At 71.5% G+C, this 57,671-nt stretch carries 40 protein-coding genes, 9 tRNA genes, 8 pseudogenes and 1 riboswitch (2 of these 58 cut by a window edge); of the genes and pseudogenes, 27 read left to right on the plus strand and 30 right to left on the minus strand.

Features of this window, described 5'->3' with window-relative positions; translation table 11 throughout:
- The 4 genes and pseudogenes from purD to WJ438_RS21275 form a co-directional block, all read left to right on the plus strand.
- On the plus strand, positions 1 to 395 hold the final stretch of the coding sequence (gene purD, locus WJ438_RS21260; RefSeq protein WP_406726652.1) for a phosphoribosylamine--glycine ligase. Its footprint begins 907 nt before the window's first position; 395 of the gene's 1,302 nt are visible here — the last part of the coding sequence; its start codon lies beyond the left edge, outside the window; it ends in the stop codon at positions 393 to 395.
- Positions 396 to 681: 286 nt separating this feature from the next.
- The gene (locus WJ438_RS21265; protein ID WP_406726653.1) at positions 682 to 2,562 is read left to right on the plus strand and encodes a hypothetical protein; all 1,881 of its coding nucleotides are present in this window, start codon (positions 682 to 684) and stop codon (positions 2,560 to 2,562) included.
- A 210-nt stretch (positions 2,563 to 2,772) separates the two neighbouring features.
- Positions 2,773 to 4,038 (plus strand): N,N-dimethylformamidase beta subunit family domain-containing protein, encoded by a 1,266-nt coding sequence (locus WJ438_RS21270; RefSeq protein WP_406726654.1) that lies wholly within the window; start codon positions 2,773 to 2,775, stop codon positions 4,036 to 4,038.
- Between the two features lie 174 nt (positions 4,039 to 4,212).
- A pseudogene (locus tag WJ438_RS21275) lies at positions 4,213 to 5,109 on the plus strand (phosphoribosylaminoimidazolesuccinocarboxamide synthase).
- 78 nt (positions 5,110 to 5,187) lie between these two features.
- On the opposite strand, the gene WJ438_RS21280 reads toward WJ438_RS21275, so the two are convergent.
- From WJ438_RS21280 to WJ438_RS21305, 6 genes and pseudogenes are all read right to left on the minus strand, one after another.
- Positions 5,188 to 5,260 (minus strand) — tRNA-Gly (locus tag WJ438_RS21280).
- A 23-nt stretch (positions 5,261 to 5,283) separates the two neighbouring features.
- A pseudogene (locus WJ438_RS21285) lies at positions 5,284 to 5,912 on the minus strand (response regulator).
- Positions 5,909 to 7,179 (minus strand): annotated as a pseudogene (locus WJ438_RS21290) (ATP-binding cassette domain-containing protein). The pseudogenes WJ438_RS21285 and WJ438_RS21290 overlap by 4 nt, the downstream one beginning before the upstream one ends.
- Positions 7,180 to 7,353: 174 nt before the next feature.
- Positions 7,354 to 7,426, minus strand: a tRNA-Gly gene (locus WJ438_RS21295).
- Positions 7,427 to 7,506: 80 nt separating this feature from the next.
- Positions 7,507 to 7,578 (minus strand) — tRNA-Gly (locus WJ438_RS21300).
- 180 nt (positions 7,579 to 7,758) lie between these two features.
- On the minus strand, positions 7,759 to 8,076 hold the full coding sequence (locus tag WJ438_RS21305) for an Lsr2 family protein (RefSeq protein ID WP_406726655.1): 318 nt from the start codon (positions 8,074 to 8,076) through the stop codon (positions 7,759 to 7,761).
- 352 nt (positions 8,077 to 8,428) lie between these two features.
- Between WJ438_RS21305 and purS the strand changes: the two genes are divergently transcribed.
- The 7 genes from purS (at position 8,429) to purM (ending at position 16,270) form a co-directional block, all read left to right on the plus strand.
- On the plus strand, positions 8,429 to 8,692 hold the full coding sequence (purS, locus tag WJ438_RS21310) for a phosphoribosylformylglycinamidine synthase subunit PurS (RefSeq protein WP_289939855.1): 264 nt from the start codon (positions 8,429 to 8,431) through the stop codon (positions 8,690 to 8,692).
- Entirely contained in the window at positions 8,689 to 9,420 is a 732-nt protein-coding gene (gene purQ / locus WJ438_RS21315; RefSeq protein ID WP_406726656.1) for a phosphoribosylformylglycinamidine synthase subunit PurQ, read from the plus strand. Before purS ends, purQ begins: the two co-directional genes overlap by 4 nt.
- Positions 9,417 to 11,729: a phosphoribosylformylglycinamidine synthase subunit PurL gene (purL, locus tag WJ438_RS21320; RefSeq protein WP_406726657.1), complete on the plus strand. Its 2,313-nt coding sequence runs from the start codon at positions 9,417 to 9,419 to the stop codon at positions 11,727 to 11,729. Before purQ ends, purL begins: the two co-directional genes overlap by 4 nt.
- Positions 11,730 to 11,879: 150 nt before the next feature.
- Positions 11,880 to 12,677 (plus strand): sterol carrier family protein, encoded by a 798-nt coding sequence (locus WJ438_RS21325; protein WP_406726658.1) that lies wholly within the window; start codon positions 11,880 to 11,882, stop codon positions 12,675 to 12,677.
- Positions 12,678 to 12,733: 56 nt separating this feature from the next.
- Entirely contained in the window at positions 12,734 to 13,558 is an 825-nt protein-coding gene (locus WJ438_RS21330) for an META domain-containing protein (protein ID WP_406726659.1), read from the plus strand.
- A gap of 62 nt (positions 13,559 to 13,620) precedes the next feature.
- The gene (purF, locus tag WJ438_RS21335; RefSeq protein WP_406726660.1) at positions 13,621 to 15,147 is read left to right on the plus strand and encodes an amidophosphoribosyltransferase; all 1,527 of its coding nucleotides are present in this window, start codon (positions 13,621 to 13,623) and stop codon (positions 15,145 to 15,147) included.
- Between the two features lie 40 nt (positions 15,148 to 15,187).
- A complete protein-coding gene (gene purM, locus WJ438_RS21340; RefSeq protein WP_406726661.1) occupies positions 15,188 to 16,270 on the plus strand; it encodes a phosphoribosylformylglycinamidine cyclo-ligase in 1,083 nt (360 codons plus the stop codon).
- 176 nt (positions 16,271 to 16,446) lie between these two features.
- On the opposite strand, the gene WJ438_RS21345 is transcribed toward purM, so the two are convergent.
- Both WJ438_RS21345 and WJ438_RS21350 read right to left on the minus strand, forming a co-directional pair.
- Positions 16,447 to 16,701 carry a DUF3073 domain-containing protein gene (locus WJ438_RS21345; RefSeq protein ID WP_406726662.1) on the minus strand — a complete coding sequence of 85 codons (255 nt, stop codon included), beginning with the start codon at positions 16,699 to 16,701 and terminating at the stop codon, positions 16,447 to 16,449.
- A gap of 382 nt (positions 16,702 to 17,083) precedes the next feature.
- Positions 17,084 to 18,172, minus strand: coding sequence for a Leu/Phe/Val dehydrogenase (locus tag WJ438_RS21350; protein ID WP_406726663.1), 1,089 nt, complete (start codon positions 18,170 to 18,172; stop codon positions 17,084 to 17,086).
- Between the two features lie 275 nt (positions 18,173 to 18,447).
- Between WJ438_RS21350 and WJ438_RS21355 the strand changes: the two genes are divergently transcribed.
- Together WJ438_RS21355 and bldC are read left to right on the plus strand one after the other, a co-directional pair.
- On the plus strand, positions 18,448 to 19,290 hold the full coding sequence (locus WJ438_RS21355; protein ID WP_406726664.1) for a hypothetical protein: 843 nt from the start codon (positions 18,448 to 18,450) through the stop codon (positions 19,288 to 19,290).
- Between the two features lie 560 nt (positions 19,291 to 19,850).
- Positions 19,851 to 20,057: a developmental transcriptional regulator BldC gene (gene bldC / locus WJ438_RS21360; RefSeq protein ID WP_003949541.1), complete on the plus strand. Its 207-nt coding sequence runs from the start codon at positions 19,851 to 19,853 to the stop codon at positions 20,055 to 20,057.
- Between the two features lie 578 nt (positions 20,058 to 20,635).
- On the opposite strand, the gene WJ438_RS21365 is transcribed toward bldC, so the two are convergent.
- The 7 genes from WJ438_RS21365 to WJ438_RS21395 form a co-directional block, all read right to left on the minus strand.
- Positions 20,636 to 20,857 (minus strand): DUF6274 family protein, encoded by a 222-nt coding sequence (locus WJ438_RS21365; protein WP_406726665.1) that lies wholly within the window; start codon positions 20,855 to 20,857, stop codon positions 20,636 to 20,638.
- Positions 20,858 to 21,210: 353 nt separating this feature from the next.
- Positions 21,211 to 21,285 (minus strand) — tRNA-Asp (locus tag WJ438_RS21370).
- Between the two features lie 94 nt (positions 21,286 to 21,379).
- Positions 21,380 to 25,471, minus strand: coding sequence for an ATP-dependent RNA helicase HrpA (hrpA, locus tag WJ438_RS21375; RefSeq protein ID WP_406726666.1), 4,092 nt, complete (start codon positions 25,469 to 25,471; stop codon positions 21,380 to 21,382).
- A gap of 101 nt (positions 25,472 to 25,572) precedes the next feature.
- A tRNA-Phe gene (locus WJ438_RS21380) sits at positions 25,573 to 25,646 on the minus strand.
- Positions 25,647 to 25,670: 24 nt separating this feature from the next.
- Positions 25,671 to 25,745 (minus strand) — tRNA-Asp (locus WJ438_RS21385).
- A 35-nt stretch (positions 25,746 to 25,780) separates the two neighbouring features.
- Positions 25,781 to 25,853 (minus strand) — tRNA-Glu (locus tag WJ438_RS21390).
- 104 nt (positions 25,854 to 25,957) lie between these two features.
- Positions 25,958 to 27,598 (minus strand): metallophosphoesterase, encoded by a 1,641-nt coding sequence (locus WJ438_RS21395; protein ID WP_406726667.1) that lies wholly within the window; start codon positions 27,596 to 27,598, stop codon positions 25,958 to 25,960.
- 85 nt (positions 27,599 to 27,683) lie between these two features.
- Here WJ438_RS21395 and WJ438_RS21400 point away from each other — a divergent pair, with 85 nt between their 5' ends.
- The 6 genes and pseudogenes from WJ438_RS21400 (at position 27,684) to WJ438_RS21425 (ending at position 32,362) form a co-directional block, all read left to right on the plus strand.
- Positions 27,684 to 28,034, plus strand: coding sequence for a metallopeptidase family protein (locus WJ438_RS21400; protein ID WP_406729763.1), 351 nt, complete (start codon positions 27,684 to 27,686; stop codon positions 28,032 to 28,034).
- A gap of 95 nt (positions 28,035 to 28,129) precedes the next feature.
- A complete protein-coding gene (locus WJ438_RS21405; protein ID WP_406726668.1) occupies positions 28,130 to 28,681 on the plus strand; it encodes a hypothetical protein in 552 nt (183 codons plus the stop codon).
- Between the two features lie 314 nt (positions 28,682 to 28,995).
- Positions 28,996 to 31,164: a DEAD/DEAH box helicase gene (locus tag WJ438_RS21410; protein WP_406726669.1), complete on the plus strand. Its 2,169-nt coding sequence runs from the start codon at positions 28,996 to 28,998 to the stop codon at positions 31,162 to 31,164.
- A gap of 154 nt (positions 31,165 to 31,318) precedes the next feature.
- A tRNA-Lys gene (locus WJ438_RS21415) sits at positions 31,319 to 31,391 on the plus strand.
- A gap of 254 nt (positions 31,392 to 31,645) precedes the next feature.
- Positions 31,646 to 32,029, plus strand: a pseudogene (locus WJ438_RS21420) (NADH-ubiquinone oxidoreductase-F iron-sulfur binding region domain-containing protein); the annotation flags it as partial.
- Positions 32,030 to 32,176: 147 nt separating this feature from the next.
- Positions 32,177 to 32,362 carry a ferredoxin gene (locus tag WJ438_RS21425; protein WP_406729979.1) on the plus strand — a complete coding sequence of 62 codons (186 nt, stop codon included), beginning with the start codon at positions 32,177 to 32,179 and terminating at the stop codon, positions 32,360 to 32,362.
- A gap of 372 nt (positions 32,363 to 32,734) precedes the next feature.
- Here WJ438_RS21425 and WJ438_RS21430 read toward each other — a convergent pair.
- The 7 genes and pseudogenes from WJ438_RS21430 to WJ438_RS21460 all read right to left on the minus strand — a co-directional run.
- A pseudogene (locus WJ438_RS21430) lies at positions 32,735 to 33,223 on the minus strand (FAD-dependent oxidoreductase); the annotation flags it as partial.
- A 94-nt stretch (positions 33,224 to 33,317) separates the two neighbouring features.
- Positions 33,318 to 33,683 carry a hypothetical protein gene (locus WJ438_RS21435; protein WP_406726670.1) on the minus strand — a complete coding sequence of 122 codons (366 nt, stop codon included), beginning with the start codon at positions 33,681 to 33,683 and terminating at the stop codon, positions 33,318 to 33,320.
- A gap of 1 nt (position 33,684) precedes the next feature.
- Positions 33,685 to 34,170, minus strand: coding sequence for a TetR/AcrR family transcriptional regulator (locus tag WJ438_RS21440; protein WP_406726671.1), 486 nt, complete (start codon positions 34,168 to 34,170; stop codon positions 33,685 to 33,687).
- Positions 34,171 to 34,247: 77 nt separating this feature from the next.
- The gene (locus WJ438_RS21445) at positions 34,248 to 34,673 is read right to left on the minus strand and encodes a hypothetical protein (RefSeq protein WP_406726672.1); all 426 of its coding nucleotides are present in this window, start codon (positions 34,671 to 34,673) and stop codon (positions 34,248 to 34,250) included.
- Positions 34,674 to 34,812: 139 nt separating this feature from the next.
- Positions 34,813 to 36,030: a cation:proton antiporter gene (locus tag WJ438_RS21450; protein ID WP_406726673.1), complete on the minus strand. Its 1,218-nt coding sequence runs from the start codon at positions 36,028 to 36,030 to the stop codon at positions 34,813 to 34,815.
- Positions 36,031 to 36,305: 275 nt separating this feature from the next.
- Entirely contained in the window at positions 36,306 to 36,431 is a 126-nt protein-coding gene (locus tag WJ438_RS21455) for a hypothetical protein (RefSeq protein ID WP_406726674.1), read from the minus strand.
- A 218-nt stretch (positions 36,432 to 36,649) separates the two neighbouring features.
- Positions 36,650 to 36,940, minus strand: coding sequence for a DUF3040 domain-containing protein (locus WJ438_RS21460; protein WP_406726675.1), 291 nt, complete (start codon positions 36,938 to 36,940; stop codon positions 36,650 to 36,652).
- A 504-nt stretch (positions 36,941 to 37,444) separates the two neighbouring features.
- Between WJ438_RS21460 and WJ438_RS21465 the strand changes: the two genes are divergently transcribed.
- Both WJ438_RS21465 and WJ438_RS21470 read left to right on the plus strand, forming a co-directional pair.
- Complete coding sequence (locus WJ438_RS21465) at positions 37,445 to 38,443, plus strand: histidine kinase (protein WP_406726676.1); 999 nt, start codon at positions 37,445 to 37,447, stop codon at positions 38,441 to 38,443.
- A 2-nt stretch (positions 38,444 to 38,445) separates the two neighbouring features.
- On the plus strand, positions 38,446 to 39,147 hold the full coding sequence (locus WJ438_RS21470; protein WP_406726677.1) for a response regulator: 702 nt from the start codon (positions 38,446 to 38,448) through the stop codon (positions 39,145 to 39,147).
- Positions 39,148 to 39,222: 75 nt separating this feature from the next.
- Here WJ438_RS21470 and WJ438_RS21475 read toward each other — a convergent pair whose 3' ends face one another.
- On the minus strand, positions 39,223 to 40,497 hold the full coding sequence (locus tag WJ438_RS21475; RefSeq protein ID WP_406726678.1) for a cation:proton antiporter: 1,275 nt from the start codon (positions 40,495 to 40,497) through the stop codon (positions 39,223 to 39,225).
- A 331-nt stretch (positions 40,498 to 40,828) separates the two neighbouring features.
- Between WJ438_RS21475 and WJ438_RS21480 the strand changes: the two genes are divergently transcribed.
- The 3 genes from WJ438_RS21480 to WJ438_RS21490 all read left to right on the plus strand — a co-directional run bounded on the left by WJ438_RS21480 (position 40,829) and on the right by WJ438_RS21490 (position 43,618).
- Positions 40,829 to 41,962, plus strand: coding sequence for a dihydrofolate reductase family protein (locus WJ438_RS21480; protein WP_406726679.1), 1,134 nt, complete (start codon positions 40,829 to 40,831; stop codon positions 41,960 to 41,962).
- A gap of 65 nt (positions 41,963 to 42,027) precedes the next feature.
- Positions 42,028 to 42,101, plus strand: a tRNA-Met gene (locus WJ438_RS21485).
- Positions 42,102 to 42,415: 314 nt separating this feature from the next.
- Positions 42,416 to 42,572: riboswitch (cyclic di-AMP (ydaO/yuaA leader) on the plus strand.
- A gap of 11 nt (positions 42,573 to 42,583) precedes the next feature.
- Positions 42,584 to 43,618: a M23 family metallopeptidase gene (locus WJ438_RS21490; RefSeq protein ID WP_406726680.1), complete on the plus strand. Its 1,035-nt coding sequence runs from the start codon at positions 42,584 to 42,586 to the stop codon at positions 43,616 to 43,618.
- A 64-nt stretch (positions 43,619 to 43,682) separates the two neighbouring features.
- On the opposite strand, the gene WJ438_RS21495 is transcribed toward WJ438_RS21490, so the two are convergent.
- The 4 genes and pseudogenes from WJ438_RS21495 to WJ438_RS21510 form a co-directional block, all read right to left on the minus strand.
- Positions 43,683 to 45,044, minus strand: coding sequence for a PrsW family intramembrane metalloprotease (locus WJ438_RS21495; RefSeq protein WP_406726681.1), 1,362 nt, complete (start codon positions 45,042 to 45,044; stop codon positions 43,683 to 43,685).
- 52 nt (positions 45,045 to 45,096) lie between these two features.
- Positions 45,097 to 45,958 (minus strand): annotated as a pseudogene (trmB, locus tag WJ438_RS21500) (tRNA (guanosine(46)-N7)-methyltransferase TrmB).
- Positions 45,959 to 46,034: 76 nt separating this feature from the next.
- Positions 46,035 to 47,279 (minus strand): L-2-hydroxyglutarate oxidase, encoded by a 1,245-nt coding sequence (gene lhgO / locus WJ438_RS21505; protein ID WP_406726682.1) that lies wholly within the window; start codon positions 47,277 to 47,279, stop codon positions 46,035 to 46,037.
- Positions 47,280 to 47,358: 79 nt separating this feature from the next.
- Positions 47,359 to 48,782 (minus strand): annotated as a pseudogene (locus tag WJ438_RS21510) (MFS transporter).
- Positions 48,783 to 49,498: 716 nt separating this feature from the next.
- Here WJ438_RS21510 and WJ438_RS21515 point away from each other — a divergent pair.
- On the plus strand, positions 49,499 to 51,634 hold the full coding sequence (locus tag WJ438_RS21515) for an asparagine synthase-related protein (protein WP_406726683.1): 2,136 nt from the start codon (positions 49,499 to 49,501) through the stop codon (positions 51,632 to 51,634).
- Between the two features lie 39 nt (positions 51,635 to 51,673).
- Here WJ438_RS21515 and WJ438_RS21520 read toward each other — a convergent pair whose 3' ends face one another.
- Together WJ438_RS21520 and WJ438_RS21525 are read right to left on the minus strand one after the other, a co-directional pair.
- Complete coding sequence (locus tag WJ438_RS21520; protein ID WP_406726684.1) at positions 51,674 to 52,012, minus strand: hypothetical protein; 339 nt, start codon at positions 52,010 to 52,012, stop codon at positions 51,674 to 51,676.
- A gap of 111 nt (positions 52,013 to 52,123) precedes the next feature.
- Positions 52,124 to 52,882, minus strand: coding sequence for a TetR/AcrR family transcriptional regulator (locus tag WJ438_RS21525; RefSeq protein WP_406726685.1), 759 nt, complete (start codon positions 52,880 to 52,882; stop codon positions 52,124 to 52,126).
- Between the two features lie 375 nt (positions 52,883 to 53,257).
- Between WJ438_RS21525 and WJ438_RS21530 the strand changes: the two are divergent.
- Together WJ438_RS21530 and WJ438_RS21535 are read left to right on the plus strand one after the other, a co-directional pair.
- Positions 53,258 to 54,639 (plus strand): annotated as a pseudogene (locus WJ438_RS21530) (NAD(P)/FAD-dependent oxidoreductase).
- Between the two features lie 173 nt (positions 54,640 to 54,812).
- A complete protein-coding gene (locus tag WJ438_RS21535) occupies positions 54,813 to 56,504 on the plus strand; it encodes a SpoIIE family protein phosphatase (RefSeq protein WP_406726686.1) in 1,692 nt (563 codons plus the stop codon).
- A 28-nt stretch (positions 56,505 to 56,532) separates the two neighbouring features.
- Here the strand turns inward: WJ438_RS21535 and WJ438_RS21540 are convergent, their stop codons facing one another.
- A protein-coding gene (locus tag WJ438_RS21540; protein WP_406729764.1) for an MFS transporter crosses the window boundary here: on the minus strand, positions 56,533 to 57,671 show its 3' portion. 136 nt of this gene lie beyond the right edge of the window; 1,139 of the gene's 1,275 nt are visible here — the last part of the coding sequence; its start codon lies off the right edge, out of view — the gene reads right to left on this strand; it ends in the stop codon at positions 56,533 to 56,535.

Below are 57,671 nucleotides of genomic sequence, written 5' to 3' on the forward strand. Positions count from 1 at the left end.
CCGGCGATCTCGCCGACCTGGAGCCGCTGCGCTGGAGCGACGAGGCCGCCGTCACGGTCGTCGTCGCCTCGCACAACTACCCCGGCACCCCGCGCACCGGAGACCCGATCACCGGCCTGGACGAGGTCGCCGCCCAGGACGCCCCGCACGCGTACGTGCTGCACGCGGGGACGAAGCAGGTGGGCGACGAGACCGTCAGCGCGGGCGGCCGGGTGCTGTCCGTCACGGCGACCGGCGCGGATCTCACCGAGGCCCGCGACCGTGCCTACCGCGCGGTGGCCCGCATCCACCTCGCCGGCTCCCAGCACCGCACGGACATCGCGGCGGAGGCGGCGAAGGCCGCCGGGGCCGCGGAGACGGCGCCGACCGTGCCACAACCGGCCGAGGACGCGTGAGCCCTCGCAGGCACCGATGAACCCCACGGGCCCCGATCCGCCTCAGGATCCGGGGCCCGACCCTTGCCGTCCGTCACCCACCTTTCCCCTGAGCCATTCCATCGAGTGACCAATGCGCTATCCGGCTGACGAGGGCGGGGGCCCCAACTAGGGTGCCGCGCAAGCGTTCCGGCATGCTCCGGCACTTGGCTCACCGGCATTGCGATGTCAGTGACGGGTGTCACAGTGGGGGAGTGGGCAACGCCAGGACAGCTTCAGGACCACCGGAGGGGGATGAAGCAGGGCCATGAGCGGAGGTGGCATGGGCAGGGACGCGGGTGCGCGGTCGGCGCGTTCACAGGCGCTCGCGGTACTCCGCCTGCGCAGCAGGGCACTGGCCGTCGCCCTGCTGCCCGCGGCCGTCGCCGTGATCCTGCTCGTCGGCGGCCCCACCGGCCATTTCGCCGGCACCGGCTGGGACGTCGTCCGCTGGACGCTCACGCCGCTCGCGGTACTGGTCCTGCTCGCCGCCGCCGGAGTCGCCCTGGTCGTCGCCCGCGCCCGGCCCGCCATGAGTCCGACGGTCCCGATCGCCGAGGGGGCGGCCCCGGACCTGTACCGGATGGTGCGCGACCTCGCCGACCGGCTCGGCGTCCCCGTTCCGTCCGCGATAGCGCTCACCCCGGACTGCGACAGCTGGCTGGAGGACCGCACCCACCCGGCGCACGGCCCCCCGCCCGCCGAGGAACACGGCGACATAGCGGGCGCGGGCGGCCGGTATCCGCACCGCCGGACGTCCGTCGCCGCGCCCGTGCTGGTGATCGGCTCCCCGTTCCTGTGGTGGATGCGTGTCGGCGAGCTGCGCGCGGTCCTCGCCCCGGTCGTCGCCGGTACGGGGCCCTCGGCGCACCCGGACATAGCCGCCGCCCGGCGTTTCGTCCGGGGCCTCGACGCCGCGGTGGCCGTGACCTCGCAGCCTCGGCGCGGGCCGGTGTTCCGGGCGGTGTTCGCGAGCGTCGGCTGGGTCGCGCGGTCGTTGTTGCGCGGCTGCCGGGTGCACACCGCCGAGATGGAGCGCGGGGTCGCCGCGGCGGCGGCCGATCGTGCCCAGGCCGTGGATTACGGACTGCGGATCGTCGCCCAGGAACAGGTGGGGCTGGCGTACGCGGGCTGGGACCGGCTGCTCACCCGGGTCGCGCTGCCCGCCTGGCGGATGGGCCGCTGGCCCTCACGGCTCAACGCCGGGGTGGTGGCCGCGCTCACCGAGCTGTCCCGCCGGGACCGGCTGGCCGAGGGGCTCGCCTCCCGCCTCGGCGAGCGTCCCGCCTGCGACCTGCTCGAAGAGCCCGGCGCGGTGGACGAGGCCACCTCCCTCCTCGCCGCCCGCCTCTTCCACGGCGGTCCCGCCGGGAGTGGGCCCGAGTGGTCGCCGGTCCACTGGGGCGACTACCCGGAGGAGGTCGTCGACCGCAAATGGCGTACGGACGCGGCCCGCCTCCACCGCGTCCTGGACGCCCTCGGCGTACGACCCGCCGCCGGTGGGGAGAGCCTGGGCCCCGACGGCCCGACCCTCTCCCGCGTCCTCGACCACCTGACGGACCCAGTGCCGGTTTCGCGCGCGGGACCGCCCGTACACGGGGGACCGGACGACGTGGACCCCGACGACGTGGACCCCGACGACGTGGACCCCGACGACGTGGACCCCGACGACGAGGACCTCGCCGGGACCACCCCGCGCAGTGCCGCCCTGGCCGCCCGTATCAGCGCCGAAGTGGCCCGCGAGGACGCCGCGGCCACCGAGCGGGCCGCCTCCGCACTCACCTCGGCCGAGAGCGCCCCGGCCCCGCCGGCCGCCCCCACCGTGTCGTCCTCCCCCGGTGCTCCCGGCCCCGCTTCCCTCTGGGACGACAGGGCGTTGCCCCTGCTCCCCCTCCAGCCCCCGCGCACCGGCCGCGAACTGCTCGCCGACCACATCACGGCGATGGTCTGCTGCGCGGCCATGGACACCGCGGGCGCGGCCCCCGTGCTCGACTGGCTCGACGGCCCGGCCCTCCTCATCGGCGGCGTACGTGTCACGGACCTCCCCACCCAGGTCATGATGCTGATCGAGAACGGCGATCCCGTGGCCCTGCGCCTGTGGCTGACCCGGCAGGGCATACGCCCGGAGAAACCCGTACGGCTCGTCTGAACCGGACTCCCACCACTCACTCGCCCTTATCCGGAGTTCCGGCTATCCGGAGTTCCGGCTTCCACTTGCGGCCGGTTCACGACGAAGGGTGAGGGGACGCGTGCTCAATGTGATGTGCTTGGTCTGTTCGCGCTCCTTGGCCAGGGCTTGCGACATGCGACGAGCACATTGCTGACCGCCGGCGACGGAGCCGGGGGAGGGGAGGCGACCATGGCGTCGGAGCAGGGCCGCCGCCGGATCGAGGGGTTCAGTTCCACCGGCGGGGGCGCACCCGGAGGGACGATCGACTTCCACGTCTCCGTCGACCCGCCCCAGGAGTTCGGCGTCGACGTCCATCGCGTCGGCCACTACGACGGGCAGGGCGCCGCCCGGATCACGTCCAGTCCCCGCCTGGCCGGCATCGCCCAGCCACCGCCGCTCACCGCCGACCGCACGGCCTCCTGCCACCACTGGTGGCTGTCCTGGCGGCTGCGGGTCCCGTCGGACTGGAGCGTCGGCGCCTATGTGGCCGTCCTGACCACAGCCGACGGCCGCCACCGGTCCCACATCCCCTTCACGGTTCGCGACGACCGCCCGGCGGACCTGCTCCTGGTGCTGCCCGACCTCACCTGGCATGCCCACAACCACTACCCGTGGGACGAGGACGGGCGGCTGCTCGACGAGGCCGACGCCGCGGCGACCACCGTCTCCTTCGACCGCCCGTACGCGGGTACCGGCCTGCCGTCGTACGGCGGTCACACCTACGGCGTCATCCGCTGGGCCGAACGCTACGGCTACGACCTCGCCTACGCCGACGCCGGCGACCTGCACGCCGGGCGGATCGATCCCACCCGCTACCGAGGGCTGATCTTCCCCGGCCCCGACGTGTACTGGTCCCAGGCCATGCGCGACACCGTGGAAGGCGCCCGCGAGTACGGCACCTCCCTCGTCTTCCTCTCCGCCCGGACCATGTACGGGCAGGTGGAGCTGGCCCCCTCCCCGTCCGGAGTCCCCGACCGCCTGCTGACCCGCCGCAGACGCCGGACTCCGGGGCGCAGGACTCCGGGCAGGCCGGCGCTGTGGCGGGAGACGGACCGTGCGGAGCAGCAGCTGCTCGGCATCCAGTACGCCGGTCAGGTTCCCGAGCCGCATCCGCTGATCGTGCGCAACGCCGACCATTGGCTGTGGGAGGCGACGGGGGCGTCCGAGGGCGACGGGATCGAGGGACTGGTCGCGGTCGGGGCCGACCGTTACTTCCCGCGCACCCCGCTGCCCGAGCACGAGGAGCGGGTCCTGCTCGCGCACTCCCCGTACACCGACCGGGCGGACGGCAGACGGCACCAGGAGACCTCCCTCTACCGGGCGCCCTCCGGCGCGTGGGTCTTCGCGTCGGGGACGCTCGCCTGGTCCCCGGCCCTGGACGGCCCCGGCCGCAGCGACCCCCGGATCCAGCGCGCCACAGCCAACCTCCTCGACCGCATCTGCAAACACGACTGACCCGACCGGTCCGGGACCTGTGTCCGGTCGGCCCCCGCGACTGCCCCCGAGCGGCGGGTGCGGCTGTTCGTACGGGACAATTGGCGTCACCGTCCCGCCGTCTCCCACCGCCACCCCGTGCGAGCGGAGCGAGCCCCGCGGGTGCCCTGCTGTCCCGAACCACGCGGAGGAACCGTGTCCGGATTCGTCGAGAAGCCCGAGCCGATCCAGGTTCCGGGCCTGGTGCATCTGCACACCGGAAAGGTGCGCGAGCTGTACCGGAACGAGGCCGGCGACCTCGTCATGGTCGCCAGTGACCGCATCTCCGCCTACGACTGGGTGCTGCCGACCGAGATCCCGGACAAGGGCAGGGTCCTCACCCAGCTCTCCCTCTGGTGGTTCGACCAGCTCGCCGACCTGGTCCCGCACCACGTCCTGAGCACCGGACTCCCCGCCGGCGCCCGCCGACTGGGCGGGCCGCACGCTCGTCTGCAAGTCCCTGCGGATGGCCCCCGTGGAGTGCGTGGCCCGCGGCTACCTCACCGGTTCGGGCCTCGCCGAGTACCAGGAGTCCCGTACGGTCTGCGGCCTCGCCCTGCCCGAGGGCCTGGTGGACGGATCGGAACTGCCGGCCCCGATCTTCACCCCGGCGACCAAGGCCGCCGTCGGCGAGCACGACGAGAACGTCTCCTACGAGGAGGTCGCCCGCCAGGTTGGCGCCGACACCGCGGCGCAGCTGCGGCAGGCCACCCTCGCCGCGTACACGCGTGCCCGGGACATCGCCCGCGACCGGGGGATCATCCTCGCGGACACCAAGTTCGAGTTCGGCTTCGACGGCGACACCCTGGTCGTCGCGGACGAGGTGCTCACCCCGGACTCCTCCCGCTTCTGGCCGGCCGAGCAGTGGGAGCCGGGCCACGCGCAGCCGTCGTACGACAAGCAGTACGTGCGGGACTGGCTGACCTCCGCCGAGTCGGGCTGGGACCGTGCGAGCGAGCAGCCCCGCCGGCGCTGCCGCAGCGCGTCGTCGACGCGACCCGGGCGAAGTACATGGAGGCGTACGAGCGGCTGACCGGAATGAGCTGGAGCTGAGGGACCGGGAGAGCCTGAGACCCGAGGCGCACACGAGAATGCCCCGGTCCGATGGACCGGGGCATTCTCCGATGACCGAGCGGACGACGAGGTTCGAACTCGCGACCTCAACCTTGGCAAGGTTGCGCTCTACCAGCTGAGCTACGTCCGCAGTGCGCCGTGGCACGAAGCCCATTATACCCAACCTCGCTCGCGGGCGAGTCGTACCGCGGCATGACGGTTCTCCGCACCGAGTTTCGAGGCGGCGGACGACAGGTAGTTCCGCACGGTCCCCTGGGACAGCGCGGCACGCTCCGCGATCTCCGTCACGGGTGCCCCGTCGGCCGCGAGTTCCAGCACCTCGGCCTCGCGCACGGTCAGTGGCGAGTCACCGGCGGCGATCGCGTCGGCCGCCAACTCGGGATCCACGTAACGGTTTCCCGCGTGCACGGTGCGGATGATCTCCGCGAGGTGCTGTGCGCTGACGGCCTTGGGCACAAAGCCGCACACCCCGCCGCGAGGGCCCGCTTCAGATGTCCGGGCCGCCCGTGACTGGTCACGATCAGCACGCGGCAGCCGGGGAGTTCGGCCCGCAGCGATGTGGCGACCTTCACACCGTCCGCGCCGGGCATCTGCAGGTCCAGTACGGCAACATCGGGGGCGTGCGCCCGCGCCATCGCCAGCGCCTCCGGACCGGAAGCCGCCTCGGCGACGATCAGGAGGTCGTCCTCCAGCGACAGCAGGGCGGCGAGCGCTCCCCGGATCAGATGCTCGTCGTCGGCGAGCAGCAGCCGGAGCGGGCGCACGGGCCGGGGTGCCGTCATGACACGACCTCGCTCACGTTCGTTCCGGGTGTGAGCGACGCGGCGGACTCCCCCGACGGGGACGGTCCGGAAGGCGACGGCAACGGGACCTCGGCCGTGAGCAGGAACCGCCCGTCCCCGGTCGGGCCCGCCCGCAGGGCCCCCCGATCTCCGCCAGCCGCTCACGCAGTCCGACGAGCCCGGACCCCCGGCCCGAGCCGCCGTCCTCCGGCACCCCGTCGTTCCCCACTGTCAGCACCGTCCGCCCCTTCCGCACCCGTGTCCCCCACGGCACACCGCCGGGCGTCCCCGTGCCGTAGCACATTGGTCGCCGCCTCCCGTACGACCCAGCCCAGCGCGGACTGCACCTGCGCGGGGAGCCCGGTCGTCGGGCCGGTGACCGTGCAGTCGATACCGGCCGCGTCCAGGACGCCCTTCGCGCCCGCGGGCTCGCTGCTCAGGTCGGCCTCGCGGTAGCCGCGTACGACCTCGCGCACCTCCCGCTGGGCCTCGTGCGCCAGCCGCTGCACCGCCACCATCTGCGCCACCGCCTCCGGCCGCTTCCGCTGCGCCAGTTGGACGGCCGGCTCGCTCTTCAACGCGATCAGCGAGGTTGCGGCCCATGACGTCGGGCAGATCCCGTCCGAACCGCAGCCGCTCCTCCGCGACGGCGAGCCGGGTACGGGTCTCGCGGGCCTCGTCGAGTTCGTGGGTGGTCGGCAGCACGGTCGTGCCGTTGTCGCGCAGGGCCCCGCACCAACCGCCAGGTGTCGCGGCGTCCTTCGGCGTCCAGACCGGTCGTCGGCTCGTCGAGGAACAGCACCTCGGGGTCGCCGAGCAGCGCGAGGGCCAGGTCGAGGCGGCGCCGCTCACCCCCGGACAACTGCTTGACCCGTACGTCGCCCTTCCCGGCCAGTCCGACCAGCGGCAGCACCTCCTGCGGCGGGCGGGCCCCGCTGACGGTGCCGACCCACATCCGCGTGGTCTCCATGGCGGTCAGGTCGGGGAAGCCGCCTTCCTGGAGCATCACGCCGGTGCGGGGCCGCACCACGGCGCGGTCGGTGTACGGGTCGTGGCCGAAGATCCTGACCTGTCCGCCGGTCGGCACCGCGAGGCCCTCCAGCAGTTCGACGGTGGAGGTCTTGCCCGCGCCGTTGGTGCCCAGCAGTGCGAAGACCTCCCCGCGCCGTACGGAGAAGCCGATCCCACGTACGGCCTCGAACCCGCCCCCGTACACACGGCGCAGGTCAGTGACCTCAATCACGTGTTCGTGTTCATTTCCTCGCATGCTTCGATCATTCAGGATCAATGGGCCGAGCAGCAGTGCGGGTTGTCATCACCGGGCGTGACAGATGTCAGAACAGCGCCGGGTTGTCTCGTGGGCACGAGGGGGCCGGGGGCACGAGCAGCCTCCAGGGCACATGAAAAGACCCCGGTCCGATGGACCGGGGTCTGATTCCCGAGCGGACGACGAGGTTCGAACTCGCGACCTCAACCTTGGCAAGGTTGCGCTCTACCAGCTGAGCTACGTCCGCATTGCCCCCGACCGGCTTTCACCGGTCGGTGCGAGCACCAGCCTACCTGATCGAATGCGCCGATCGGTACGGCTACGCAGAGCGGGTGACAGGAATTGCACACTGCGCCTTCCCCCTGGAAGAGGGATGTTCTACTACTGAACTACACCCGCATGTACTCCGTGAGCTGGGCCTTTCGGCCTGGCCTCGCGGCGTGCTCCAGACTCTAGCTGATCAACGGGGGTGTTGTGCAAGTCGGCTGCCCCGGGGGCCGGGCGGCCGGGCCGGTGACGGCTGCGTCCCCCCGCGCACCCGGCTGCACCGCACGCCCGGGCCACCCCGTCGTGCCCGCCTCACCGCGCCGCGGCGAACGCCTCGTAGATCCGCTTGGGGATCCGCCCGCGCGCGGGGACGTCCATCTGGTTCGACAGCGCCCAGGCGCGCACGGCCGCCGGATGGGGGGCGACCTCCGTCTGCCGGTACGCCCGGCCCGAGCGGGAACGCTTGCGGCCGGCCTCCACGTAGGGCGCGAGCGCCTTCCGCAGGCTGTCGGCGTTGGCTTCGTTCAGGTCGATCTCGTACGACTTGCCGTCGAGTCCGAAGGCGATCGTTTCCGCCGCTTCCGAGCCGTCGATGTCGTCAAAGAGAGTGACCACGACCTTCTGCGCCACGAATAATCGGTCCCTTCGTGCGACGCCTCCGTGTTGACGTCGGTGAGGACGTCCCGAGGTGTCGCGGAGATGTCGGCGTCCGCCTGTAATCGGGCAAACCGTCTGCTAATGACAATTCATTTGTACAGTGCCCGGCAATGCATTGTGAAGTCCGACTAAATCTGCCCGCGTGTCCGGTGCGCAATAGCGATACGTGGCAGATCGCGGATCTTTCCCGGATCTTTTCCAGGACGTCTCCCCGCGACGCCGAACCGTGATCGGCGTCACGTAGATTCCTCCAACTCTACTCGCGTAGAAATTTTGTGCGGGTAGTCTGAAGGAACCTGCTCAGCACCACACACCGGGAGTGCCAGTGGCACGCGTCGTAGTCGACGTCATGCTCAAGCCGGAGATCCTTGATCCCCAGGGCCAGGCGGTGCAGCGCGCACTGCCGCGGCTGGGTTTCGAAGGGATCTCGGACGTCCGTCAGGGAAAGCGATTCGAACTGGAAGTTGACGGGCCGGTCGACGAGGCCGTGCTCGCCCGCATCCATGATCTTGCGGAATCCTTCCTCGCCAACACCGTGATCGAGGACTTCACCGTCAGGGTCGAGGAAGTCGCGGAGGCGGTGAAGTGACCGCTCGTATTGGCGTCGTCACTTTTCCGGGCAGTCTCGACGACCGTGACAGCCGGCGCGCGATCCGGCTCGCGGGTGCCGAGCCGGTCGCCCTGTGGCACAAGGACAAGGACCTCAAGCAGGTCGACGCCGTGGTGCTGTGCGGTGGATTCTCCTACGGCGACTACTTGCGCGCCGGGGCCATCGCCCGTTTCTCACCGGTGATGGACACCGTCATCGAGCAGGCGAAGGCGGGACTACCGGTCCTCGGCATCTGCAACGGCTTCCAGATCCTCACCGAGGCGCACCTGCTCCCCGGCGGCATGCTGGGCAACGACCACCTGCACTTCATCTGCCGTGACCAGAAGCTGCGGGTGGAGAACGCCGAGACCGCCTGGACCAGCGACTACACCGTCGGCCAGGAGATCAGCATCCCGCTGAAGAACATGGACGGCCGCTACGTCGCCGACCGGCGCACGCTGGACGAGTTGGAGGCCGAGGGCCGCGTCGCCTTCCGCTATGTCACCGGAGCCACCGGAGACACAGCCCCCGACGGCCGCCTCACCCCCGACGGCTACGGCAACCCCAACGGCTCGCTCAACGACATCGCCGGCATCACCAACGCGGCGGGCAACGTCGTCGGTCTGATGCCGCACCCCGAGCACGCCGTCGAGTCGCTGATCGGCACCGGTCGCACCGACGGTCTCCCGTTCTTCACCTCGATCCTCAAGAAGCTGGTCACCGCATGAGCAGGACGCCCTCCCGTCTCTCACCGCCACCCTCAACCGAGCCCCTTCGGGCCGTCCCCAGGGTTCTGGACACGGTCGAGCACGCGGCCGGGACTCCCGACGTCGAGCTGCCCTGGGCCGAACTCGGCCTCAAGAAGGACGAGTACGAGCGGGTGGTGGAGATCCTCGGCCGCCGCCCGACCGGCGCCGAGCTCGCCATGTACTCGGTGATGTGGTCCGAGCACTGCTCGTACAAGTCCTCCAAGGTCCACCTCCGCCAGTTCGGCGAGAAGGCCCCCGAGTCCGACGCGATGCTCGTCGGCATCGGCGAGAACGCCGGCGTCGTCGACGTCGGCCAGGGCTACGCGGTCACCTTCAAGGTCGAGTCGCACAACCACCCGTCGTACGTCGAGCCCTATCAGGGCGCCGCGACCGGCGTCGGCGGCATCGTCCGCGACATCATCGCGATGGGCGCCCGCCCGGTCGCCGTCGTGGACCCGCTGCGCTTCGGCGCGGCCGACCACCCCGACACCAAGCGCGTCCTGCCCGGCGTCGTCGCCGGCATCGGCGGCTACGGCAACTGCCTCGGCCTGCCCAACATCGGCGGCGAGGTCGTCTTCGACGCCTGCTACCAGGGCAATCCGCTGGTCAACGCCGGTGCCATCGGCGTCATGCGGCACGAGGACATCCACCTCGCCAAGGCCTCGGGGCCGGGCAACAAGGTCATCCTCTACGGCGCCAGGACCGGCGGCGACGGCATCGGCGGTGCGTCGATCCTGGCCTCCGAGACCTTCGACGACGCCAAGCCGTCGAAGCGCCCGGCCGTCCAGGTCGGCGACCCCTTCCAGGAGAAGCTCCTCATCGAGTGCACCCTGGAGGCGTTCCGCGAGAAGCTGGTCGTCGGCATCCAGGACCTGGGAGCCGCGGGTCTGTCCTGCGCGACCAGCGAGCTGGCCTCCAACGGCTCCGGCGGCATGCGCGTCACCCTCGACGACGTACCGCTGCGCGACTCCACGCTCTCGCCCGAGGAGATCCTCATGAGCGAGTCGCAGGAGCGCATGTGCGCCGTGGTCGAGCCGGAGAAGGTCGACCGCTTCCTCGAGATCTGCGAGAAGTGGGACGTCATCGCCACCGTCATCGGTGAGGTGACCGACGGCGACCGTCTGGAGATCTTCTGGCACGGCGGCAAGATCGTCGACGTCGATCCGCGCACCGTCGCGCACGACGGCCCGGTCTACGAGCGCCCCTACGCCCGTCCCGACTGGCAGGACGCGCTCCAGGCCGACGACGCGAACAAGCTGCCCAGGCCGCAGACGTCCGACGAGCTGAAGGACCAGGTCCTGAAGCTGGTGGGCTCGCCCAACCAGGCCTCCAAGCAGTGGATCACCCGGCAGTACGACCACTTCGTCCAGGGCAACACCGTGCTGGCCATGCCCGAGGACTCCGGCATGATCCGCGTCGACGAGGAGACCGGCCTCGGCGTCGCCATCGCCACCGACGGCAACGGCCGGTACGCCAAGCTCGACCCGTACACGGGCGCGCAGCTGGCCCTGGCGGAGGCCTACCGCAACGTGGCGACGACCGGCGCCAAGCCGCTCGCCGTCTCCGACTGCCTGAACTTCGGCTCGCCGGAGGACCCCGCGGTCATGTGGCAGTTCGCGGAGGCCGTGCGCGGCCTGGCCGACGGCTGCCTGCAGCTCGGCACCCCGGTGACCGGCGGCAACGTCTCGCTCTACAACCAGACCGGCGAGGCCGCCATCCACCCGACCCCGGTGGTCGCGGTCCTCGGCGTCATCGACGACGTGGCGCGGCGCACGCCGGCCGCCTTCCAGGAGGAGGGGCAGCTGCTCTACCTCCTCGGCGACACCCGTGAGGAGTTCGGCGGCTCGGCCTGGTCCCAGGTGATCCACGACCACCTCGGAGGCCTGCCCCCGAAGGTCGACCTCGACCGGGAGCGCCTCCTCGGCGAGATCCTGGTCTCCGCCTCCCGCGACGGCATGATCGACTCCGCGCACGACCTGTCCGACGGCGGTCTGATCCAGGCCGTGGTGGAATCGGCGCTGCTCGGCGACAAGGGCGCGCGTCTGGTCGTACCGGACGGACTCGACGCGTTCACCTTCCTGTTCTCCGAGTCGGCCGGCCGCGCGATCGTCGCCGTGCCGCGTTCGGAGGAGCTCCGCTTCACCGACATGTGCGGCGTGCGCGGCCTCCCGGCGACCCGCATCGGAGTCGTCGACGGGGACACGGTGGACCTCCAGGGCGAGTTCACCCTCCCCCTCGCCGACCTGCGCGAGGTGCACGAGAGGACGATCCCGGCCCTGCTGGCCTGATCCACCGCCTTACGCAGTTCCGCCTTCCCGCACGAAGCCCCCCGCCCGGTCCGCCGGGCGGGGGGCTTCGTGCGGGGGCCGAAGGGGCGGGCGGATGCGAACGTCGAGGTGCCCGCGGTGGCCTCGCGGCGCACCTCCTAGGCTGCTCCCATGCCCCCGGCCAAGAAGCGCACCCGCTCCTACGACTCCGTCAAGATCCGCGCCGCGGTGCTGGCCCAGTTCGGGAACGTACGGCGGGCGGTACACACCCTGGACGAGCGGCGCCTCGCCCTGCCCACGCGCCTCGGCGACTGGACCGTACGGGACCTGCTCGCGCATCTCGCCGTGACCGTCGGGAGCGTCAGCCGGGCCCTGGAGCGGGACGAACCGGCGAAGCCCGGACTCGCGCTACTGGACTACCCCTCCGCGACCGCCGCCCACGCCGGTGCCGTCGCCGAGGGCTCCCGGGCGCTCGCCGAGGCGACCCCGGACCTCGACGCCTTGTTCACCCGCACCGAAGAGGACCTGACCCGGGACCTCGACGCCGCCCCGCACACCCGCGTGCTCGCCCTGCGCCTCGGTGCCATGAACCTCACCGACTACCTGGTCACCCGGACCGTCGAACTCGTCGTCCACACCGACGACCTCAACGCCGCCGTGCCCGGCCTCGACGTCCCCCACGACCGCCAGGCCCTCGCCGCCTGCACCCGGCTTCTGGCCGACACGCTGGCAGCGAAGGCGCCCGGCGGCTCGACGGAGGTGCGGATCCCGCCGTACGCGGTCGTGCAGTGCGTGGCGGGGCCCAGACACACCCGCGGCACCCCGCCCAACGTCGTCGAGACCGACCCGCTGACCTGGATCCGGCTGGCCACCGGGCGCACGGCGTGGCAGGACGCGGTGGCCGGCGCCGAGGTCGGCGCGCGCGGGGAACGGGCGGATCTCGGGCCGTACCTGCCGCTGATGACGTGAGGCGAGGGTGGCCGACGTGAGGGGAACCGGAAGTCCCCCGCCCCCGTCGAAGTGGCATGTACACACACAGGCACAACCGGCGCAAGCGGCGCACTGTTCTCACGGTGGCCACCGCCGCCCTCTTCGTTCCCTTCGTGGCGGCCTGTGGCAGTGAGCAGGCAGGTGCGGACGCTGGGCGGGCGAGCGCGGGCAGTGCCACGGCCGGCACGGCGGAGCAGTCCCTCACCGGCATCCGCTGGAACGTCGACAGCGTCACCGTGGACGGCACCACCCACCGCGCCACCTCCGACGCGTACATGATCCTGACCGAGGACGGCGGGGTCGAGGGCAGCTACGGCTGCAACAGCTTCCGGGGCGACAGCGCCCTGGACGGCGACCGTGTCCGGCTCGACCTCCTCGAGAGCACCGCCGTCGCCTGCGACGGACCGGGCAGGGAATTCGATCATGCGCTCCTGAACGCGTTCACCGACGACAGCCCCCGGGCCGAGGTGAAGGACGGCCGACTCACCCTCACCTCCGGGGACGGCAACACCGTCCGTTTCAGCGAGGGTGGCGAGGACACCCCGCTGTACGGCACGAAGTGGAAGATCGTCTCCCCCGACTCCGCGGGCCGTGCCCACCTCACCTTCGACGAGAAGGAGGGCACCGTCTCCGGAAGCCTCGGCTGCAACAAGGTGAACGCCGACGCCACCGTCCGCGACGGCCATATCACCGTCGGCACGCCCACCACGACCCGAATGGTGTGCGAAGACTCACTCATGAATACCGAGAAGCGGCTGCTGCGGCTCTTCGACGCCACGCTCAGCTATCGGGTCGATCACCGGAACATGACGCTGACCAGCGAAAACGGAACGACTGTCAACGCCTTCGCCACCGCGTGATCCACGACTGAGGCCCCGTCCCCAATTCGGACCAGCGCTCGACCTCGCCTACACTCGGTTGCGTGCCACGTGGTGACGGACGACTCAACCACGACCTGCTCCCCGGAGAGAAGGGCCCCCAGGACGCCTGCGGCGTCTTCGGTGTCTGGGCTCCGGGCGAAGAGGTCGCCAAGCTCACGTACTTCGGGCTCTACGCCCTCCAGCATCGGGGCCAGGAGTCCGCGGGTATCGCGGTCAGCAACGGCTCCCAGATCCTCGTCTTCAAGGACATGGGCCTGGTTTCCCAGGTCTTCGACGAGACCTCGCTCGGTTCGCTCCAGGGTCATATCGCGGTCGGTCACGCCCGCTACTCGACCACCGGCGCCTCCGTGTGGGAGAACGCCCAGCCGACGTTCCGTGCCACCGCGCGGGGATCGATCGCGCTCGGCCACAACGGCAACCTGGTCAACACGGCCGAGCTCGCCGAGCTGGTCGCCGAACTGCCCAAGGAGAACGGCCGCGCCCCGAAGGTGGCGGCCAGCAACGACACCGACCTGATAACCGCCCTGCTGGCCGGCCAGCGCGCCGCCGACGGTGAACCGGTGACCGTGGAGCAGGCCGCTCACGTGGTCCTTCCCAAGGTCAAGGGCGCGTTCAGCCTCGTCTTCATGGACGAGGACACGCTGTACGCCGCCCGTGACCCGCAGGGCATCCGCCCGCTGGTCCTCGGCCGCCTCGAGCGCGGCTGGGTCGTCGCCTCCGAGTCCGCCGCCCTCGACATCTGCGGCGCCAGCTACGTCCGCGAGATCGAGCCCGGCGAGTTCGTCGCCATCGACGAGAACGGACTGCGCTCTTCCCGGTTCGCGGAAGCGAAGCCCAAGGGCTGTGTCTTCGAGTACGTGTACCTGGCCCGCCCGGACACCGACATCGCCGGCCGGAACGTCTACCTCTCACGCGTCGAGATGGGCCGCCGCCTCGCCGCGGAGGCGCCCGCCGAGGCCGACCTGGTGATAGCGACCCCGGAGTCCGGCACCCCGGCCGCCATCGGCTACGCGGAGGCCTCCGGCATCCCCTTCGGCAACGGCCTGGTCAAGAACGCGTACGTCGGACGTACGTTCATCCAGCCCTCGCAGACCATCCGGCAGCTCGGCATCCGCCTGAAGCTGAACCCGCTCAAGGACGTCATCAAGGGCAAGCGCCTGGTCGTCGTCGACGACTCGATCGTGCGCGGCAACACCCAGCGCGCCCTGGTCCGCATGCTCCGCGAGGCGGGTGCCGCCGAGATCCACATCCGGATCTCCTCGCCGCCCGTGAAGTGGCCGTGCTTCTTCGGCATCGACTTCGCGACCCGCGCCGAGCTGATCGCCAACGGCATGTCCATCGAGGAGATCGGCACCTCGCTCGGCGCCGACTCCCTGGCGTACATCTCCCTCGACGGCATGATCGAGGCGACGACCATCGCCAAGCCGAACCTGTGCCGCGCCTGCTTCGACGGCGAGTACCCGATGGAGCTGCCCGACCCGGAGCTCCTCGGCAAGCGGCTCCTGGAGACGGAGCTGGCGGCCGGTGCGGCCGCGCCGGCCGCGCTCGACGCGATCCGCCGCCCGTAAGCCCCTGCCCTGCCGTAACGAGACGAAGGCTCTCCCAGTCATGTCTGAGAACACCGGCGCCGGCCACGCGGCGGCGTCGTACAGGACCGCGGGCGTCGACATCGACGCGGGTGACCGAGCGGTCGAGCTGATGAAGGAGTGGGTGAAGAAGGCGCGGCGCCCCGAGGTCCTCGGCGGCCTCGGCGGTTTCGCCGGCCTCTTCGACGCCTCCGCCCTGAAGAGGTACGAGCGTCCCCTGCTCGCCTCCGCCACGGACGGCGTCGGCACCAAGGTCGACATCGCCCGCCGCATGGACGTCTATGACACCATCGGGCACGACCTGGTCGCCATGGTGATGGACGACATCGTGGTGTGCGGCGCCGAACCGCTGTTCATGACCGACTACATCTGCGTCGGCAAGGTCCACCCCGAGCGGGTCGCCGCCATCGTCAAGGGCATCGCCGAAGGCTGTGTACTGGCCGGCTGTGCCCTGGTCGGCGGTGAGACGGCCGAACACCCCGGCCTGCTGGGCGAGGACGACTTCGACGTCGCCGGCGCCGGTACGGGCGTCGTGGAGGCCGACCGGCAGCTCGGCCCGGACCGCATTCGCAAGGGTGACCGGGTCGTCGCCATGGCCGCCTCCGGGCTCCATTCGAACGGGTACTCGCTGGTCCGGCACGTCCTGCTGAACCAGGCCGGGCTCGCCCTGGAGAGCCGGATCGACGAGCTGGGCCGCACCCTCGGGGAGGAGCTCCTGGAGCCCACCCGGATCTACTCGCTGGACTGCCTGGCCCTGATCCGCACCACCGAGGTGCACGCCTTCAGCCACGTCACCGGCGGCGGCCTCGCGGCCAACCTGGCCCGCGTCGTCCCCGACGGGCTGCACGCGGTCGTGGACCGCTCCACCTGGAGCCCGGCCCCGGTCTTCGACCTCGTCGGCCGGACCGGTTCGGTCGAGCGCCTGGAGCTGGAGCGCACCCTCAACATGGGCGTCGGCATGATCGCGATCGTGCCGGAGGAGTCCACGGACGCGGCGCTGACGACACTGGCCGACCGTGGGGTGGACGCCTGGGTGGCCGGTGAGATCACCGACCGCGGCGAGCACGCGACGGGAGCGGCACTGGTGGGTGACTACGCGAGCTGATGCGGACCGGGCACGCCGAGCAGCAGGCCGGGCACGGTGATTCCCCGCGCGGACCGAGGGAACGGGCGCAGTGGACCCGGCGTCACCGGGCCGTGCCCGGAACCCGGGCCGTGCGGACAGCACAGAAACCGGTCGGTGACCGGAGTCACCGACCGGGCTGATGAATCAGTGCAAGGTCAAGCGCCACGACGTTGGGGAGGGGACTGGCCGTCCTCGTCCTCGTCGTCGTCCTCATAGAGGTCGGCGTACCGTGCGTACAGGTCGTCGTCCTGCTCATCGTCCTCGACTGGGTCACCGTTGACATTCGGTGATGTGTTCGAAGGCGATGCACCCAGCTCCTCGGCCAGACGTGCGAGATCCGTCCCACCGCTGTTGTACTTCAGCTGGCGGGCGACCTTAGTCTGCTTGGCCTTGGCCCGGCCGCGCCCCATGGCTCGACCCCCTCAACGACGGGGCTCGACGGCCCCAGAGTCTTGACACGCGTTCATAGTCCGGAACGGACTCTCCGTGGAGAGGCCGGTCCGTAGGGCTCCCACGGTACCTGAGCCCGCGCCCATACGGTACGTCGCCCGCATGACGTGCCCCCTTCCGTGCCCCTCACGGCACCCTGTTCTCGCAGGTCAACCGCGATTTCAAGCACTTGTCGGGGGCCGACCCGCCGAGAGAAGTGAGAGTTCTCTCGAAGTGCCCCGCCGCGGGTACCGGCCAAACGTACGAACCACGTCCGGACGGGTACGGGACAGATGCGGGGCGGGCCGGTGGGCCCGCCCCGCATCTGGGTTCCCTTAGTTCTAGTGGTTCCCGTAATCCTTTTCAGCGCGCCGCGCGTGCCTCCGCCATCCGCTGCTCGGCGATCCGGTCGGCCGCCGCAGCCGGCGGAATCCCGTCGGACTTCGCACGTGCGAATATGGCGAGCGTGGTGTCGAAGATCTTCGCCGCCTTCGCCCTGCACCGGTCGAAGTCGAAGCCGTGCAGCTCGTCGGCGACCTGGATGACACCGCCGGCGTTCACCACGTAGTCCGGCGTGTAGAGGATCCCGCGGTCGGCGAGGTCCTTCTCCACACCCGGATGGGCGAGCTGGTTGTTGGCGGCGCCGCAGACCACCTTGGCGGTCAGGACCGGCACGCTGTCGTCGTTCAGTGCACCGCCCAGCGCACAGGGGGCGTACACGTCCAGCCCCTCGGTCCGGATCAGCGCCTCGGTGTCTGCGACGGCCATGACGCCCTGCGCATGCCGGTCCAGGACCCGCCGCACGGCGTCCTCGCGCACGTCGGTGATCAGGACCTCCGCGCCCTCCCTGAGCAGGTGCTCCACCAGGTGGTGGCCGACCTTGCCGACGCCCGCGACGCCGACCTTGCGGTCGCGCAGCGAGGGGTCGCCCCACAGGTGCTGGGCGGCGGCCCGCATGCCCTGGTAGACGCCGAAGGAGGTGAGCACCGAGGAGTCGCCCGCGCCGCCGTTCTCCGGGGAGCGGCCCGTGGTCCAGCGGCACTCACGGGCCACGACGTCCATGTCCGCGACGTAGGTGCCGACGTCGCAGGCGGTGACGTACCGGCCGCCCAGCGAGGCGACGAACCGGCCGTAGGCGAGCAGCAGCTCCTCGGTCTTGTCCGTCTCGGGGTCCCCGATGATCACTGCCTTGCCGCCGCCGTGCTCGAGACCGGCCATGGCGTTCTTGTACGACATCCCGCGGGCGAGGTTCAGCGCGTCGGCGACGGCCTGCTCCTCGGTCGCGTACGGGTAGAAGCGCGTACCACCGAGGGCGGGGCCCAGCGCGGTGGAGTGAAGGGCGATGACGGCCTTGAGGCCACTTGCACGGTCCTGGCAGAGCACGACTTGCTCGTGACCGCCCTGGTCCGAACGGAACAGGGTGTGCAGGACGCCGTCAGATACGTCGGTCACGGTGGTGACTCCTGAGTAAGTAGCGGCGGGTGGACACAGATCCCGAGAACTCCCCCCGCGCTTGTGGCGAGGGGAGAGCCTGCGGAGGCTGTGAGCACGAGATTAGGCCCTGCCGCGCCCGCGAGCGGTACCGTGACCAGGATCACGTCCTCGTGGCCACTCCTGGAGTGCCGCCGTGCGACCATTTGCCTGGATTGCCCGTGCGTCCGCGCTGCCCGCGCGCGTGTGAGCGGGCCCGCAGGTTTTCGCGCCGGTGCGCGGGGGAGGGAGCAGGCGTGCCCAAGGTCTCCTCGGTGATCGTCCCCTACGCGACCTACCTGCGCGTGTACGAACCGCTGGTCGCCTTCCCGGAGCCGGAGCGCGGTCACTGGGCCCGTTACGCCCGCCGCACCGACCGCCCCTCCTACCAGGACGAACTCCGCCGGGCACTGGCCGACGTCGTGCCCACCCCACCGGTCCCGGTTCCGGTGCGGGAGAGTGACGACGCGTTCGTGCTGGAGGTCGGCGGCGTGGTCTGCGTCTGCCCCTGGCGCACCCGGCTGCGCGGCTGGCAGGCCCTGGGCGAACTCGCCGAGGAATTTCCCCTGCCGGTCCTGGACGCGCTCCTGCCCCCGTTCGTACGGCGCCAGGCCGCCGAGGACTACGAGCGCTGGCTGGCCGCTCACCCCGACGCCCGGCCGTGGATCCGCACGGCGACCTGGCAGGTGCCGATCAACTGGTTCGTGCTGGTCTCGGACGAGGAACGCGAGTACGACAAGGGTTCCGCCGACGAAGCCCCCGTGCTGCGCTACCGGACACCCATGGTCGAGGCGCGGCGGCGGGTGGCACGCGGGCTGCGGGCCCTGAAGGACACCATGGACGGAGGGCCGCTGATCGACGGCCTGGTGGATGTCGGGCGCTGGCTGGAGGAGTTCCATCCGCGCTCACTGGTCGAGCTGGACTACGGCGGCCTGGTGCACGCCCTGCCGGCCGGCGTCCTGGAGGGCGACCACTCGGCGGCCGACGTGGCCGAGGGGATCGCCGCCCTGCGGCGCGGCGACGGAGTGGCCGCGGGGGAGGCCTACGGGCGACTGGTGGAGCGGTGGCGTTCCGTACGGGACCTGCGGTCGGCCAACTGACGCCCGCCGCACGGCCGGGGTGGCGAACAGGCGTTTGACCAAACGCCCTTCTTGGGGTTTTGTCGTCGCCCTGAGGTTTCGTCAACCCGGACCCGACAACGGACGTAGGGGCCGATCCGGGCGTATGTCTCAAGCGGCTCAAGGGTGACGGACCGCACGTACGCAGCCCTTGCGCCCCTTGCCCCCCCTCGTGCCAAAATAGGACAAGGAGTCCGGGAGGACTCTTCCGTCCTGCTGTGCTCGACTATGGGCGGAATCTCAGCATTGCACGCTTCGGGGGGTCGAGTGACTCCTGACCTCGCTTGTGACTGATCGTCACAAGCGAGTGACTGTCCGCTATGGCATGGTCCATCGGCTTCCGCGGCTGATGAACACCTGGGAGGGCAATTCCATCGGTTTGGCCGACGCGGCTGGACGGATGGTGTAGTTGTAGTGCCGAGGACAAGCCGTTCGTCCTATAACCGACTCGACCCGCGTCCACCATTTCGGGCAGCGCGGGTCAAGGTGCAGAATTTAGAGGAAAGAACCGAGAAGGTTCGGTTCTCCCGAGGAGGCCGCTCATGACCGCTCGCACCCCTGATGCCGAGCCGCTGCTGACCCCGGCTGAGGTCGCCACCATGTTCCGCGTCGACCCGAAGACGGTCACGCGTTGGGCGAAGGCAGGCAAGCTCACGTCGATCCGCACGCTCGGCGGGCACCGCCGCTACCGCGAAGCTGAGGTCCGCGCCCTGCTCGCGGGCATTCCGCAGCAGCGCAGCGAGGCCTGAACAACCGAATAACCCGGACAAACAGGCTGGCCCCCCAACTGGTCGAGACGTCCGGAACCACAGCTCCACACGACGCGGGGACTGCCCCAACAGGCCTCTCGCCCACGCCGGACAGAACTTTCCAGGCAGCTGCACAGGGTGCGTCGTCGATCGCGCTGGACTCCGCCGAGTCCAGCGCGATTTTTTTGTGCGGTGGGCCGCCGACGGGTCGTTGTGAGCGCTCGGTGATCGGTGCTGGTTGCGGCCCCGGGAGGGCCGACCGGATGGGCCGGCGGGCGCTTCGTGCGCGAGCTTGTCCAACTCCGGGGGCGACTGTGGGGCCATCTGTGCGAAGGCTTGTGCGGTCCCTTGAGGGGAGTGCAATTGCACATATTAAATTGACTTGGCGCAGGGCGGGAGTAAGTACCGCACATCCCGAAACTCATGCGGTGACACCCGTCACATATCGGTTGGGTTGTTGGGTCACCGGCATATGCGCTAGAAGGGGCGGGCGTTGGGGCGAGGTGAGGCAACTCGGCGGCGGGGCAAGGCAACTGGGTCGCTGGACCAGCGGGTCGGACTGTGGGCCGGGCGGTGGGCTAGGCGGTCGTGGCACCCTCGCCCTCGACGGGCTCCGGTGGCCGCTCCGCGCGTTCGGCGGGCTCCGTGTGTGTGGCGGGGTGGGGAGCGAAGTCCATCACCAGCCGCAACAGGCGGCGGCAGACAGGACAGTGGTGGGTGAGATGCCCCCCGAACGACGAGGCGGCCGACAGGTGCGCGCGGAGTAATGCCCGCGTTTCGTGCCTGGCCGATGCGGCCATGTGCCACCTCCAGAGGGCCGCACGGAGAGCGGCCTGCCCTGCTGTCCGGAGTACCCAGGGAATCCCGCCCCGTCAAGAGGCGGGAAGCGCCGCCGAGGAGCCTCAGGGGCGCTCAGTGGGGGGCACGGAGCCCTCGAACGCGCGGGATCACCTGAAAGGCCCTCACGTAGCCGGTGAGGGCCTTTGGGCGGCGAACGGCGACGCCGGGAGGAGGTGCGCGGGAAGGGGCGACGGCGGAACCCGGTGAGAAGGGCCTCGCCGCGAGGGCGGATCACGGCGCCGGCTCTGTCCTGATCCGGTTGTGGGTATGACGAAGAGGCCCGCACCGTGCGGTGCGGGCCTCTTCGTGAATGCGGTCCTGACGGGATTTGAACCCGCGGCCTCCACCTTGACAGGGTGGCGAGCACTCCTAACTGCTCCACAGGACCAGGCTTCGCGGCGCGATTACTGCCTTGCGCTGCGAAAAGAGACTGTACAGGATTCGCGGCCCGCTGGTCGAACTTACGCTGCGTGCCGCCCCCCTCACGGAACGGCGGCGTCGATCGCCTTCACGATCCGCTTGTCCGACACCGGGTACGCCGTGCCCAGCGCGTGGGCGAAATAGCTGACCCGGAGCTCCTCGATCATCCAGCGGATGTCCAGCACCTGCTGCGGCACCGGCCGCCCCTGCGGCATCTGCTCCAGCAGCCAGGCGTACTCGTCCCGCATCTCCTGGACCTTCTCCATGCGGGTCGTGTCCCGCTGGACGTTCGCCGGCATCTGCTGCAGACGACGGTCCACGGCCACCAGATACCGCATCAGGTCCGGTAGTCGCCGCAGCCCCGTCTCCGTCACGAACCCCGGCTTCACCAGGGCGTCCAGCTGCCCGCGCACATCCTGGAGGTTCGCCAGCAGCACGGGGCTGCGCACGCTCTTGAGCCGGCGCTCACACGCCTGCCAGGCGGCAAGTACCTGCTGCACCTGACCCACCGCGCGGACGGTCGTGTCGACGATCTCCGCGCGCACCTTGTCGTACAGCTTGCGGTACGACTCCTCGTCCCACACGGGACCACCGAAGTCGGTGATCAGCCGGTCCGCCGCCGCCATCGCGCAGTCGTCGAACAGCGCCTGGATCGAACCGTGCGGATTCGCCGACAGAGCGAGCTTCTGGGGGTTCGTCAACTTTTCGGATGCGAACTTCGCGGGATTCACCGGGACGTTGCGCAGGATCAGACGACGCGTGCCCTTCCACATCGCCGGCTGTTGCTCCGCCTCCGTGTCGAAGAGCCGCACGGAGACCGTGTCGCCGTCGTCGACCAGTGCCGGAAACGCCTTCACCGGCTGACCGGCCCGCCGAGTTTCGAAGACGCGGGTCAGTGTGCCGACGGTCCAGTCGGTCAGACCCGCACGCTCCAGGGACTCGCCGCCCCGGCGTTCGGCCGTGGCGGCCGCCGCCCGCGAGAGCGCCTTGCGGGCCTTCGGCTTGAGCCGGAGCCGGAGTGCTTCGAGGTCCTTGCCCTCGTCGAGCTTGCGGCGACGCTCGTCGACGATCCGGAACGTGACCTTCAAGTGGTCGGGGACCTTGGACCAGTCGAAGCCGTCCGCGTCGAAGGGCACCCCGACCATGCGCTTCAGCTCACGCGCCATCGTCGTGGTCAGCGGCTCCTGAAGAGACTGTGCTCCACTGCGCCCCTCCGGGGACGACACCCGCTCCAGGAACGCCTTCGCGTAGTTCGGCGCCGGCACGTAGTTGCGGCGGATCGGCTTGGGGAGGGAACGGATCAGCTCCGTGACGACCTCCTCCCGCAGACCCGGGATCTGCCAGTCGAAGCCCTCGTCCGTGACCTGGTTCAGCACCTGGAGCGGAATGTGGACCGTCACCCCGTCCGCGTCCGCACCCGGCTCGAACTGGTAGGTCACCCGGAACGTGAGGGCACCCTGCCGCCAGGAGTCCGGATAGTCGGCCTTGGTGACGGCCTCCGCCGACTCGCGGATGAGCATCTCGCGCCCGAAGTCGAGGAAGTCCGGCTGCTCGTGCCGCTTGTGCTTCCACCACGAGTCGAAGTGGGCCCCCGACACGACATGTTCGGGAATCCGCTGGTCGTAGAAGTCGAACAGGGTCTCGTCGTCGACCAGGATGTTCCGGCGCCGCGCCCGGTGCTCCAGTTCCTCGACCTCGGTGAGCAGCCTGCGGTTGTCCGCGAAGAACTTGTGGTGCGTGCGCCAGTCGCCTTCGACCAGGGCGTTGCGGATGAACAGCTCGCGCGACACCTCGGCGTCGATCCGGCCGTAGTTCACCTTGCGGTGGGCGACGATCGGGACGCCGTACAGCGTGACCTTCTCGTACGCCATCACCGCGGCCTGGTCCTTCTCCCAGTGCGGCTCGCTGTACGTGCGCTTCAGGAGATGCCCGGCGAGCGGCTCGACCCACTCCGGCTCGACCTTCGCGTTGACCCGGGCCCACAGCCGGGACGTCTCGACGAGCTCCGCCGACATCACGAACTGCGGCGGCTTCTTGAACAACGCCGAACCCGGGAAGATCGCGAACTTGGCGTTGCGCGCCCCCACGTACTCGTTGCGCCCGCCGCCGTCCTTACGCCCGCTCCCGTCCTTGCCGCCGGCCGCACCGGAGTCCTTCGACTCCTTCACGTCCTTCATCCCGATGTGGGAGAGCAGCCCCGCGAGCAGCGAGACATGAATACGGTCCCCGGGAGCGTCCTCCTCGTTGAGGTGGATGCCCATCTGCTTGGCGACCGTGCGCAACTGCGTGTAGATGTCCTGCCACTCACGAATTCGCAGGAAGTTCAGATACTCCTGCTTGCACATGCGCCGGAAGGACGACGAGCCGCGCTCCTTCTGCTGCTCGCGCACATAGCGCCACAGGTTCAGGTAGGCGAGGAAGTCGCTGGTCTCGTCCCGGAACCGGGCATGCTGCTGGTCCGCCTGGGTCTGCTTGTCGGCCGGCCGCTCACGCGGGTCCTGGATGGACAGCGCCGCCGCGATGACCATCACCTCGCGGACACAGCCGTTGCGGTCCGCCTCCAGCACCATGCGCGCCAGCCGTGGGTCGACCGGCAGCTGGGCCAGCTTCCGTCCGGTCTCCGTCAGCCGCTTACGGGGGTCCTTCTGCGCCGGGTCCAGCGCGTTGAGTTCCTGGAGCAGCTGCACGCCGTCACGGATGTTCCGGTGGTCCGGCGGATCGATGAACGGGAACTTCTCGATGTCGCCCAAACCCGCCGCCGTCATCTGCAGGATGACCGACGCCAGGTTCGTACGGAGGATCTCCGCGTCCGTGAACTCCGGGCGGGCGTCGAAGTCGTCCTCGCTGTACAGCCGGATGCAGATGCCGTCCGACGTACGCCCGCAGCGGCCCTTGCGCTGATTGGCGCTGGCCTGCGACACCGGCTCGATCGGCAGCCGCTGCACCTTGGTCCTGTGGCTGTAACGGGAGATACGGGCGAAGCCCGGGTCGATGACGTACTTGATGCCCGGAACCGTCAGTGACGTCTCCGCCACGTTGGTCGCGAGAACGATCCTGCGACCGCTGTGCTGCCGGAAGACCCGGTGCTGCTCGGCGTGCGAGAGCCGCGCGTAGAGCGGCAGCACCTCGGTGCTGTGCCAATCAGCGCCTCCGGCGCGGGGGTACGCCTTCTTCGTCAGCGCGTCCGCCGTGTCCCGGATCTCCCGCTCGCCCGAGAGGAAGACCAGGATGTCGCCCGGCCCCTCGGCCATCAACTCCTCGACCGCGTCCGTGATCGCGGTGATCTGATCACGGTCGGCATCCTGCGAGTCCTCCTCGAGCAGCGGCCGGTACCGCACCTCGACGGGGTACGTACGACCGCTGACCTCGATGATCGGCGCATCGCCGAAATGCCGGGAGAACCGCTCCGGGTCGATGGTCGCCGAGGTGATGACGACCTTCAGGTCCGGGCGCCGCGGCAGCAGCTGAGCGAGATAACCCAGCAGGAAGTCGATGTTCAGCGACCGCTCGTGGGCCTCGTCGATGATGATCGTGTCGTAGGCGCGCAGCTCACGGTCCGTCTGGATCTCGGCGAGCAGGATGCCGTCGGTCATCAGCTTCACGAAGGTGGCGTCCGGACTCACCTGATCGGTGAACCGCACCTTCCAGCCGACGGCCTCCCCGAGCGGAGTGTCCAGCTCCTCGGCGACACGCTCCGCCACGGTGCGGGCGGCGATCCGGCGGGGCTGCGTGTGCCCGATCATCCCGCGGACGCCCCGGCCCAGCTCCATACAGATCTTCGGAATCTGCGTGGTCTTGCCGGAACCCGTCTCGCCCGCGACGATCACCACCTGGTGATCGCGAATGGCCTCGGCGATCGTGTCCTTCTTCTGGCTGACCGGCAACTGCTCCGGATACGTGATCGCCGGGACACGTGCACGCCGCCCGGCCATCCGCTCCTCGGCCTTCGCGACCTCCGCCGCGATCTCGTCGAGCACAGCGGCCCGGGCCTCCGGCTTGCGGATCCTGCGTGCGCCTTCGAGCCTGCGCCCGAGCCGCTGCGCATCGCGCAGGGAGAGCTCGGTCAGGCGGGAGGCGAGGGCTCCGAAGGAGGGGGCGTCTGAGGAGGGGGCGTCGGAGGAGGACGCGGAGGCGGAGACAGGTTGCGTGGACATACGGGAACCAGGATCTCATTATCGAGAATTTTGTGGCCAACGGTTTTGGCGGTGGGGTGAACGCGAACACCCCCTCCGGGATCCCGGAGGGGGTGTTGTTGTGGCTGGGGCCGGGGTCGAACCGGCGACCTATCGCTTTTCAGGCGATCGCTCGTACCAACTGAGCTACCCAGCCACGAGGTTTCACGTGAAACCTCAGCGGTCCTGACGGGATTTGAACCCGCGGCCTCCACCTTGACAGGGTGGCGAGCACTCCTAACTGCTCCACAGGACCAAGCTTCGTACGACAGTGTCGCACAGGGTGGTGCGTGCCCCCAACGGGATTCGAACCCGTGCTACCGCCTTGAAAGGGCGGCGTCCTAGGCCGCTAGACGATGAGGGCTATCGGCCCGCCTGGGCGCCTCTCAGCGCGTCGGGGACGTCCGAAGCATATGTGATGGCGGGAGGGATCGGCAAAACGGTTTGCGGGGTGCTTGCCGAGAGGGCTCAGGAGGAGGGCCGGGCGGGCGGCAGGGAGGACGGCTGGGAGGGGAATCCGGAAGGTGACCCGGAGCCGGACGGGGACGGGGAATCGAAGGAGGACTCGGACGGCGTGGCGCCCGGCTGGTTCTCCTCCGGGAGGTGGCGGCTGACCTCCGCTGTAGTGAGACCCAGGCCGCCCAGCTTGATCGAGTCCCAGGCCTGGAGGCGGCGCGTGTCGCGGTCGAAGTAGAGGATCGAGGTCTCGATCGGATCGGGGTGTTTGCCCTCGACCGCCCGCAGGCCGCTGCCGCCGGTGGAGCCCTCGGTGCGGAGCCGGGTGCCGTACTTCATGACCTCCGTCTTCTGGCGGTGGATGTGTCCGGCCAGGACGAGGGGCACCGTGCCGTCGACCTCGCGGGCCGCCGACGGTTCATGGGCGACGGCCACGTCGACCGGGGTTCCGGCCGCCTTCTGGTCGCGCAGGGCGGAGGCGAGGCGGGCGCCGGCGAGTTCCTGTGACTGCTCGGCTCCGGCTTTCTTGGACCGGTCCGGGGTGAACTGGGGGTCACCGATGCCGGCGAAGCGCAGGCCCGCGATGTTCCTGGCCCGGCCGTCGTCCAGGACGTGGACGTTCTTGAGGCCTTCCAGATAGCGCTGGGTGACCAGGGAGTCGTGGTTTCCGCGGATCCATACGTAGGGGGCGCCGAGGTCCTCGACGGGATCGAGGAAGCCGTTCTCGGCGGCGGTGCCGTGGTCCATGGTGTCGCCGGAGTCGACGATGACGTCCACCTGGTACTGCTCGACGAGCGAGGCGATGATCGTCCAGCTCGCGGGGTTGAGGTGGATGTCGGAGACGTGCAGGACCCGGATGGTGGTCGGATCGGGCTGGTAGGTGGGGAGCGTGGAGGTGGCGTCGTAGAGCTTCGTCACGTTGGTGACCAGGCGGGCCAGCTCCTTTTGGTAGACGTCGAACTCGGTGACGATGCTGCGGGCGTTGCCGACCAGGGACGGCGCGGAGGAGAGCAGCCCGGAGAACTTCGGTTCGAGGACGGAGTCCGGGTTCCAGGTGGCGTACGCGGTGCCGCCGGACGCGGCCAGCAGGGTGAGGGCGAGGCCGCCCGCGGCCAGGGCGCGGCGGGGTCGGCGGTAGACGATGAGGCCGAGCGCGGTGGCGCCGGTGACGACGGCGACGACGGAGCGTACGGCGAGGTCGGCGGTGCCACGGGCGATGTCCTGGGTGACTTCGTTCTGGAGTCCGGAGAGGCGTTCGGGGTGGTCGACGAGGGCTTGGGCGCGGACGGGGTCGAGCTGGTCGACGTTGACGTCGAGGCGGACGGGGGCGTTGTGGCTGTCGAGTTCGAGGGCGCCCAGGGGGGAGACGTTGATCTTCGTGCCGCCGGTGAGGGAGGGGCGCAGGGTCATGGTCGTGTCCATGGGGCCGACCGGGACACGGACGTTGCCCACGACCAGCAGGCCGAGCCAGGCGCCCAGCAGGACGACGGCGATGAGCCCCAGGACCCGCTTCCAGGGGCGGGGGCGGGGGATGAGCGTGGTGGTGGTCGTCGTCGGAGGGACGGATCGGCGGGAGCGGTGGCGGCTGAGGGCGCGCGGCACCCTTGGGGAGCGGTGTCGGAGGTTCCTGACTATGGAGGGGACGCGAGCCATTGATCCCGTATGCCCATACGGAGCATTCGATATGCGGGGTGTCCGGTGGCGCTCGTACGGATGGGTCATGGCTGACAATGGCGGTGTGCTGGAGATGACGCGTGGGGAGTTCGAGGAGCTGGTGGCCGAGGCACTCGATCGGATTCCGCCGGAGCTGACGCGGTTGATGGACAACGTCGCGGTGTTCGTCGAGGACGAGCCGCCGACGGACGATCCCGAGCTACTGGGGCTGTACGAGGGAACCCCGTTGACGGAGCGGGGCGAGTGGTACGCCGGTGTGCTGCCGGACCGGATCACCATCTACCGGGGGCCGACCCTGCGGATGTGCGAGTCCCGGGAGGACGTCGTCGCCGAGACGGAGATCACGGTGGTGCACGAGATCGCGCATCACTTCGGGATCGACGATGCCCGACTGCACGCGCTTGGCTACGGATAGGTCACCGGTCTGTCACTGGCGCGCCGCTGGCGTGTCCTCTTGCGGGCGGCGGGAGTTGGGCACGTTGACCCAGCATCGCAACCGGAGGTGGCCTCGTGCGCCCCTTGTACGTACCCGTCCGCCTGGCCGCCACCGTCGTGGCTGTCGTCGCTGCCGCCGGCTGTATGAGTGTCGGTGAGGACGGGGTGGGCGGGGCCGCCAAGCCGTCGCATTCCGCGGACCGGCCGGGTGGTGCGGCGCCCGACGGAGGATTGCCGCCGGGGGCGGAGGGCCGGGACGCCCATGGTGGTGCGGCGGCCGAGGGCGAGCGCGGGAACCGCAGGGGCGAGGGCGGGAAGGGCAGGCCCGGGAAGGGCAGGGCGGAGGCGTCGGCCTCGGCCGAGGCGTCGCCCTCCGCGGGCATGAGCGGGCCGGCGCCGGACGACACCGCCCGGTCGGGCGGGCCGACGGGGTCGACGGCGCCCGACGGCCGGCCCGATCCGCCGGAGCCGAGCCGGACGGCGGATCCGGAGCCCGCGCCCCCGCCGCCGGAGCCGTCGGTCGCACCGGAGCCGACGGCCGCGGAGCCGTCCTCGTCGGCGCACGAGCCGCCGGAGGCCCAGTTGGCGCAGCGGAAACCGGCGCCGGAGGCGGGGGTGCCGATGTAGGGGCTTTTCCAGTGTTTCCTAGCCGGTGTGCGTGCTCGTCCTGCAGTCCTTCCGATGTGTGGACCGGTTGGCCTTCACTCTGCTGACCTGCGGGTCTGTGGGGTGGTGGGGGCTCGGTTTGCTTTCGGTGGGGGAGGGTGCGTATGGTGGCAGATCGTTTGATCCTATTTGCCCGGCGCCACCGCAGAGCGCGCCGTGTGGCGCGTACTCTCCCCTTACCGTGGTGGACCGCATCGAGGCGGTCATATTGCGAATTGCGAATCACGGAGTTGACGGGCGCGTGCCGAAGAGACTCCGGAAGGTTTCGCATTCGTATGCCCATCGCCAGTACTGATCACGTCGTCGTGCCCGAGAACTCTGAGAACGCAGAGAACCCGGTGGACACCGACATCGCCGCTGTTCTCACCGACGTCACCGCCGACACCGGCACCGACGTCACGGACGACAGTGGCACCGACGCCGACACCACCCCCGAGCTCACCTTCGCCGACCTCGGTCTTTCCGAGGGCCTCGTGCGCAAGCTCGCACAGAACGGCGTGACCAGCCCCTTCCCGATCCAGGCGGCGACCATCCCGGACGCCCTGGCCGGCAAGGACATCCTCGGCCGGGGCCGTACCGGCTCCGGCAAGACCCTCTCCTTCGGTCTGCCGACGCTGACCACGCTGGCCGGCGGCCGGACCGAGAAGCACAAGCCGCGGGCCGTCATCCTGACGCCCACCCGTGAGCTGGCCATGCAGGTGGCCGACGCGCTCCAGCCCTACGGCGACATCGTCGGCCTGCGCATGAAGGTCGTCTGCGGCGGCACCTCCATGGGCAACCAGATCTACGCCCTCGAGCGCGGTGTCGACATCCTCGTCGCCACGCCCGGCCGGCTGCGCGACCTCATCAACCGTGGCGCGTGCTCCCTGGAGAACGTGCAGATCGCCGTCCTCGACGAGGCCGACCAGATGTCCGACCTCGGCTTCCTGCCCGAGGTGACGGAGCTGCTGGACCAGATCCCGGCGGGCGGGCAGCGGATGCTGTTCTCCGCGACGATGGAGAACGAGATCAAGACCCTCGTCGACCGGTACCTGAAGGACCCGGTCAGCCACGAGGTCGACGCCGCTCAGGGTGCCGTCACGACCATGTCGCACCACATCCTGGTCGTGAAGCCGAAGGACAAGGCGCCGGTCACCGCGGCCATCGCCTCCCGCAAGGGCCGCACCATCATCTTCGTCCGCACCCAGCTGGGCGCGGACCGCATCGCCGACCAGCTGCGCGAAGCGGGCGCGAAGGCCGACGCGCTGCACGGCGGCATGACGCAGGGCTCGCGGACGCGGACGCTGGCCGACTTCAAGGACGGCTACGTCAACGTCCTGGTCGCCACGGACGTCGCCGCGCGCGGTATCCACGTCGACGGCATCGACCTGGTGCTGAACGTCGACCCGGCCGGTGACCACAAGGACTACCTGCACCGGGCCGGCCGCACGGCGCGCGCGGGCCGTACCGGCACCGTGGTCTCCCTCTCGCTGCCGCACCAGCGGCGCCAGATCTTCCGGCTGATGGAGGACGCGGGCGTGGACGCCACGCGCCACATCATCCAGGGCGGCGCGGCCTTCGACCCGGAGGTCGCCGAGATCACCGGGGCTCGGTCGATGACCGAGGTCCAGGCGGAGTCGGCGGGCAACGCGGCGCAGCAGGCGGAGCGTGAGGTCGCTCAGCTCACCAAGGAGCTGGAGCGGGCGCAGCGCCGCGCGTCCGAACTGCGTGACGAGGCGGACCGGCTGGTCGCCAGGGCCGCCCGTGAGCGGGGCGAGGACCCGAAGGCGGCGGTGGCCGAGGCGGCCACCGAGGCGGCGGACCAGACCGTGGTCTCGCTGCCGGAGCAGCCGACCGCGCGTGACAGCGAGCGTTTCGAGCGCCCCGAGCGCCGGGACGGCTTCCGTCGCGACGACCGTGGCGACCGCGGTGACCGTGGCGGCCGTTCGTTCGAACGCCGTGACGACCGCGGTGGGTTCAACCGCGATCGTGACCGGGACAGGGACCGCGACCGCGACCGTGGCGGCTTCCGTCGCGACGACCGCGGTGACCGTGGCGGCCGTTCCTTCGAACGCCGTGACGGTGACCGTGGCGGCTTCCGCCGTGACGACCGCGGCGACCGTGGCGGCTTCCGTCGCGACGACCGCGGCGACCGCGACGGCCGTTCGTTCGAACGCCGTGACGGTGACCGTGGCGGCCGTTCGTTCGAACGCCGTGACGACCGCGGTGGGTTCAACCGCGACCGTGGCAGTGACCGTGGCGGCGAGCGTGGCGGCTTCCGTCGCGACGAGCGCGGCGGCCACCGCGGCAGCGACCGTCCGTTCAACCGTGACCGCCAGGGCGACCGCCCCGGCTTCCGTTCCGGCGCCTCCCACGACCGCCCGTACGGCCGGCGTGACGACCACCGCGGTGGCGGCTCCATCGGTCGCCGCGAGGACAAGCCGCGCTGGAAGCGCAACGGCTGACCCCGGCGCACCGGACCGACCCGGGAGGGCCCGCACGACACCCGTCGTGCGGGCCCTCCCGCGTTTTTCACGGAACCCGTCCGGGTCCACCTCGCCGATACCCGATCAAAGAAGCGCCCACATCCCGCTATGCTCGTGGAGGCAACATCGCCGAGGGCCCTTAGCTCAATTGGCAGAGCAGTGGACTTTTAATCCATTGGTTGTGGGTTCGAGTCCCACAGGGCCTACGGTACGCAGGCGGGCTCCGTGCTCTTTGACCTGAGAAGAAGCGCTCCGGTCGGCCAAAGCCGACCGGAGCGCTTCGAGGTTCCGGGCCAGTGCGTGAACGCCCGTGCACCTGGCGGCTGACAGCGGCGACCCAGTCGCTACGAGCCGATCACCTCTCGGCACAGCGTGAAAACCGGACGTCCAGGCCGACGAGTGCGACAGCGCCCCGGGCACCACGCTGGTCACGGTCTCAGGCGCCGTCCAATGCCCTGGGGTGTACGAGACCCCGGCGGGCAGCCCGGTGACGGCGGCGCTGCGACATGCCGACGGCCCGCAGGGGGCGGCTCGGCGCCGTGCTCGCGGGCGGCTTCTTCGGCAACTGGCTGCCGGTGCCGCTGAGCACCACGGTGCCGGAACGGGGGCGGGCGTCCTGGTGGCGCTGCTCGAAGGCACCTGCGGGCTCGCCGAGACGGCAGCCGCGCTGGGCTGCCTTGCCGCGCAGAGCGCCCGGCAGTGCGGGCCGTGCCGGTTCGGCCTGCCGGCCGTCGCCGAGGACTTCGCCGCGCTCGCCCGGGGCAGCGCGGGCGCCCAGCGGCTGGACCGGCTGCACCACCGTCTCGGGCTGCTCCCGGGGCGCGGCGCGTGCAGCCGTCCCGACGGCGGGGTGCGGCTGGCAGCCTCGGCGCTGAGGGTCTTCGCCGACGACGTCCACCAGCATGTACACGCCGGTCCGTGCCGTGCCGCGTACTCCCCCTCTCGTCCTGTTCGTGTCCGCCGCCCGGCCCCCCGAGGAGGAGGAATGGCGATGACCCGTGACCAAGGCCACGTACGGGCCGTCGATTTCGCCGCCTGCGACGGACACGGACGCTGTGCCGCACTCCTGCCCGAACTGGTCGGCCGGGACGAATGGGGCTCCCCCGTGCTCCACAGCCCCATGGTCCCGCCCGATCTGCTCCCCACGCCCGGCGCGCGGTCGCCGCGTGCCCGGTGAGGGCGCTCCGTCTGAACCGTGTGCCCACGCCCCCGCCCGATCGGCTCCCGAGCCGCACCACAGCCGCACCACGCCGAGCGGTACCCCACGAACAGCCGGGGTGACCGGCGGCCGCCGTCCCGCTCGTCGCGGAGTGCCTCTCCGACGGCATCGAGCCGGTCGTCGAGCACGAGCGTGGTCCGAACCGGGCGGGCGCTCCAGGAGCACGACCGTGATCGCGTCAGGGCGGCACAGCCCCAGCGGCCTCAGCGGTGCAGCGTCGCTCCCAGGTCCCGGATCCCGGCCGGTCGCTCCCACTTCCGGGCCCCGGCCAGTCACTCTTCGGTGAGGGCCGCAGAGAGTAATCACGGTAGCCGTCACCGACTACTCGCCGCCCGCCCTCACCGCCTCGCCGGCGGTCTCGATGCCGGTGGGACCGGCGCCGACCACCGTCACCGCGGCCGTCGCGGGAGCGGCGTCGAGGACCGGGCGCAGCCGCTGCGCCGCCTCCAGGGTGGCGATCGGGTACGCGAACTCGGCCGCTCCGGGCACACCCGGGTCGGCGCTGCCGCTGCCCGCGGCGTGGACCAGGTAGTCGTAGCCGACCGTGCCACCGGCCGCCGGCGCCACGTCGCGCCCGGCCGGGCCGATCCGGGTCACGGTGTCGATCACCGGCCGGACGCCGTCGGCCAGGACGTCCCGGTAGGCGACGACCGCGTCGTGGGATCCGCCCACCAGCTGGTGCAGGCGGACCCGGTGGACGAAGTCCGGGCGCGGGTTGATCAGCGTCACGGCCACGTCGTCGCGCCGCGTCAGGCGGTTGGCCGCCATCACGCCGGCGTATCCGCCACCGATCACGACCACATCGGTGTTCTCGGACACGGTGTCTCCGTCGTCTCGGGGGTTCGACCGTTTTCAGTGGGTCGACCTCAGGACACCGCCCGAGCGGTCGTTGTGACAGCGCGCCGACAGAGGTTCAGCCGCGGGATATGGACTGTTCGATGAGGTCCACGGTGGCGCGGGGGTCCTCGACCTCGAGGACGAGCCGGTCGTAGCTCTCGGCGTCGGCGAGTTCGATGACGACCGCCTTGTCCGGGTTCTTCACGTCCCAGAACAGGCGTTCACCGTTGCGGCGGAAGCGGCCCGCGGTGATCAGTCCGGGGAAGTGGGAGCCTGCGATGCGGACGCCCTTGGGTTCGCGGGCCATGCCGGGATCGTGGGTGGCGCCGCGTACGTGGGCGAGGGGGATTTCCAGGCGGCTCTTGAGGGTCCAGAGCTTGTCGAGGCCCTGGAACTCGGCGGTCAGTATGCCGCGTTCGCGGTCGATGGAGATCAGGGCCATGTCAGTGCTCCTGGGGAGTGGTCGGCCGGGCGCGCAGGCGCAGGCGGGTGCCGAGGACGGTGGAGGCGAGTTGCGGGGCGGCGTCGCCGTGGGAGGGGCGCAGGGCGTCCTCCAGCGCTGTGATCCCTTCCGCGACCAGTGCGGCGACCTCCGGGTCGTGGGGTGCGCGTTCGGCGGCGGCGAGGAGGAGGAGTCCGGCGGCGGGACCGTTGTCGTAGGAGGCGATGGCCGTGGTCAGCGCCTGCGCGGGGTCGGTGAGGGTGGCGATGGCCGCGGTGGCGGGGTGGATCTCGTGGTCGAGGTGCCGGCGGAGCGCGGTCAGATGCAGGCCCCGTTTCGAGCCGAAGACCTTGTAGAGGCTGCCTCGGTGGATGCCGGTGGCGGTGACCAGGTCGTCCACCGAGGTGCCCTCGAAGCCGTGGGTGGCGAAGAGGGTGGCTGCGGTACTGACGGCCTGATCGGTGTCGAAGGCGCGTGGTCGTCCCATGGCCATGACCGTACGGGATTGAAGAACGATCGGTCAAGAATGAGCGTTCTTGAAGTGAAGCGCAAGGCTGTGGGCGGTCAGGCCGAGTGGCCGTCCTCGGGGCCCGCCCGCGTGGTGAGGCGGTGATAGGCCGCGCGGGCGTGGGCCAGGCGGGACGCGGTCGTGCCGGCGAGGGCGGCGGCGAGCAGGCAGCCGAGCCAGAACGTGTCCCTGGGTCCGGCCCAGGTGAGGCTGCCGGTGGGCGGCACCGCGAAGCCGTTGAGGAACAGCCAGCACAGGACGGCCGTGCCGGGGGCCGCGGTGAACCGTGCGCACACGCCGAGGAGGGCGGCGAGCAGGGACAGGGCGACCAGGGAGAGCCCGGGGTGGTACGGGCCCACGACCATGTGGAGGAGGCCCACCAGCACCGACGCGCCGCCGAAGGCACCGGCCCACACCAGCGGAGTGGCGACGGGCCGGGGGACCGGCCGCGGACCGGTACCGACGGTGACCCACTCGATCATGCTGGTGCCTTGGTCATGCTGACGCTCCTCCGGAGTACGTCCCGAGCTTCCCGAGCTGATTTTCGCACCGTCGGCGGCCCGGGACGGCGGCCGTACCAGTCGCCGTCCCGGGCCGCCGACCGGGCACCGCAGTGTGTGGTCAGCCGCCCGCGTGGGCCGGTTCCGTCTGGTCGACCGGTGCGGCGGCGCTCTGCGGCCCGTCCGGCTTGCGGCGGGTGAGGAGGCCGGCCAGCGGTTCGGTCCAGCGGGCGGTGAGGGGGCCGATGACGACCAGGAGCAGGACGTACGCCGTGGCCAGCGGGCCGATCCGCGGTTCCGTGCCGACGGCGAGGCCGGCGATGACGATCGAGAACTCGCCGCGCGCCACCAGCGTGCCCCCGGCCCGCCAGCGGCCCTTGGCCGGGATGCCCGCCCGTCGGGCGGCGAACCAGCCGGTGGCGATCTTCGTCAGCATGGTGACGACGGCCAGCGCGAGCGCCGGGAGCAGCACCGGCGGGATGTCCGCCGGATCGGTGTGCAGTCCGAAGAAGACGAAGAACACCGCCGCGAACAGGTCCCGCAGCGGGGACAGCAGGCCGTGCGCGCCCTCGGCGACCTCCTCGGACAGCGCGATGCCGACCAGGAACGCGCCCACCGCCGCCGACACCTGGAGGTGCTGGGCGACGCCCGCGACCACCAGGGTCAGCCCCAGCACCACCAGCAGCAGCATCTCGGCGTTGTCGGAGGAGACCGCGCGGCTGACGACGCGTCCGTGACGCAGGGCGATGTAGAGGACGGCGCCGACGGTGCCCAGGGAGATCAGCAGCGTGACGCTGCCGCCCGCGAGACTCACGCCGGCCAGCAGGGCGGTGAGGATCGGCAGGTAGACGGCCATGGCGAGGTCCTCCAGGACCAGTACGCCGAGTACGACCGGTGTTTCGCGGTTGCCCAGGCGCCCGAGGTCGCCGAGCACTTTGGCGATGACCCCGGAGGAGGAGATCCAGGTGACCCCGGCGAGGGCGACGGCGGCGACCGGGCCCCAGCCCAGGACCAGCGCGGCGACGGCGCCGGGGGCGGCGTTGAGGACGAAGTCGACCGCGCCCGACGGGTACTGGGTCTTGAGGGTGGTGACGAGGTCCGACGCGCTGTACTCCATCCCGAGCATGAGCAGCAGCAGGATGACACCGATCTCGGCGCCGGTGGCGACGAACTCCTCGCTGGCCTGCAGCGGCAGGATTCCACCATGGCCGAAGGCGAGTCCGGCGAGCAGGTAGAGGGGTATGGGGGAGAAGCCCACCCGTCCGGCGAGGCGGCCCAACAGCCCGAGAGCGAGGATGATCGCTCCGAGTTCGATGAGCAAGGCGGTGGTGTTGTGCACGGGCGTCTGACCTCCGTGGATCGGTTCGGTGGCGGCGTCTGTGCCTGAGGGCTGGGGCTCGCTGGGCTGGAGGGGCGGACGCCCGGGAGGGGAGACCGGGAGTCGGAAGCCGGGGAACCAGGTGCCGGGACGAGGCGCTGGGGGTGCTTCGGGATCGGCTGTCAGGTGGGGCAGGCGTGTCCGGTGGGTCCCCTACGGGGTGGGTTGTCCCCTACGGGGTGAGAGGTCGGTGCCGAGCCTCGGGCAGGGTGGGTGGAGGCGGCGTGCGGCAGGCGTCATGGCTGGAAGGTGGTGCCGTCGGTATCGGGGACGCCGTCGCGGGCGGCGTTGTCGACACGGACGGGGACCACTCGACCCATGCCACGCCCCCCGTTCTTCTCGTCGTCGGCCCAACCGGTCATCAGCACTCGACGCCCCACGGTCAACGCCGAGCAGTCAGTGCTCAGCACTCGACGTTCGGCGGTCAACGCTCAACGAAGGAGCGGAACGCTGCTCAATGGAGCGTAAGCGCTTGGTAAAGATTTTAGCGCACCCTAAACTGGGGCGCTCTATGAGGAAAGCCGCTCAACATGACAAACCGACAGGCGTGAATCGTGCGTGAATACGGGTTCGAGCCGTATCAGCGAGCCGAGTGCCGGTGCCGGCTGTCCCTGCGGGGCGGGTAGGGGTCGAACAGCTGAGCGCCGATTCCGCTGAGGACCAAGCCGGTCGCGATGAGCAGTCCGTGGGGCATGACCAGGCCGACGAACAGCAGGATCACGCCGATTCCCAGTACCCACCAAGCGCGCGTGTGTCGGTACTCGCGCGGCTTGGCCGGCCGTCCACTGGACAGCGAGCGCGCGAAGTGCGGGTCGTCCTGCTCGATTCGGGCCGCGAGATCGACGAGGCGCTTGTCGTCGGACTGGGGCACGTCTCCTCCTTCCCGAACGGTGGCAGCGCGGTGAGACATTCGACCGCCACCTGAAAAACACCTCCGGGCGTCGGTTCCGTGAACACCGACGCCGGGGCGAAAAATGAGCCGTCGGCCCGCTGACTCGGGCCGACACAGGGGAGCTTGCCCGGGTGCCGAGGTCATCACCCGCCCGGTGCGAGTGGTTCGGCGGACCGGGCCGCGTCCACCTCAAGGGTCGCCCGCCGGGGGCCCCGGGACCATCGGGTCCGGCCCTCATCTCCGTGCGGGTCGACAATGTACGTGGAGCGCCCCGACACCCACGGACCCGTGAAAAAATGGGGGCTGGCACGGATGGCGCACAGCCAGAACAGCACTCACGCTGGGTCGTGGCGGCCCGCGTGCCCGCGCCCCCGGAACCGACGGGCCGCCGGGCCGCCGGGAAGGCTCCCGCCGCACCGGGAGCCTACGACAGACAGTACGGCAGACGGCGCACGGTGAGCAGGGGTGAGGAGGTGGTACTGAGTGCCACTGTTCTGGCGGATCTTTTTGCTGAACGCCGTCGTGTTGATCACGGCCACCGCCCTGCTGCTCGGACCGGTCACCGTCTCCACCCCGGTCCTGCTCACCGAGGCCGCCGTACTCACCGTGGGGCTGGCCGCCATGCTCTTCGCCAACGCGCTGCTGGTGCGCGTCGGCCTCGCCCCGCTGCAGCGCGTCACCCGCGCCATGTCCACCACCGACCTGCTCCGCCCGGGGCAGCGCCCCGAGGTCGCCGGGCGCGGGGAGATCGCCGAGCTGATCAGCACGTACAACACGATGCTCGACCGGCTGGAGGACGAACGTGCCACGAGCAGCGCACGCGCCCTCTCCGCGCAGGAGGACGAACGCCGCCGCATCGCGCAGGAACTGCACGACGAGGTCGGCCAGAGCCTCACCGCCGTCCTGCTCCAGCTCAAGCGGGTCGCCGACCACGCTCCGGTGGAGCTGCGCGAGGAGCTGAGCCTGGTGCAGGAAACCACCCGGGGCAGCCTGGACGAGATCCGGCGCATCGCCCGCCGGCTGCGCCCCGGTGTCCTGGACGAACTCGGGCTCGCCAGCGCCCTCAAGGCCCTCGCCGCCGAGTTCGGCGGCTCCGGCCTGACGGCCCAGCACCGCCTCGATCCCGACCTGCCCGACCTGGGCCCGGAGGCCGAACTGGTCCTCTACCGGGTGGCCCAGGAAGGGCTCACCAACATCGCCCGGCACGCGCACGCCCGCCGCGCGGAGGTCTCCCTGCGCCGCACCCCCGCCGGAGTCGAGCTCCGGATCCGGGACGACGGCCGCGGCATCGGCACCGCGTCCGAGGGCGCCGGTATCCGGGGGATGCGTGAACGGGCCCTGCTCGTCGGCGCCGACCTCGATGTGGGTCCCGCCGCCGGCGGCGGGACCCAGGTGCGCCTGTCCGTACCCGTTCCCGTACGGGGTCCCGCGCCCATGCGGACCATGCCGCCCGTGACCGACGCTCCCGACCGGAAACGCTGAACATGACCGACCCGGCCCCCGCCAGCACTCCCACCGGCCCCGCCGCGGGCCCCCCGCCCCCCACCCGCATCCTCCTCGCCGACGACCACGCGCTGGTCCGCAGAGGGGTCCGGCTCATCCTCGACGGCGAACCGGACCTGACCGTCGTCGCCGAGGCCGACAACGGGGCCGAAGCCATCGAGCAGGCCCGCACCCACGAACCCGACCTGGCCATCCTCGACATAGCCATGCCCCGCCTGACCGGCCTCCAGGCGGCCCGCGAGCTCTCCCGCACCCTCCCGCAGACGCGGATCCTCATCCTGACCATGTACGACAACGAGCAGTTCTTCTTCGAGGCCCTCGGCGCCGGCGCCTCCGGATACGTCCTCAAGTCCGTCGCCGACCGCGACCTGGTGGAGGCCTGCCGGGCCACCATGCGCGGCGAGCCGTTCCTCTACCCGGGCGCCGTCAACGCCCTCATCCGCAACTACCTCGAACTCGCCCGGGACGGCCGGAACCTGCCCACGAAGGCCATCACCGAACGGGAGGAGGAGATCCTCAAGCTGGTCGCCGAGGGACACACCTCGCAGCAGATCGCCGACCTCCTCGTCATCAGCCCCAAGACCGTGGAGCGCCACCGTGCCAACCTGCTGGCCAAGCTCGACCTGAAAGACCGGCTGGAACTCACCCGGTACGCCATCCGCGTCGGACTGATCGAGCCCTGACCGGCAGCGGCACGGGCGCCGGTACCGGCACCGGCGCGGGGGGACGGCGCCAGGGCGGCGGCTTCCCGCGCCGGGCTATCGCTCGGCCTCGGCGGGCAGGGGCTCCCGGTCGCGCCCGGCGTCCAGGTCCGGTGCGGGTCCGTCGTCCGGAGCGTCGGGTGGGGGCCTGTGGCCGGGCCGCCGCGCCTGTACGGCACGCAGGACGTGCGCGAGCAGGTCAGCCCGTCCGGCGAGCACTGGGCCGAGGACGGCGAGGACGAGCACGTATCCGGCGATGAACGCGGTGAGCCGGTCGTCCAGCCCCGCGCCGATGGCCATGGCGGCCAGGATCAGCGCGAACTCGCCCCGGGCGACGAGCGTGGTCGCGATGTCGGCGGCGATGTCGACGCCGTAGCGGTACAGGCGGGCGACCAGCAGGCCCGCGGCCAGGTTCATGGTGAGGGTCAGCGCCACGGCGGCGGACACCGGACCGGCGACGGAGGCGATGTCGCCGGGGTCGATGGCCAGCCCGAAGGCGAAGAAGAAGATCGCCGCGAAGGCGTCGCGCAGCGGATGCACCAGCGTGCGGATCCGGGGCGCGGAGGGCGTGCCGGCCACGATCAGACCGACCATGAACGCACCGATGGCGTCGACGACCCCGAGCACCTCGGAAACGCCCGCGACGAGGATCGCGGTGCCGAGGAAGGTGATGACCAGCAGCTCGTTGTCGCGTACGGCCAACAGCCGGCCGAACAGCCGGCTGCCGAAGCGAGCGGTGACGGCGAGCACCATCAGGAAGCCGAACGCCTTGACCGCCTGGAGGGCCGTGTCCGCGAGGCCCTGGGCGTCGCTGAGGACGGGCTGCAGAGCGGCGAGGTAGAGGGCGAGGAAGATGTCCTCGACGACGGTGACGCCGAGGATGAGACGGGTCTCGGGCCGGCCGATGTGGCCCAGCTCGATGAGGATCTTCGTGACGATCGCGGAGGAGGAGATGCCCAGCACGCCGGCGAGCACCAGGGCCTCCCGTGCTCCCCAGCCGAGGGCGAACCCGAATCCCAGCCCCGCGCCGACGTTGAGCAGCAGGTAGATGCCACCGGCGCTGAGCAGCCGTCGGCCGCCCCGTCTCAGGTCGTCGAGGTGGAACTCCAGGCCGAGGTAGAAGAGCAGCAGGACGAGACCGAGCGCCGAGAGCATCCCGAAGTCGTGCGCGTCCTCGACCAGGACCGGACCCGGGGTGTGTGGGCCGAGCAGAATGCCGGCGAGCATGAACAGGGGGATGGTCGGCAGCCCGATCCGGCTGCCGAGGCGGGCGAGGAACGCGGCGGCGAGGAAGGCGCCGCCCATGGCGAGCAGTGTGTCGGCATGTCCCACGGGTCACCACCTTCCACAGCACGGGAACGGAGTGTGATCTCATCGACCGAGTCGAGTGGGGACCGCTCCTTCACGTCGATGGGGGTTCCTCGCCATGCGGGGCTGCGGCCGGTGCCTCCCGGGACCGGGTTCCGGGAGGCCGCCGCGTCTGTCATCGTCTTTTCACGCTCACATCCGACCCCACGCGACGACCATCCGTGACACCACCCAAACCGCGTGGAGGACGACACCCATGGAGGGCCCCGGCCCGTCGTATGAGCCGGTTGTCAGACTTGAACCAGTTCAGCGGCCCGAAGTCCCCGCAGCCCCCACCCTCCCCAGGAGCGCGTCGATGCCCCACCCGTACGTCCTGCTGTCCGCCGCCGTCTCCCTCGACGGCTACCTCGACGACACCGGCCCCGAGCGGCTGCTGCTGTCCGGTCCGGCCGACTTCGACCGGGTCGACGAGGTACGGGCGTCGGTGGACGCGATCCTGGTCGGCGCCGGCACGATCCGCGCCGACAACCCCCGCCTGTTGGTCAACTCGCCCGAGCGGCGCGCCGCGAGGGTCGCCGAGGGCCGGTCCGAGTACCCGCTGAAGGTCACCGTCAGCGGCTCCGGCGACCTGGACCCGGCGGCGCGGTTCTGGCACACCGGCGGCGAGAAGGTCCTCTACACCACCGACGAGGGCGCCGAGCGCGCCCGCGCGCACGGCCTCGCCGCCGACGTCGTACCGCTCGGCGCCGCACTCGACTGGCGGCGGCTCCTCACGCACCTGCACGACGTGTACGGCGTCCGGCGGCTCATGGTGGAGGGCGGCGGCCTGATCCACACCCAGCTCCTCACCCAGGGCCTCGCCGACGAGCTCCAGCTGGTCCTCGCCCCGCTCTTCGTCGGTGACCCCGACGCCGCCCGCCTCTTCGGTCCCGGCGCCTACCAGGGCGGGCGGCTGCGGCTGCTGGAGACCCGCCCGATCGGCGACGTCGTCCTCATGCGCTACGAACCCACCGCCCCCGGCACCGGCCCGCTGCCCGTCGCCGCCGACCACCACTGGCTGGCACTCGCCTGTGAACTGGCGGACCGGTGCCCGCCGTCGGAGACGGCGTTCAGCGTGGGCGCGGTGGTGGTCGCGGCCGACGGCACCGAGCTGGCACGCGGCCACTCCCGGGAGGGCGGCGACCCGGTGGTGCACGCCGAGGAGGCCGCCCTCGCCAAGATCGACCCCACGGATCCGCGGCTCACGTCCGCCACCGTGTACTCCAGCCTGGAACCCTGCGCGCGCCGCGCCTCGCGTCCGGCGCCCTGTGCGCGGTTGATCCTGGACGCGGGGGTACGGCGGGTGGTCACCGCCTGGCGGGAGCCGGACACCTTCGTGGCGGAGGCCGACGGCAGCGGGGTACTGGCCGACGGAGGCGCCCTGGTCGTCGTACTGCCGGAGCACGAGGAGGCCGCCAAGGCGCCGAACGGCCATCTGATCGGCCGGTGACGCGGGGGCGGCGGTAAGGCGTGTGCGGAGTGTCCCGCGGATGCCGTATGCTGGTGACACAACGACGCGGGGTGGAGCAGCTCGGTAGCTCGCTGGGCTCATAACCCAGAGGTCGCAGGTTCAAATCCTGTCCCCGCTACTGAAGGCCGAGGGCCGGAATCCGAAAGGGTTCCGGCCCTCGGTCGTTCCCGGCTTCCGCACCGCCGTTCCGGCTCCCGCACCGTTGTCACACCGGGTGATCGGGTTATCGTATTGCGTATAACAACTGATAAACCGTCAGGTTCAGTGTGACGCATGAGGCAGAGTCAGCTCGCCCCCTTTTAGCCGGTTGTGGCGCTTAAGTCCGTGCGGAAATCGTTAAGGATCAAGAGGAACGGCTTGGAACCCGGCCCCCACCTCTATTAACGTTCGATAACGCAGCGCGGTCGTCCCAGCCGTCACACGAGTCGGCTCCGTGCGCACGCGCCGAATCCCGCAAGGGAACCGGGGAACCAACATCTTGGGGTGAATCGCGTGGATGCCCCGTGGAGACACGGACGGTAGACGCGCGTAGGAGACCTTCCTGCTCCGAACCCGTCAGCTAACCCGGTAGGCGAGAAGGAAGGAAAGGAGTACGCCCACGTGGCGTCGAACAGGCCTGTCCCCGAGGCCCCCTTCATGCCGAGCCAGCACGACAGCGACACCTTCGGCTACGGCGGCATCCGCACCGACGAAGGCCCCTTCGAGGAGTGGAACCCCACCGAGGAGTCCATCCACCCCGTGCGCGGCCGGCACCGCGTCGGCAAGCAGCGCAGCGGAGGCCTCGCCCGCAGCTCCACGGTCCTGGGCGTCGGCGTCATAGCCGCCGTCGCCGGTGGCGGCATGGCCAGCGCCCAGACCGGCAAGCCGCCGATCTCCCTCTCGATGCCGGACCTTCCCTCTGTTGGTTCCCTCATCTCCGACGAGGAAACCCCCGAGGGCTCCGCCACCGCGCTCAGCGGCATCGGCACGGTCGCCGACGAGACCACCGAGCAGGGCACCTCCGACGCCGGCGAGGCGCTGCACGCCCGGATCATGGCCCAGGTCGAGCAGCAGCAGAGCCAGGCCGAGGACAAGGCCGCCGCCGAGGCCGCCGCCGCCGCGGAGAAGGAGGCCGAGGAGAAGGCCGCCGCCGCGAAGAAGGAGGCCGAGGAGAAGGCCGCCGAGGCGAAGCGGAAGGCGGAGGAGGAGGCCAAGAAGAAGGCCGAGGCCGAGCGCCTCGCCGAGCTGGCCCGGCAGTACGCGCTGCCCACCTCCTCGTACACCGTCTCCTCGACCTTCGGTCAGGCCGGCGCCTACTGGTCCTCCGGCCAGCACACCGGCCTGGACTTCGCCGCCCCCACGGGCACGCTGATCAAGGCGGTCCACACCGGCACGATCACCTCCGCAGGCTGGGACGGCTCCTACGGCTACAAGACCGTGCTGACCCTCGACGACGGCACCGAGATCTGGTACGCCCACCAGTCCTCCATCAGCGTCAGCGTCGGCCAGCAGGTCACCACCGGCGATGTGATCGGCCGCGTCGGCTCCACCGGCAACTCCACCGGCGCCCACCTCCACCTGGAGGTCCACCCCGGCGGCTCCGCCTCGGGCATCGACCCGCTGGCCTGGTTGCAGTCGAAGGGCCTCACCGTCTGAGACGATCACAGCCCCGGCAGTCCTGACGACGACCCCCCGACGTCAGGGCTGCCGGTCAGACGTTTCAGGGGCGGTACGGGTACGCGTGAGGGTTCGGCCGGTACGCGGAATGCGCGGGGTACGGGGCATATGCGGGGGTCGCGGCGCCGGGCCTGCCGTACGCGCCGTACACCGGCCAGTGCGGCACGGGAGGCGCGAGGGCGCGGGCCGCCTGCTCCAGGGCCGGGCGGGCCGCGTCGCGGCGGCGCCACAGTTCCCGCAGCAGCTCCCCCTCCCGTGCCGCGAAGTCCGTGCCCGCGCGGCCGCGGCGTGCCCGGTGCCGCAGGAACGCCAGTGACGTCGCGTACGCCTCGTACCGCGCCACCGCCCGCGCCGTCGCCCGGCCCCCGTGCCGGCGCGCGTACCGCCGGGCGAGGCGCCGGGCCCGCATCGAGCCGAGCGCGAACGGCTGGGCCGGGGTCAGCCAGCCGGCGACGACGTACGCGGGCAGTTCCGTCCGTACGGTCCGCAGCTCGCGCTGCCGCGTCCACACCACCAGCCAGGTCAGCAGGCAGAACGACGGCACCATGAACGCCGCGTACACGGCGAAGAAGCCGTACTCGCCGAGGGCCGAGGAGCCGTTCCACAGCGCGTGCACGCCCATCGCGAGCAGCAGACCGCCCAGCGGCAGCAGGACGCGCCACAGACGCCGGCGCTCGGTGGCGAGCGCGGAGACGCCGAAGCCGATGCCGGTGAGCACGGTGAAGAGCGGGTGCGCGAACGGCGACATGACGACGCGGACGAAGAAGGTCGCCGCGGTGACGGAGGAGACGCCGCTGCCGCCGGTGAGCTGGTCGGTGCCGAAGGCGTTGCCCAGGTAGAGGATGTTCTCGGTGAAGGCGAAGCCGGTGGCGGTGACCCCGGCTATCACCACGCCGTCGAGGATTCCGGTGAAATCGCGTCTGCGGAAGAGGAAGACCAGCAGGACGGCGGCGGCCTTCGCCGACTCCTCCACGACGGGGGCGATGACGGTCGCGCCGAGGGTGTCGGCGCGGGACGGGTCCGCCGTCTCCGCCGCTATCCACTGCGTGGCGAAGCTGTTGGCGACGATCGCCATCAGCGCGGCGGCGCAGGCACCCCACGCGAAGGAGAAGGCGAGGTTGCGCCAGGGGCCCGGTTCGACGCGGTCCAGCCAGCGGAAGGCGGCGATGAGCAGCGGCACCGGGAGGACGGCGAGGCCGAGGCCGACCAGAAAGCCCTCCGTGCCGGTCTGCTCGCGGACCAGACCCAGGATGACCAGGCCGGAGAGCGCGAGGAGGGTGATCAGCGCTCCGCAGCGCACCCAGGGCCGCTGCCACCAGTGCGCGTGCCGCGGGGCTCGACCGGGCGGCCCGGCGGGGTGTGCCGCCGCGCTGGGCTGCGTCGGGTACGGACGGCTGGTGTCCACGGCATTGACCCTAACGAGGGAAGGGCGCTGCCCGCAGGTACGCCAGGTGGGCTCAGGCGCCGGTGGGGGATTGCCCGGTGGGCCGGCCGCTGTGCCGGTCGTCGTGCTGTACGCGACGGAAGAGCAGGTCGTTCACCACATGGCCCTTCTCCAGTCCCTGTCCCTCGAAACGGGTCAGCGGGCGGAACTCCGGGCGCGGCGCGAAACCGCCGTCCGCCAGGGTGTTCTCGAAGGCGGGATGCGCGGTCAGCACCTCGAGCATCTGCTGGGCGTAAGACTCCCAGTCGGTGGCGCAGTGCACGACCGCGCCCGGTGCCAGGCGGGTCGCGGCGAGGGTGAGGAAGTCGGGCTGGATCAGCCGGCGCTTGTGGTGCCGCTTCTTGGGCCAGGGGTCGGGGAAGAAGACGCGCAGTCCGCTCAGGGAGTCGGGGGTGAGCATCTCGCGGAGCAGGATGATCGCGTCGCCGTTGCCGACGCGCACGTTGTCCAGGCCGCGCTGGTCGGCGAGGCCGAGCAGATGGCCCTGGCCGGGGGTGTGGACGTCCACGGCGAGGATGTTGGTGCCGGGGTCGGCGGCGGCCATGCGCGCGGTGGCCTCACCCATGCCGAAGCCGATCTCGAGGACGACGGGGCGGTCGTTGCCGAAGAAATCGGCGAGGTCGAGCCGGTGCCTCCCGTCGACGTCGAAGCCCCACCGGTGCCACAGCCGCTGCAGCGCGTCCGCCTGCCCGGCGGTGACCCGGCTCCGGCGCGGCTGGAAACTCCGGATTCGCCGCTCGAAGTGCGACCCGGCGGGATCGGCCTTCGGCCCGTCGGGGAAGCGGGGCTCCCCCCTCTCCCGGGTACGGCGGATCGAACACACCGGGCGTGTGCTCGGCGTGCGCGGCTGCGGAGGTGTTCAAGGAGTCAGACACAGTGCTCTCGATTTTACGGCGGGCCTCACGGTGACTTCACGGTCGCGTCGGCAGCGGCGAGCGACCGGCCGGCTCCTCACCGCGCCGGGTCGGCCAGGGCGCTCAGTGCGCGGTGGGCGATTTCGCGGCCGATGGGCAGGGACGCGGTTGCGGCGGGGGAGGGGGCGTTGAGGACGTGGATCGCGCGGGGGGTTTCCTGGATCAGGAAGTCGTCGGCCAGGGTGCCGTCGCGCAGGACGGCCTGGGCGCGCACGCCGGCCGGGGCGGGCAGCAGGTCGGCCTCCCGGACCGCGGGCAGGAGCAGGCGGACCGCCTCGGTGAAGGCCCGCCGGGACAGGGAGCGGTGCAGCTCGCCGGTGCCGTACCGCCAGTGGCGGCGGGCCAGGTGCCGGGAGCCCGGCCAGACCAGGGTGGCGGCCAGCTCGCGCGGGCGGACCGTACGCCGGTCGTAGCCCTCTCGGGCCAGCGCCGGTACGGCATTGGGGCCGACGTGGACGCCGCCGTGGACGCCGCGCGTGAGGTGGACGCCGAGGAACGGGAACGCCGGGTCGGGCACCGGGTAGACCAGGCCGCGGACCAGCTCCGGCCGGGCCAGCTCGTGGTACTCGCCGCGGAACGGCACGATGCGCATGCCGGGATCGTCACCGGTGAGGCGGGCGATCTCGTCGCAGTACAGCCCGGCGCAGTTCACCAGGACCCGGCCGCGCACGACGTCCCCGGCGGCGGTCAGGGCCGCGACGCCCAGCTCCGGGCGGCGGTCGACGCGGACGACCCGCGCGCCGTAGCGGATCTCCGCTCCGGACGCCTCCGCCAGGTGACGGGCCACCGCCGCGAAGTCGCAGATGCCGGTGGTGCCGACGTGGATGGCGGCCAGGCCCTCGATCTCCGGCTCGTACTCGGCGATCTGCGCCGCGCCCAGTTCGCGGACCGTCAGCCCGTTCTCCCGGCCGCGCTGGACCAGGGCGTGCAGGCGGGGCAGTTCGTCCCGGTCGGTGGCGACGATCAGCTTGCCCGTCACGGCGTGCGGGATGCCGTACTCCGCGCAGAACTTGACCATCTCCGCCGCGCCCCGTACCGCGTACCGCGCCTTGAGGGAGCCGGGGCGGTAGTAGATGCCGCTGTGGATGACGCCGCTGTTGCGGCCCGTCTGGTGCCGGGCGGGGCCGGGTTCCTTCTCCAGCACCGTGACCCGCGTGCCCGGCGCCGCGCGAGTGATCGCGTACGCCGTCGACAGGCCGATGACGCCGCCGCCGATCACCAGCACGTCACAGTCGTACGACCGCCGCACCACCCGCACCACCTCCCGCTCCCGATAGTGCACTGTGCCACTGACAACCCCGTAAACCCCGGAGGCGGCAGGGGGTCGCGCCGGTCTCGGTGGCGGCCCGGTCGGGCGAGGCTCAGGCGGGCGTCATCAGCAGCGGCCGGGCCCGCTCGCGCAGCTCGACCACGCGGGGTTCGTCGCCATAGGGCTCCAGGCGGTGCAGGAGGTCCTTGACGTACTCGGTGGTGCGGGCGGACGAGATGCGGCCGGCCACCTCCACCGCGCGCACGCCCTGCTCGCACGCGGCGTCCAGGTTGCCCGACTCCAGTTCGGCGACCGCCGAGACGACGAGCCGCAGGCCGTGCGAGCGCACGAACTCCTCCGTCGGCCGCGACAGCGCCTGCTCGGTGAAGCGGCGGACCTGGCGGGGGGCCTTCAGATCGCGGTAGCACTCCGCGGCGTCGGCGGCGAACCGGTCGTAGGAGTAGAAGCCGAGCCAGCTCGGGTCGCTGTCGCCGGGGCGGGAACGTTCCAGCCAGCCCTCGGCCGACTTCAGGGCCGCGCCGGCCGCCGGGGCGTCACCCGCGCGTGCGTGCGCGCGTGCCTCCACGAGCCGGAAGAAGCTCATGGTGCGGGCCGTGGCCAGGCCGCGGTTGCGTTCCAGCGCGGCCTGGGCGAGGTCGACGCCCTCGTCGCCGAAACCGCGGTAGGTCGCCTGGAGGGACATGGAGGCCAGGACGTATCCCCCAGGGGGACGTCGGCCGCCGCGCGGGCCAGGCGCAGGGCCTGGATGTAGTAGCGCTGGGCGGCCTCCTGCTGGCCGGTGTCGAAGGCCATCCAACCGGCGAGCCGGGTGAGTTCGGCGGACGCGCCGAACAGGGCGCGGCCGACGTCGTCGGCGTAGGAGCCCAGCAGCAGGGGCGCCGCCTCCACCCTCAGGCACTCGGGGACCATCGAGGAACGCCAGTCGCCGCCGCCGTACTTGGAGTCCCAGCGCCGCGCGTCCTCGGCCGCCTCGCGCAGTTTCCGTACATCGCTGTGGCCGACTTTGGCCGGTGCGGCCGAGCCCTCCGCCGGGCTCACCTCGCGCGCGACCGAACTGTCGGCCGGGGTTATCAGCCAGCGCGAGGCAGGTGTTGCGTATGCGCTCACCGCGAACGATCCGGCGAGCGACTGCCAGATGCCGCCGGACCCCGCTCTGCGGCCGGCCAGGTCCAGCCGGTACAGCTCGGTGGCGGACTTCACCGCCTGTCCGACGTCCCGGGGGAAGGCGAGGCCCACTTCGGGTGCGGGATCCGCGTCCGCCAGGCCGATCTCGTGGAGCGGCACCGGGCGGCCGAGTTTCTGGCCGATGGCGGCGGCGATCAGGTGCGGCGCCGCACCCTGCGGCACCATCCCCTTCGACACCCAGCGCGCCACCGACGTCTTGTCGTAGCGCAAGGTCAACCCGCGCTGGGCGCCAAGGTCGTTGACGCGCCGTGCGAGGCCCGCGTTGGAGATTCCCGCGAGGGCGAGAACGGTGCCGAGTTTTTCGTTCGGCCCGCGTTGCTCCCTGGACATGCGCCACCCCTCGACACAGACGGCTGCCGCACTGGCATAACCCGGCGGCATTCGTAAACCCAGCGTAGTTCGCCGCATCCCAAGCGTTAAGGGGCATTCTTCCGGATGGCGGGATTGTGGTCCGTACTGAAGTACGGGTCCGATACGCGCGGTTGCTGCATGCTCCCGGCGTGTGGCCGTGCGCCCGGGTGTGCGCTCTTCTCCGGCCATGGCGGGAGCGGTTCCATGGTCGGTGCGTGGGTCGGCCCGCTGTACTGGATCCAGTGGGCTGGGGGACACCGCCGCCTTCATCCCCGCGGGTGGCGGAGACGGTCCGGGAGGCGCACTCCGCCTCCCGGACCGCGCGACCGTTCAGCGGTACGCAGAGCCTGTACGGAGCGTGTTCGAGGTTGTCCCCACCTCTCTGAATTGGCTGAAAATCGACCCCTTCTTTCGAGGGCTGTCACCGCATCTATCCTGGCAGTTGAGGGCGCGTGAGAGGTTTTTGGGGCGCGCTGGGGGGCGCATTCGCGTCGCACCGGTGGGGCGGGCGCACGGCCGCGGTCGGGCGATCTCCTTGCGTCGGTCGGGCGTTCGGAGCGGGGTAGGTGTATCCGCCGGGGCGCGTTCGACGGAGCACATGCGGCACCGGCACCCCTCTTGAGCGCCTCCTTCATGGCAGCATGGTGAACCGGTGCGCACGGCGCACTTGTTGTCCACAGCCTGTGGAGGCGTCGATGCGGTGGTTGGTGGGATGGAGCAGCACCGCCGCGGGTGCCCTGGCGTTCGGCTCCGCCGGCGCCACCGGGTCCGACGGCGAGACCGTCCAGCCGGTGGGTTCGCAACCGCTGTGGGGCGGCCCCGATCCGCTGTGGGCGGTCGGCGACTGGCGCCCCGACGAGGTGCGGGTGGTGTCCGCCGACGCCGAGACCCGGATCGCCGTCCTCGGCACCTGCGGCGCCACCGACGAGCAGCTGCGCGTCGCCCTGTTCGCCGCGCGCGGCGGCGCGCTCCGCCATCTGACCGCCTGGCCGGGCAGCTACACCGCCGTCGTGCGGGTGGGCCGCCGCGTCACCGTCTGCGGCGATCTCGCGGGCGCCCGGCCGGTGTTCCACACCCCCTGGGAGGGCGGCACGGCCTTCGCGACCGCCGCACTCCCGCTCGCCGACCTCGTCGAGGCCAACCTCGACTTCGGTCACCTCGCCGCGCTCCTCGCCGCCCCCGACGTACCGGCCGCGCTGTACGACTCCACGCCGTACGACGGCGTGAAGCGCGTGCCGCCGGGGCACGCGCTGATCCTGCGCGCCGGGGCGCGCGAGATCGCCGGGTACGAGCCCGTCGCCTCGCTCGCCGTCGCCGCGCCTCCCGCCGACCCCGACAGCGCGGTGGACGCCGTGCGGGACGCGCTGGTCGAGGCGGTACGCACCCGGCTCGCCGCGCCGCGCCATGTCCCCGGCGCCGACATCGACCCCGGTCCGGTACCGGGCATGGGGCCCGCCGAACGGCGCGCGGCGCGCGGGATGCCGGTGCCCGGGATCGGGGCCGACCTGTCGGGCGGAGCCGCGTCCGGGACGCTGGCGCTGCTCGCCGCCGGGCTGCCGGGCATGCCGGGGACCGTGCTGGGACACGGCACGGGCGCGGGGGAACGGCTGCTCGCCGTCACCTTCAACGATCTCGTGGGGGGTTCCGCGGGTGGTGCGGCGAACGGGACGGCCGGTGGTCCGCTCGGTGGGCGGGAGGACGAACTGGCGCGGGCCGGGGCGCTGGCCGCCAACCCCCGGCTGCACCACGTGGTGGTCGCGGGCGGCGAGGACACCCTGCCATACGCCGATCTGGAAGGGCCGCTGACGGACGAGCCGGGACCCTCCCTGGTGATGGCGGCCCGGCACCGGGCGCGGCTGGCGGCGGGCAGCGCGGACCACTTCACCGGGTACGGGGCCCGGCAGGTGCTCGACGCGCATCCCGCCCGGCTCGCCGATCTGCTGATGGACCGCAAGCGCCGCCATCTCGTCCGGCCCGTCGCCGCGCTGGCGAAGGCGGACGGGTCCGTGATGGTGCCCGCGCGGGTGTACGCCGCGGCCCGGCGCCTCGCGCGTACGCCCTACCGCACGGGGCTGGAGAGCCTCGCGGAGCGGCTGCTGCGCCACCAGCCGGACGACGAGGCTCCCGGGGGTGCGGCGGACGCTTCGCTGGCCGCGCTGACCTGGGGAAGACCCGGGCCTGCGGCGCGCTGGCTGACCGGTGAGGCGCTCGCTGAAGTATCGGTTCGCCTCCAGGCGTCGACGAGCCGGTCCGAGGTGGGACCGGGGCAGCGGCCCGGTGACTTCCGCGCGCGTGCCGCACTGGCCCGGCACGCGGCGGACCTGCGGGTGCTGGAGCAGGCCGCCGAGATCCGCTTCCAGCGGCTGCACACGCCGTTCCTCGACAACCAGGTCGTACGCGCGTGCCGGGCGCTGCCCGAGGCGCTGCGGGTGCGGCCGGGGGCACGCGCCGCGATTCTGCGGACCGTGCTGGAAGGCGCGGGCGTGCGGGAGCTGCCCGCCGGGTGGGGCGCGCCGACCCAGGCGACCACGGCGGCCGCGGCGCGGACCGGGCTGCGGGTGGCCGCGGGCATGCTGATGGCGCTGTTCGACACGCCGCTGCTGGCGGAGGCGGGACTGGTGGAGGCCCGGGTGGTGCGCAGGGCGCTGCGGGCGGCGGCGGAGGGGGAGCCGCTTCCGCTGGACGGGCTGGCGGACCTGGTGTCGCTGGAGCTGTGGCTGCGGCGGCTGCTGGCCCGACGGGGGACCTGCTGGACGGGGACGCCCGGGCGGCAGCGGGCGGTCCCCGAGGGGATCGCGCCGCAGCGGGGGGCGTTGGCTCGCGGAGCTTGAGCGGGGGTGCCCGCATCGGGCGTACGGTCTCGCGGCTCGTCAGGTCGACGCGGACCGGGGCACCGGCGTGGACCGGGGCACCGGATCGCCGCCCTTGATCCTTCCGGAGTTCCGCAGGGGAACGCCGTCCGCGTGGACGGATGAGGTGACCCTGCCGAACTTCTGCGTCAGGTCGTCCGCCGTGTCGTCGCCCGCGCGCATGCGGGCGACGAGGTCGGCGTCGGACGGCGGCAGCTCGCGCGGGGGCGGCAGGACGCTTTCCTCGCGCCAGTCGTGCCGGGCCGGGAGACTGCCGCCCGGCACCTCCGTGTCGTCCGCATGCGCGCGGGCGACGCCCTTGGCTCGGCACCTGCGACGGGCTCCCGGGGGCGCCGTCACCGTACGACTCGTCCCGCCCGCCGACGCCCCTCGCGGAAGCCCCGGACCGCCACCGTTCCTGCCGCACGGCAGTTCCGGCCGTGACCCGTTCGGGCAGGGACCGTACGAGTCTCACGCCGGGCGTGAGCGCAGGCCCTCCAGCAGGATGTCCAGCAGACGCGCCGAGGCCGCCGCCTGCTGCGCCGCGTCCGGCAGGGAGGGCGCGGCCGTGGCGATCACCAGGAGCACGTCCGACACCGACACGTCCGGCCGCAGCGCGCCCGCCTCGCGGGCCCGCTCCACGAGCCGGCCGACGACGTCGAGGAGCTGTGCCGAGCCGGCGTCGTCCTCCGCGCTGCCGGCCGACGGCTCCTCGGGCACCAGCCGCAGCTCACCCGCCGCAGGCTGCGCCCGCTGCTGCGGCACCCGGGCGTGGTCCGCCACGCCGTGCTCGTCCGCCACGCCCACCCGCAGCACCTGCGGCGGCAGCAGCCGCCCGGCGCCCGAGTCGACCGACGTGCGCAGGAAGCGGGACAGCGCCGACCACGGCTCGTCCTCCTGACCGAGCGCCGCACGCGCCTGGTCGGTCAGCCGGGAGGTTTCCTCCTCGGCTATCCGCCGCACCAGGACGTCCTTGCTCGGGAAGCGCCGGTACACCGTGCCCACACCGACCCGTGCCCGGCGTGCCACGTCCTCCATCGGCGCGCCGTAGCCCAGCTCGCCGAAGACCTCGCGTGCCGCACGCAGCACGTGTTCCAGATTGCGCTGGGCGTCCACGCGCAGCGGTGTCGTGCGCGGTCCGCCCACGCGTCCGTGGCCCGACGGAGTGCTCAGCGCGGCGCCGGGCGCGACGGCGGACGCGGAAGACCAATGAGAATCCTGAACATGCATGCGCTTTCCCCCGGTAATGATGATGTCTCCCCCCGGAGACTCCCCGCCTTAGATGGCTGGGGTTCGAGGAACATGCCTGGTGGCCGGACCCGCCCGTCGCGGACCCGAAGAGCGCATCCCCCTACACCCCGTCGACGTAAGAACATAGTTGAGAGGGGGTCAATTCAGAAGGGGTAGGTTCCGCACGGAGCGCCCCCGATCGGAGCAGGGGGCGCATTGATCCCGAATGCGCCCCGGTACGACGCCGGGAAAACACCGCTGACCTGCGCACACGCCGTTCGGTCGGGTCATCCGGCCCCTCTGGTCCGCCCACGGCCTCCGGTCACACAATTCGTCGGGGCTGTGGACAAACGCGAGCGACGGGTGCGTCATGGGATAGTGAAGGAACGTGCGCGCATTCTCGTTGTCGGCGGCGGATACGTCGGGATGTACACGGCCCTGCGCCTGCAGCGGAAGCTGAAACGGGAACTCGCCCGGGGCGCCGCCGAGATCACCGTCGTCACACCGGACCCGTACATGACGTACCAGCCCTTCCTCCCGGAAGCGGCCGCCGGTGCCATTTCTCCTCGGCATGTCGTCGTACCGCTGCGTCGTGTCCTCGACCGGTGCCACATCGTCATCGGCGAGGTCACCGCCCTCGACCACGCCGCCCGTACCGCCACCGTCGCCACACTCGCCAGCGAGGAGGAGGGCAGCGGTGGCGGCCGGCCGATGGCGTACGACGAACTCGTCCTCGCGCCCGGCTCCGTCTCGCGGACCCTGCCGATCCCCGGTCTCGCCGACCACGCCATCGGCTTCAAGACCCTCGAGGAGGCCATCGGGCTGCGTAACCACGTCCTCGAACAGATGGACATCGCCTCCTCCACCCGCGACCCCGACGTCCGCGACGCGGCCCTCACCTTCGTCTTCGTCGGCGGCGGCTACGCGGGCGTCGAGGCACTCGGCGAACTGGAGGACATGGCCCGCTACGCCACGCGGTACTACCACAATCTCCGTCCCGAGGACATGAAGTGGATCCTCGTCGAGGCCTCGAACCGCATCCTGCCCGAGGTCGGCGAGGCGATGGGCCGGTACACGGTCACCGAACTGCGCCGCCGCAACATCGACGTACGCCTCGAGACCCGCCTCGAGTCCTGCGCCGACCGCGTCGCCGTGCTCAGCGACGGCGCCCGCTTCCCCACCCGCACCGTCGTGTGGACCGCCGGGGTCAAACCGCATCCCCTCCTCGCCGCCACCGATCTGGCGCGCGACGAGCGCGGGCGGCTGAAGTGCACCGCCGAACTCGCCGTGGAGGGCGCCACGCACGCGTGGGCCGCGGGTGACGCCGCCGCCGTCCCCGACGTCACCTCGAAGGAGCCCGGCCGGGAGTGCGCCCCCAACGCCCAGCACGCGCTCCGCCAGGCCAAGCTCCTCGCCGACAACGTCGCGCACTCCCTGCGCGGCGAACCCCTGGAGAAGTACGCCCACTCCTACGCCGGGTCGGTCGCCTCCCTGGGTCTGCACAAGGGCGTCGCCCACGTCTACGGGCGCAAACTCAAGGGCTACCCCGCCTGGTTCATGCACCGCACCTACCACCTGAGCCGCGTCCCCACCTTCAACCGCAAGGCGCGCGTGGCCGCCGAATGGACCCTCGCCGGGCTCTTCAAACGGGAGATCGTCTCGCTGGGTTCACTCGAACACCCGAGGGCCGAGTTCGAACTGGCGGCCGGGGGAAGCCTTCTCAGGACCCCCCGCACAACCCGAAGGGGTCGTCCTGACCGGACCCAGGAACTCCACCGACCGGCCCGACGTCTGACGGATGTCGGCCCGGTCGGCAGCCTGCCAGACTGGTCCACCACCGAGGACGGGCGGCCGTCCGTCCCCGGTGCGGCCCCGGGGCCCCGGCCGGCCCCGGTTTCCGGCCGCCGACAACTACACGAGGCAAGGATTCGTGAACTTCACGCGCTGGAGCGCCCGGCTCCCCGGAACGCAGCGCCGCGCCGCAGCGCGCAGCGAGCACACGGTCTCCCCGGACCGGCGGGGAGAGGGCTCCGTGCCCGCCGCCCGCGCCGAACAACTCACCGACGAACCGCCGCCCGTGCCCGCCGTCGACGACCTCAGGGTGCGCGAGGTCCTCGACCACGTCCCCTCCCTCGTCGCCCTGGTGCACGGCCCCGACCACCGCATCGCCTACGTCAACGACGCCTACACGGCCGCTTTCGGCCCCCGCCCGGTCGGCGCCCCCGCGCGGCAAGCGCTCCCGGAGCTGGACGAACTCGGCCTGCTGACCCTCCTCGACCAGGTCCTGCGCAGCGGCAGGCCCCGCACGGTCAAGTCCCGCAAGGCTCCCGACGGCCGCTCGTACACGTTCACCTGCACCCCGGTCACCGACGGCCACGCCGACGGGAGCGAGGGCGGCGGCCGCGGCCGTGGTGGCCGCGGCCGCGGTGTGCTGGTCTTCGCCACCGACGTCACCGACCACGCCGAGGCCGCCGAACGGCTGCGCGCGAGCGAACGCCGTCAGCGCGAGACCGCCGTCACCCTCCAGCGTTCCCTCCTCCCGCAGGAGCTCGAGGAGCCCGACGACCTGCGGGTCGCCGCCACCTACCACCCCGGCGGCACCGAGGCCGCGGTCGGCGGCGACTGGTACGACGTGATCACCCTCGGCGGTGGGCGCACCGCCCTGGTCATCGGCGACGTCATGGGCCGGGGCGTCCGCGCGGCGGCCGTCATGGGCCAGCTCCGCACGGCGGTGCGCGCCTACGCCCGCCTCGACCTCCCCCCGCACGAGGTCCTCCAACTGCTCGACGGCCTCGCCATGGAGATCGACGCCAACCAGATCGCCACGTGCGCGTATGCCATCCACGACCCCAACGAGGGCACCCTCGTCTACGCCTCCGCCGGCCACCTGCCCATCCTGGTCCGCGACGAGCAGGGCACCGTCCAGCGCGCCGACGAGCCGACCGGCCCCCCGCTCGGCACCGGCGGCTGGATGCACTCCTCCGGCTCGATCCCGCTGGGCCCCGGCTCCACCGCCGTCCTCTACACGGACGGCCTGGTCGAGCGCCGCAACGAGGACCTCGACGAGGGCATCGCGGCCCTGGAGCGCGCCCTGGCCGGCGCGACCGGCACCCCCCAGGTGGTCTGCGACCGCCTGGTCCGCTCCGCGGGTGTGACCCCGGACCACGACGACGACGTCGCCGTGCTGGTGCTCCAGCACCCCGCCCGCAAGGGCCCGGAGAGCGAGCTCTTCCGCAACGCCGCCCTGGACCTGCTGGGCGGGGTCGAAGCGGCCCCACGCGCGCGTGCCTTCGCCTCCGGCGTGCTGACCAGCTGGCGGTTCCCCGCCGACCTGCACGACCTGGGCGTCCTGGCCGCCAGCGAACTCGTCGCCAACTCCCTCCAGCACGGCACACCGCCCATGCGGCTGCGCCTGCGCCGCACCGACCGCCGACTGATCGTCGAGGTCACCGACGGTGACGACCACCTCCCGAGGCGCCGCCGTGCGGAACCCGCCGACGAGTCCGGCCGGGGCATCGCCATCGTCGCGACAATCGCCTCCCACTGGGGAAGCAGGCGCACCCCGGGCGGCGGCAAGGCCGTCTGGTGCGAGTTCGCCCTGCCGAAGCCGGCGGGTTCGTAGAGCGGCCGGCCCCGACGGGGTGGGTACGTCAGGCGGGTGCCGGAGCCTGCTCCGCCGCAGCGCCGCCCTGGGTCACCACCAGGCTCCTCGCCGTCGACGGCTGGTTCTGCACATCCGTGAGCTGTCGGCCCAGCCGCAGTGCGAGCACCGTGATCACCAGTGAGACCAGCACGAAGATCACGATGTACGGCGCGTGCAGCGAGGCGCCCATCGGCCCGCCCACAGCGGGGCCGATGGCCAGCGCGAGCTGCTTCACCAGGGCGAAAGCCGCGTTGTACTGCCCCGCGAGACCGGTCGGCGCGAGATCCGCGACCAGCGGGGCGAGCGTCGGTGACAGCAACGACTCACCCAGCCCGAACAGGGCGTACGTCGAGATGAAGGCGGCGGTGGCCATCGCCTGGCTGCCGTTCCCGAGGCCCGCGTACCCGGCCACGGCCCACGCCACGGCCCAGAGCAGCCCCACCGACGCGATCACGCGCGTGCGCTTGCGGCGCTCCACGAACCGCAGCACCACGAACTGCGCGACCACGATCGCCAGCGTGTTCGCCGCCAGCGCCGTCCCCAGGGTCGAGGTCGAGATGCCGGCCGCCTCGACCCCGTACGCGCTCAGTCCCGACTCGAACTGCCCGTAGCAGGCGAAGAACAGCACAAAGCCCAGTACACACAGCTGCACCATGGCCCGGTTGCCCATCAACTGCTTCCAGCTGCCCTTCGCCGACGCCGCCGGAGCGCCCGCGACCCGCGGCGAGTGCGGCGTCCGCACCGTCACCATCACCCCGACCAGCAGCAGGAACATCGCCGCCTCGATCGAGAACAGCACGGTGAAGGAACCGGGTTTCGTGGCGTCGACGAGGTGTCCGCCGATGAGACCGCCGACCCCGAGCCCGAGGTTCTGCAGGAAGAACTGCATGGCGAACGCCCGCGACCGGGTCTCCGCGGTGGAGCAGTCCACGATCATCGTCGCCAGCGCCGGCTGCATCACGGCCTGCCCGGCCCCGAGCACCGCCGCCGACAGCAGCACGCTCGGCGCGCTGCCCGACAGGCCCAGGCTCAGCGCGCCGACGGCGGCCGTGACCAGGGCGACGAGCAGCACCGGCAGCGGACCCCGCCGGACGATGGCCCGCCCGGCGAACGGCAGCACGATCAGTGCGGCCACGGCGAAGACGG

The sequence above is a fragment of the Streptomyces sp. GD-15H genome (genome assembly GCF_045291515.1).
Classification (GTDB): Bacteria; Actinomycetota; Actinomycetes; order Streptomycetales; family Streptomycetaceae; genus Streptomyces.

Bases quoted from the DNA above. Each gene is read 5' to 3' on its own strand.
- WJ438_RS21525 (WP_406726685.1), bottom strand. From the start codon at position 52,882: ATGCATGTTCAGGATTCTCATTGGTCTTCCGCGTCCGCCGTCGCGCCC.
- WJ438_RS21265 (WP_406726653.1), top strand. From the start codon at position 682: ATGAGCGGAGGTGGCATGGGCAGGGACGCGGGTGCGCGGTCGGCGCGT.
- WJ438_RS21455 (WP_406726674.1), bottom strand. From the start codon at position 36,431: ATGACCGGTTGGGCCGACGACGAGAAGAACGGGGGGCGTGGCATGGGT.
- WJ438_RS21440 (WP_406726671.1), bottom strand. From the start codon at position 34,170: ATGGGACGACCACGCGCCTTCGACACCGATCAGGCCGTCAGTACCGCA.
- hrpA (WP_406726666.1), bottom strand. From the start codon at position 25,471: ATGTCCACGCAACCTGTCTCCGCCTCCGCGTCCTCCTCCGACGCCCCC.
- WJ438_RS21470 (WP_406726677.1), top strand. From the start codon at position 38,446: ATGACCGACCCGGCCCCCGCCAGCACTCCCACCGGCCCCGCCGCGGGC.
- WJ438_RS21395 (WP_406726667.1), bottom strand. From the start codon at position 27,598: ATGGCTCGCGTCCCCTCCATAGTCAGGAACCTCCGACACCGCTCCCCA.
- WJ438_RS21445 (WP_406726672.1), bottom strand. From the start codon at position 34,673: ATGATCGAGTGGGTCACCGTCGGTACCGGTCCGCGGCCGGTCCCCCGG.
- WJ438_RS21515 (WP_406726683.1), top strand. From the start codon at position 49,499: ATGCGGTGGTTGGTGGGATGGAGCAGCACCGCCGCGGGTGCCCTGGCG.
- WJ438_RS21480 (WP_406726679.1), top strand. From the start codon at position 40,829: ATGCCCCACCCGTACGTCCTGCTGTCCGCCGCCGTCTCCCTCGACGGC.
- WJ438_RS21410 (WP_406726669.1), top strand. From the start codon at position 28,996: ATGCCCATCGCCAGTACTGATCACGTCGTCGTGCCCGAGAACTCTGAG.
- purL (WP_406726657.1), top strand. From the start codon at position 9,417: ATGAGCAGGACGCCCTCCCGTCTCTCACCGCCACCCTCAACCGAGCCC.
- WJ438_RS21425 (WP_406729979.1), top strand. From the start codon at position 32,177: ATGACCCGTGACCAAGGCCACGTACGGGCCGTCGATTTCGCCGCCTGC.
- WJ438_RS21365 (WP_406726665.1), bottom strand. From the start codon at position 20,857: ATGGCCGCATCGGCCAGGCACGAAACGCGGGCATTACTCCGCGCGCAC.
- WJ438_RS21330 (WP_406726659.1), top strand. From the start codon at position 12,734: ATGTACACACACAGGCACAACCGGCGCAAGCGGCGCACTGTTCTCACG.
- WJ438_RS21345 (WP_406726662.1), bottom strand. From the start codon at position 16,701: ATGGGGCGCGGCCGGGCCAAGGCCAAGCAGACTAAGGTCGCCCGCCAG.
- WJ438_RS21270 (WP_406726654.1), top strand. From the start codon at position 2,773: ATGGCGTCGGAGCAGGGCCGCCGCCGGATCGAGGGGTTCAGTTCCACC.
- purM (WP_406726661.1), top strand. From the start codon at position 15,188: ATGTCTGAGAACACCGGCGCCGGCCACGCGGCGGCGTCGTACAGGACC.
- bldC (WP_003949541.1), top strand. From the start codon at position 19,851: ATGACCGCTCGCACCCCTGATGCCGAGCCGCTGCTGACCCCGGCTGAG.
- WJ438_RS21435 (WP_406726670.1), bottom strand. From the start codon at position 33,683: ATGGCCCTGATCTCCATCGACCGCGAACGCGGCATACTGACCGCCGAG.
- WJ438_RS21325 (WP_406726658.1), top strand. From the start codon at position 11,880: ATGCCCCCGGCCAAGAAGCGCACCCGCTCCTACGACTCCGTCAAGATC.